Below are 56,537 nucleotides of genomic sequence, written 5' to 3' on the forward strand. Positions count from 1 at the left end.
CCTCCAGTTCGGCGAAAATCGACCTCGACTCCTCCATGGCGCCAAACTCCTACGCTACTACTCAACCCAACCCAGCCTTAACCCCTATCCCTCAAACGCAAGCTCTTTCTCTAATGCGATTGCCCTGGCGTACCCGACCTTTGCGCTTGCCGCGTCCATCTTCGACGATCCATCGTGGGAGGCGTTCTCACCGCAAGGGCCGCTGCGCCACTGGCGCCTGATCGAGATTGATTCGGTTGAATTCACGGGTACCCTGACGAGCCGGATCAGGATTGCCGAACGTATCCTGCACTTCCTCAAAGGACTCGAATGCCTCGATGAGACGCTCGCGTCATACGTCGCCCCGGTCGCTCCGCCTTTCTTCGAAGCCCCCATCGCCGCGCATCTCCCGGCAGCCGAGCGGCTGCTGGCACTGCTGACATCGCCCTCGCCTCGGATCGTGGAGCTTCGCGGCGGCGACCGCCGCACCAGGGCGTCCCTGGCGGCATGGGCGGCGCGCAGGGCAGGCCTGGGCTTGCTGCAGCTTTGCGCGGAGGATCTGCCGCCTCAGGCGATCGAGGCCGACAGCTTCCGCCGGTTGTGGGATCGAGAAAGCATCCTGCACCCGCTGGCGCTCCTGATCACCTGCCGAAGCCACCGGCTCGACATGCTGCCGGAAGAGGCCCGGAAGGGAGTCAGCGTGCTGCTGGAAAGGACACGGATGCCGCTGGTGCTCGACGGCGGCGAGGCCGATGGGTCGAGCGCCCATGACCGGGCTGTCATCGAGATCGCGCACGCCCCGAGGCACGAGCAGCGCGCCCTTTGGGAGGCGGTGCTCGGCGGTCGCGCGCAGGTCGATGCGGAACGCCTGACCGCAACGTTTGACCTTGAGCCTGGGGCGATCGTCGAAATCGCGGCGCAGGCCGGCACGGCGAGCGGGACCGTGGAGCCATCGCGCCTGTGGTCGGCTTGCCTGGCGCGGGGCCGTGCTCAGCTCGGTCGGTTGGCGGAACGCCTGACGCCATCGGTGGCTTGGGACGACCTCGTGCTGCCGGCTGCCGAGAAGGGGCTGCTGCGCCGCATCGCGGCGCAGGTGAGGAACCGGGCGACGGTCTATGACACGTGGGGCTTCGGCCGCATGTCGCAGCGGGGTCTGGGGATCAGCGCCCTCTTTCACGGCGAGAGCGGCACGGGCAAGACCCTGGCAGCCGAGGTGCTTGCCAGCGAGCTTGCCTTCGATCTGTACCGGATCGATCTGTCTCAGGTTGTCAGCAAGTATATCGGCGAGACCGAAAAGAATATTCGTGAGGTCTTCGACGCAGCCGAGCAGGGCGGCATCGTCCTGTTCTTCGATGAAGCCGACGCCCTCTTCGGCCGGCGGTCCGAGGTGAAGGACAGCCACGATCGCTATGCCAATATCGAGATCAGCTATCTGCTGCAGCGGATGGAATCCTATCGCGGGCTCTCCATCCTGGCGACCAACCGCAAGAACGCGCTCGATCCGGCCTTCTTGCGGCGGCTGCGGTTCGTGGTCGACTTTCCGTTTCCCACGCTTGCCGAGGCGCGTGCCCTCTGGATGCAGACGTTTCCCCAGGCGGCGCCGATCGGCACGCTGGATCTGGACCGGCTGGCGGTGCTTGGCCTGACCGGCGGCAGCATCCGGAACATCGCCATGAATGCGGCCTTCCTCGCGGCCGACGCGGGCACAGCCATCGACATGCCCGTCATCCTGGCGGCCGCGGCCGACGAGCTGCGTAAGCTCGGTCGTAATCCGGAAGAGGCGTTGACAGCGATCCGTTGCCGATGAGACGATGCCAATTCGGCTTCTTGCTCATAGCGTTAACGAGTCCGGATCGGTGGAGATAGCCATGGGATCTCGGATGACGACGCGTGCCCCCGGAAAGCCGGCGGCCACACGAATGCCGCCTACCCGTGCGCAGGGCTGCTCATGCAAGCCTCATCGTCCGCATGGCACCTGTCCGTCTTGCCGCGAGCGCCGGGCGCGTCTGTCGCGAAAGGGCGTCGGCCATGTCGCGCTGGAAGGCTATCGTCGCGAGCAGGTGCTGGCCGTCTTGCGCTCTTCCGGCAAGTCCCTCGACGTGGAAGCGCGCGCCGATCTCGAGCCGCTGTTCCAACGGGACTTCGGACGCGTTCGCGTCCACGACGATCCGCAAGCGGCAAACACCGCAGCACGGCTGAATGCGTCAGCCTATACGGTCGGGCGGCATATCGTCTTCGCGCCGGGCCGCTATGCGCCGACGACGCCGGAAGGCCGCAGGCTCCTGGCGCATGAGCTCGCGCATGTCGTTCAGCAGGAGCGGGTGGCGGATGTCGCGGTCGAGGACCTGACCGTCGGAGCACCGGATGACGCGCTCGAGCGGGAAGCGGATCGCGCCGCTGACCTCGTCCTGGCATCGCGGACGATCGGGCACGCCGCTCCTGCCGTGCTCAGCGCGCAGGTCATTCAGCGTGACTCCTGTGGCCCCGATGTCACGGAGCAGATCAAGAATACATGGCAACGGATCCAGTTCGATTTCCATACGCGATGGGACAAGGATCAAAAGAAGAAGATGTGCGACTATCTGCTGGCGCCCATCGTTCCGAAGGATCCCGACAATCCCTCCATACGGGCGCAGCAGTGGAACACGGACGCGTTCGACACGCTGCCGCTGTTCCATCTTTCAGCGATCGAGTGGCTGACCGATCGGCGAGTGGTCGCGGCCGGCTGCGGCGTTCCCACCACGCCCGACAAGACGGACGCGAAGATATACGAGAATCCCAAGTACTGCTCGATGGGGGTGCAGGTCAAAGACCAGTGCTGGCTGAGCGGCACGGTCAACTACGGCACCTACGGGATCATGTGCAAGCTGTGCAATGACTTTGCGCCGCCACTCTACTGGGGCATCTACTACAAGGCGACGGCATTGCTCTATGCCTACAAGCAACGGATCGTCGCCCGTGACGCCTCGACGAAGGAAGAGGACATCTCCATCCCCCATTCCTGGTTCAAGGCGACATATGACGGCGGGCCGGGCGCGGTGTCGCCGAAGCCCGGCAACAAATCCAGCAACTGCCCTTGCCTATGCCCTCTCACCGGCAGCATCGTGCAGTGGGACTATGTCTGGGAGCCCACGAAGAGGCGAGATGATGCCACCCCGCCGGGCGTGCCCGATCTCTCGGCGTCGGGCAACATGCCGGCTCCCGTGCCTCCTAGTGCATCCGCGGGGCGGCGGCGATAGACTGGCACCTGGATCGCTGGTTGCTGACCCACCCGTCATCCCAAGCGCCCCTTCGACAGGCTCAGGAGAGGGATCTCCTGCGAGCGACGCACGGTGCGCCATTCACGGGAGATCCCTCTCCTGAGCCTGTCGAAGGGGCGCTTGGGATGACAATCGCGACTCTACTCCGCCGCCTGCTTCAGCGGCTCGGGGTTGCGGAACGTCGTCAGCAGGGCCTGCCACTTGGTGCGCACCTTCTTGAGGTTGGCCTCCTTGACGTGTCCGAAGCCGCGGATCTCCTCGGGCAGGCTGGCGAGCTGCACCGCGACGCCGTGATTCGACGGCGCAAGCTTGCCGAGGATTTCCTCGATCAGCGCCTCGTAGTCGCTGATGAGCTTTCGCTCCGTGCGTCGCTCCTCGGTGCGGCCGAAGGGGTCCAGCCGCGTGCCGCGCAGGCCCTTGAAGCGCTTCAGCACCGAGAACGCCGTCATCATGATCGGCCCGAAGGCACGCTTCTGCAGATGGCCGGTACGCGGGTCGCGATCGGCGATCAGCGGCGGCGCAAGATGGAACTTCAGCTTGTAGTCGCCCTCGAACTGGCTGCGCACCTGTCGCAGGAAGGCGCCATCGGTGTAGAGGCGCGCGACCTCGTACTCGTCCTTGTAGGCCAGCAGCTTGGCATGGCCGCGCGCCACGGCTTCGGCGAGACCGGAAGCGCCCGAGGCGCGTGCTGCCTCGGCTGCCTTCACCTTGTCGACCAGCGCCTGATAGCGCGCCGCATAGGCGGCGTTCTGGTAGGCGGCGAGATGCTTCACCCGCACCGCCACGATCTCCTCCAGCGTGCGCGATAGCGGCGTCGTTGTCGCAGCCGCTGCCGCCGGCCGGGCATGCCGTTCGACGGCGGCCAGGTCGTGCGCGGCGCGGCGGCCCCAGAGGAAGGCCTGCTTGTTCATCTCCACGGCGGCGCCGTTGAGCTCGATGGCGCGTTCCAGCGCCGCTGCCGACACCGGCAGGTAGCCCTTCTGGTACGCGAAGCCCATCATGAAAAGATTGGTGGCGATCGAGTCGCCCAGCAGCGCGGTGGCCAGCTCCTGGGCGTCAAGAAAGTCGCAGGCCTCGGCGCCGGCCGCCGCCTCGATCGACAGCCGCAGCACCTGGCCGGGGAACTTCATGTCCGGGTGGCGCGTGAAGTCGCCGGTGATGGTGGCATGAGAATTGACCACCACGCGCGTCGTGCCCGGCTCGACCTTGCCCAGCGCGTCGGGATAGCCGGCGACGGCGATGTCGCAGGCCAGCATCAGGTTGGCGCCGCCGGCGCCCAGCCGCACCGCCTGGATCGCTTCCGGGCTGCGCGCGATGCGCACGTGGCTCATCACCGCGCCGCCCTTCTGCGCCATGCCCATCATGTCGAGGATCGAGGCGCCGTAGCCTTCGAGGTGGGCCGCCGTGCCCAGCAGCGCGCCGATGGTGACGACACCGGTGCCGCCGATGCCGGTGATGAGGATGCCGTAGGGCGCCGTTTCGACTGAAGGCAGAACGGGCTCGGGCAGTGCCGGCCAATCCGCGGCGGCCGCCCCGCGGCCGCTCGCGCCCTTGCGCAGCTGGCCGCCCTCGACCGTCACGAAGCTGGGACAGAAGCCCTCGAGGCACGAATAGTCCTTGTTGCAGGACGACTGATCGATGGCGCGCTTGCGGCCGAACTCGGTCTCGATCGGCACCACCGACAGGCAGTTCGACTTCGCCGAGCAGTCGCCGCAGCCCTCGCAGACGGCCTGGTTGATGACGACGCGCCGGGCCGGGTCGGGGAACTGCCCGCGCTTGCGGCGCCGGCGCTTCTCGGCGGCGCAGGTCTGGTCGTAGATCAGGACCGACACGCCCTTGTGCTCGCGCAGCTCGCGCTGGACCTCGTCGAGCTCGCGGCGGTGATGGAACGTGACGTTGGGCGCCCAGCCGAGGCCGGGCGGGTACTTGTCGGGATCGTCGGTGACCAGCGCGATGCGCTGCACGCCCTCGGCATGCACCTGGCGGCTGATCTTCCACGGTGTGACGTCGCCGTCATGCCGCTGGCCGCCGGTCATGGCGACGGCATCATTGTAGAGGATCTTGTAGGTGATGTTGGTGTTGGCCGCGACGGCCTGGCGCAGCGCCAGGTAGCCGGAATGGAAATAGGTGCCGTCGCCCAGGTTCTGGAACACATGCGGCGTGTCGGTGAAATGCGACAAGCCCACCCAGGACGCGCCTTCGCCGCCCATCTGCGTGTAGGTGAGGGCGTCGCGGTCCATCCACAGCGCCATGAAGTGGCAGCCGATGCCCGCCATGGATTGCGAACCCTCGGGCACCCGCGTCGACGTGTTGTGCGGGCAGCCGGAGCAGAAATAGGCCGGCCGCGCGAGGCTGGGCGCGTTGCGGCTCTGGGCCGCGCCCTGGCGGCGCGCCAGCAGCTCCAGCTTGCGGGTCACTGGCAGCGGCAGATGCGCCGCGCCCAGCCGGTCAGCGATGATCTGGGCCAGCCGGGCCGGCTGCAGCTCGGCGGTGACGGGCAGCAGCGGCGCGCCTTTCTCGTCGGTCTTGCCCACGACCTGCGGGCGCCGGTCGGCCGGCAGGTTGAACAGCAGATCCTTGATCTGCGGCTCCATCACCGGCCGCTTCTCCTCGATGACCAGGATCTCCTGCAGCCCGTCGGCGAACCGGCGCAGGCCCTGCGGCTCGATCGGCCAGGTGAGGCCGACCTTGTACAGCGCCAGCCCCAGGCGCTGCGCCTCGGCGTCATCGATGCCCAGCTCGTCAAGCGCCTGGCGCACGTCGAGATAGGCCTTGCCGGCGGTGACGATGCCCAGCCGCGCGCCGCGGCCGCCCAGCATGACCCGGTCGAGCCCGTTGGCGCGCCAGTAGGCCTGCGCCGCCGGCACCTTGAAATGGTGCAGGCGCCGCTCCTGCTCCTGGAAATTGATATCGAGCCCGCGCAGGTTCACGCCGTCGGGTGGCAGGTCGATATCGCCCGGCAGGACAATGGAGAGCCGCTCCGGGTCGACAGCGACGATGGTCGAGGAGTCGGCGAGCTCGGCCACGATCTTGAAGCCGATCCAGCAGCCGCTGAACCGCGACATCGCAAACGCATGCAGCCCCAGGTCGAGGACGTCCTGGGCGGTGGCCGGGTTCACCACCGGCATCATCGCGTCGATGAACGCCAGCTCGCTCTGGTGCGCGACGGTCGACGATTTGGCCATGTGGTCGTCGCCGGCCAGCGCCAGGATGCCGCCGTGCCTGGCGGTGCCGTTGACGTTGGCATGCTTGAAGACATCGCCGCTGCGGTCGACGCCAGGCCCCTTGCCGTACCACATGCCGAACACGCCATCGTAGCGCGCGCCGGGCAGCAGGTGCAGCTGCTGTGTCCCCCACAGGGCTGTCGCCGCCAGATCCTCGTTCACGCCCGGCTGGAAGACGACATGGTTCTTTGCGAGGAAGGACTTCGCCTGCCACAGCGCCTGGTCGAAGCCGCCGAGCGGCGAGCCGCGGTAGCCGGAGATGTAGCCGCCCGTGTTGAGCCCGGCGGCGACGTCGCGCTGCCGTTGCATCATCGGCAGGCGCACCAGGGCCTGCACGCCGGTCAGGAAGACGCGGCCGGACTCGAGGGCGTATTTGTCGTCGAGGCTAACGGCAGCGATGGGACGAGTGACGGCCACGGCCGAGCTCCCACGCGAGGTTTAGGTCAGCACTGCTAACGCTTTCGCACCGATGATGCAATCCGAGGTGCATTGCGGCATGCAACAACGACGCGACATGTCGCCAACCCCCGAATGCTTGGCGCAGCATTGCCGCAACCTGGCAAAACACGCAAAGAAATTAGTGGCCTTCGCAAACGCGAAGCGGGCAGAGTGCGCGCCGCCATGACCATCCTCGTGACCGGCGCCGCCGGCTTCATTGGCTATCACGTCTGCCGGGCGCTGCTGGCGCGCGGCGATGCCGTGCTCGGCCTCGACAACCTCAATGCCTACTACGACCCGGCCTTGAAGCGGGCGCGCCTGGACAGGCTGCATCTCGACGGCGGGTTCATTTTCATGGAAGCCAATGTCGCCGACCGCGATCGCATGCGGACGGTAGCCGAGCGGCATCCCGGCATCACGGGCGTGATCCATCTCGCCGCCCAGGCGGGGGTGCGCTACTCGCTGGTCGACCCCTATGCCTATGTCGAAGCCAACGTGATGGGCCATCTGGTGATGCTGGAGATGGCCCGCCACATGCCGGGACTGAAGCACCTGGTCTATGCCTCGTCCTCGTCCGTCTACGGTGGCAACACCAAGGTGCCGTTCGCCGTAGGCGATCCGGTCGAGCAGCCGCGCTCGCTCTATGCCGCCACCAAGCGCGCCGACGAGCTGATGGCGGAAACCTATGCCCATCTCTTCGGGCTGCGGCTGTCCGGCCTGCGGTTCTTCACGGTCTATGGGCCGTGGGGGCGGCCCGACATGGCGCCCTACATCTTCTGCCGCTCGATCTTCGCCGGCGAGACGCTGCCGATCTACAACCTCGGCTTCGCCAGGCGCGACTTCAGCTACATCGACGATATCGTGCGCGGCGTGCTGGCTTGCCACGACCGGCCCGCGGCGCAGCCTGGCCATCGCGTGTACAACCTCGGCGGCCACCGCAGCGAGGAGCTCATGCGCTTCGTGGCGCTGCTGGAGGGCGCGATCGGCCGCAAGGCGCGCATTGCGCTGATGCCGGCGCAGCCCGGCGACATGACGGAGACCTATGCGGATATCGACCTCACGACCCGCGAGCTCGGCTGGACGCCGCTCACGACCATCGACGAGGGCGTGCCGCGGTTTGTGCGCTGGTTTCGGCAGTACCATGGCCTGTAGGATCATGGCGCAGGTCCTCGCTGTCATCCCGAGCGCCAGCGAGGGATCTCCTGCGGCACGGCGCACGGTGCGCAATTCGCGGGAGATCCCTCGCTACGCTCGGGATGACAGTAGGGGCATATGCGAATGCTCTACCGCGAGCGGGGAGAGGACACTGCACCGGTGTGTCCACATGCGATCACCGTGATGGCGCAGGGATGGAGATGGTGTCATGGCCCGCAGGCTCGACCATATCGTTCTGTGCGCCCCGGACCTGGAGGCGATGCGCCAGGCCTATGGCCGGCTGGGCTTCACCCTGACGCCGCGCGCGGTTCATCCCTTCGGCACCCGCAATCACCTGGCCCAGCTGCAGGACAACTTCATCGAGCTGCTGTCGATCGATGACCCGGCGCAGATACCACCGGACGCACCCGGGCGTTTCAACTTCGGCGGCCGGGCGCGCGACTATATCGCCGGCCGGCGGCAAGGCCTGATGATGACGGTGCTGGCCAGCCGCGACGCCGATGCCGACATCGCGGAGTTCCGCGCCAAGGCCCTGGACACGTACGAGCGCCTGGATTTCGGGCGCGACGCCCGGCTGCCGGACGGGCAGACCGTGCGGGTCGGCTTTTCGCTGGCCTTCGTCACACGGCCCGACATGCCGGAGGCCACGTTCTTTTGCTGCCAGCAGCGCCATCCGCCCGAGCTCTTCTGGAAACCGGACTACCAGCGTCACGCCAACACCGCCCGTCGGCTGGCCGAGGTCGTGATGGTCGCGCCCGATCCGCAGCTCGCCGCCGCCCATGTCGGGCGCGTGCTGGACGCGCCAGCGACCGCGATCGACGGCGGCTTCGCGGTGGGTGCGGCCGGCGACCGCGTCACGGTGCTGACGCCGGCGGCGCTGGCGGCGCGCTACCCGGAGCTGAGTGCCGTCGATGCCGCGGCACCGCGGTTCGTAGCCTACGCCGTGATCGTGGACGACCTCGCCGCGGCACGCCGCGTGCTTGATGATGGGGCAATACCCTGCCGGCCGGCGGCAGGCAGCATCGTGCTGCCGCCGGCGCAGGCATTCGGTGTCGCGATCGAGCTGCGTGCTGCCTGAGGAGGCCGATGCCCGTGACCGATGCCGCCGCGCTGCTGTCGATCACGGGATTACGCCGGGCCTTCTACGGGCTGGAGGTGCTTCGGGGCGTCGATATCACGGTGCGGGCGGGCGCCATCACCGGCCTGATCGGTCCCAACGGCGCCGGCAAGACCACGCTGTTCAACGTCGTCTCCGGCCTGGTGCCGCCCGACGGCGGCAGCATCCGGTTCGCCGGACGGGAGCTCGCCGGCGCCGCGCCCGAGATCGTCAGCGCCGCCGGGCTGGTGCGCACTTTCCAGGTCGCCCGCGGCTTTCCCCGGCTGTCGGTCTTCCAGCACCTGATGCTCTATGGCCGCGATCAGCCGGGTGAATCGCTGCTGCCGGCGCTGCTGGGATCGGCCGCTTCCCGCCGCCGCGAGGCGGAGCTGGCCGAGCGCGCCTGGGATACGGCGCGGCTGCTGAACCTCCAGCGGGTCATCGACAATCCGGCATCGGCCCTGTCGGGCGGGCAGAAGAAGCTGCTGGAGATCGGCCGGGCGCTGATGGCCGAGCCGCGGCTCGTGCTGCTCGACGAGCCGACGGCCGGCGTCAATCCGGTGCTGAAGGGCGAGATCGCGGCCCATCTGCGGGCCCTGCCGGGGCGCGGCATCGCCGTGCTGCTGATCGAGCATGACATGCGCTTCATCGGCGCGCTGTGCGACCCGGTGATCGTGATGGCCGAGGGGCGGGTGCTGGCCGAGGGCACGTTCGAGTCGGTGCGGGCCGATGCGCGGGTGCGCGAAGCCTATATGGGCGTGCGCGCATGACCGCGCTCCTGACCGTCGAGGGCCTGCGCGGCGGCTACGTGGCGGCCGACGAGATCGTGCGTGGCGCGTCGCTGTCGGTCGCTTCAGGCGAGATCATGTCGCTGATCGGGCCCAACGGCGCCGGCAAGTCGACCCTGCTGAAGCTGGTCGCGGGCCTGCTGAAGCCCAGCGGCGGGCGCGTGGTGCTGCAGGATGCCGAGATCGCCGGCCTGCCGGCCACCGCCATCGGCCGGCTCGGCCTCTCCTTCGTGCCGCAGGAGCATAATGTCTTCGGCAGCATGACGGTGCGCGAGAACCTGGAGATGGGCGCCTATCTGGAGCCTGCCCGGGTGCGCGAGCGGGCCGAGGGGCTGTTCGCGCGCTTCCCGGTCCTGGCGCAGAAGCGCCGGGCGCAGGCGCGGACGCTGAGCGGCGGGCAGCGGCAGATGCTGGCCATGGCGATGGCGCTGATGACCGCGCCTCGCCTGCTGCTGCTCGACGAGCCCTCCGCCGGCCTGTCGCCCAAGGCGGCCGAGGAGCTGTTCGCCACCATCGTCGATCTCAACCGCGACGGCGTGACGATCCTGATGGTCGAGCAGAACGCGATGGAGGCGCTGACCATCTCCACCCGTGCCTGCGTGCTGGTCCTGGGGCAGGTGGTGCGGCAGGGCGCGGCCTCGGCGCTGATGGCCGACCCGTCGGTGCGCGACCTGTTCCTGGGCGGGTAGGGCGTTGGCCCGCGTATTGCGGGGCTGTTCGGGTAAGATCTACCTTCCCCCGCTTGCGGGGGAAGGTGCCCGAAGGGCGGATGGGGGGTGTCGCAACAGCACGGATGCTCGATGGGATGCACCATTTGCGTTGGAGCGTCCCCCATCCGGCGCTTCGCGCCACCTTCCCCCGCAAGCGAGGGAAGGTAGTCGAAAATCGACACTCCGGCCCATATGCGAATGCCCTGCCGCGAAGGCAGGGAGAAGGGGAGATTCCCCGGACAGCCCTGCGCGTATTGCGTAGCCTCGGCGGGCGCAGCTACACTTTGTCCGACCCGACATGAGCGATCCCCTCGTCATCGAGAGCATCATCGGCGACCGCGGCGATCCCGCTCTCGCCGGGCGCCTGCACGAGATCGGCCATCACGGTGTCATGGAGACGCTGGTCGTCGATCCCGCCGACCTGCCGCGGCGGCGCTTCCACAGCCTTACCGACGCCGGCACGGCCTGCTTCGTGGCGCTGCCGCGCAGCGCCCGGCTGTTCGACGGCGCGGTCGTCTGGCTCGATGGGCAGCGCGCGATCGTCGTGCGGGTCGGCGAGCAGCGCTGGCTGCGCCTGGCGCCGGGCGCCAACGCCGCCCTGGAGCTGGGCTATCTCGCCGGCAACCTGCACTGGCGGGTGCGGTTCGACGGCGATTGCCTGCTGGTCGCGGTGGATGGCCCGATCGAGGCCTATCTGGCGCGGCTCAAGGATTTCCAGCAGCGCGGCAAGGTCAGGATCGTTGAGTAGCGCCCCGGAAGCCCTGCTGACGGCACTCCAGTTCGGCGACGGCCAGTTCCCGGGCGGCGGCTTCGCGTTCTCATGGGGGCTGGAATCGCTGGTGGCCGACGGCCGGCTGGCGCGCGCCGGCTTCCCCGCCTTTGTCGGCGGCCAGCTGCAGCATCGCTGGGCAGGCTTCGACCGGATCCTTGCCGCCCACGCCCACGCGGCGGCGTCGGATCTGCCGCGCCTGCATGCGCTCGACGACCTGGCCGATGCCCTGATGACGGTGGACAGTGCCCGTGTCGGGTCGCGCCGCGCCGGCCGTGCGCTTCTGGGCACCCATGTCCGCCTCGGCACGCCCGGCGCCGCCGCGTTCAGGGGCGGCGTGGCGGCGGGACAGGCGCATGGCCACCTGCCGATCGTGCAGGGCGTGGTGCTCGCGGGCGTCGGCCTCGATCGGGCGGCGGCGCTGGCGGTCAGCGCCTACACCATGGCACAGGCATTGTGCACGGCCGCAATCCGGCTGGGATTGATCGGACACCTCGACGCGCAGCGCACCCTGGCGGATCTGCGGCCAGGCATGGCCCGGCTCGCGGCGCAGGACAGCCCCGGACTCGATGCGATCTCGACCTTCGTCCCGGTGAGCGACATCGCGATGCTGCGCCATGCGGACCAGGCGCAGCGGTTGTTCTCGAACTGAAAGGCGGCGCGCATGAACCTTTCTCCCACCGAGCTCGATCGCCTGACGATCTTCACGGCGGCGGAGCATGCGCGGCGCCTGCGCGCGGCCGGCGTGCGGCTGTCCCATCCCGAGGCCGTCGCCCTGATCGCCGACGAGATGCTGCTGGCCGCCCGCAAGGGCATGACCTACGAGGCGATCGTCGACATGGCGGGGCGGCTGCTGAGCAGCGACGACGTCGAGCCGGGCGTCGCCGCCCTGGTGGAGATGGTCTCGGTGGAGGCCGGCTTCGCCGAGGGCACCAAGATGGTGATCGTCTTCAAGCCGATCGGGCCGGGCCGGGACGCGGCCGGGGATACCGAGGAGGCCGAGGCCGGCGAGATCATCGCGGCCGACGGCGAGATCACGCTCAACGCCGGCCGTGCGCGCATCGAGCTGGATGTGGTGAACACCGGCGACCGCGACATCCAGGTGCGCAGCCACACGCATTTCTTCGAGGTCAACCGGGCGCTGGATTTCGACCGGGCCAAGGCCTTCGGCATGCGGCTGGATGTCGGCTCGGGCAGCGGCGTGCGCTTCGAGCCGGGGCTGCGCAAGCGGGTGGGCCTGGTCCCCATGGGCGGCCAGCGCGTGGTGCGCGGCCAGGCCGGCCTGACGCTGGGCAGCCTCGACGACGATGCCGTGCGCCAGGCGGCGCTGGCCGCCGCAAGGCGCGAAGGCTATCGGGGGGCATGAAGGGATGATCTCGGTATGCAAGCTCGGCGGGAAATAGGCTTCATGGTGAGCCTGTCGAACCATGAAGCGGCGCACCGCCGCCTGTGCGGCGCCTTCATGGTTCGACAGGCTCACCATGAAGGCTTCTCGTCATGCAGATTTCGGCTTGGGGGTTGAACCATGGCGACGATATCCCGCCGCGACTATGCCGCGACCTACGGGCCGACCATGGGCGATCTCGTGCGCCTGGGTGACACCAGCCTGCTGGCCGAGATCGAGCGCGATTTCACCGTCTATGGCGACGAGCTCACCACTGGCGCCGGCAAGGCGATGCGCGACGGCGAGGGCTTCCAGGTCGACGGCACCTATGCCTCGGGCGCGCTCGACTCGGTCATCCACAACGCCACCATCATCGACGCGGTCCAGGGCATCGTGAAGGCCGATATCGGCATCCGCGACGGCCTGATCGTGGGCATCGGCAAGGCCGGCAACCCCGATATCATGGACGGCGTCGATCCGGCCCTGCGCACCGGTCCGAACACCACCGTCTTCCATGGCGAGCCCTTCATCATCACCGCGGGCGCGGTCGAGGCGCACGCCCATTTCCTGTCGCCGCAGCAGAGCGACCACGCGCTGGCCGGCGGCACCACCACGATGATCGGCATGTCGCCCGGGCCGCATTTCGACGTGAGCTGCTCGGGCCCGAACGTGCTGGGCCAGCTCATCCAGGGCGCCGACCATTCCTGCCTCAACTTCGGGTTCCTGGGGCGCGGCTGCTCCGATCCCGGCGCGGTCGAGGAGGCGGTCGCCGGCGGCGCGCTGGGCGTCAAGATCCACGAGGATTTCGGTGCTTCCGGCGCCGTCATCGACGGATCGCTGGTGGCGGCCGACCGCAATGATTTCTGCGTCAACCTGCACACCGACACGATCAACGAGTTCGGCTTCTGCGAGGATACGCTGCGCGCGATCGGCGGACGCACCATCCACATGTACCACACCGAGGGCGCCGGCGGCGGCCACGCCCCCGACCTGCTGCGCGTCAACGGTCAGGCCAATGTGCTGCCGTCGTCGACCAATCCCACCAATCCCTACACCGCCTATGCCCTCAACGAGGGCCTGCCGATGACGATGCTGGCCCATGTGATGAACTGGCGGCTGGCGGAAGACCTGGCCTTCGCCGAATCGCGCATCCGGCCGCAGACCATGGCGGCGGAGGATTTCCTGCACGACATGGGCGCCATCTCGATCTTCGCCACCGACACCCAGGGCATGGGGCGGCTGGCGGAGAACGTCGCCAAGTGCTGGCAGCTGGCCAGCGTCATGAAGGATCGTGTCGGCCGGCTGCCCGAGGAGACCACGGCGCGGGCCGACAACGAGCGCATCAAGCGCTATGTCGCCAAGTACACGATCAACCCCGCCGTCGCTGCCGGCATCGACTCGCATGTCGGCTCGATCGAGGCCGGCAAGATGGCCGACCTGGTGTTCTGGAAGCGGGCGTCCTTCGGCATCAAGCCCTGGCTGGTGATGAAGCGCGGCTTCATCGCCTGGGCGGTGATGGCGGACGGCAATGCCAGCCAGATCAACAGCGAGCCGCTGATCCAGCGTCCGATGTGGGGCGCCACGGGCGTGTCGCCGCAGCATCTGGGAGTCACGTTCGTGTCCCGGCTCGCGGTCCAGGCCGACGTCAGGCGCAAGCTGGGCGTCGGCAAGGCGATGCTGCCGATCCGCTCGGTGCGCCGGCTCGGCAAGCGCGACATGGTCCGCAACGACGCGCTGCCGCATATCGAGGTCGATGCCGCCACCTTCGAGGTGCGGGCCGACGGGCGGCTGCTGATGTGCCCGCCGGCGGCGGTGGTGCCGCTCAACAGGAAGTACATGCTGCGATGAGGACGAACGGACACGGCGCCGCGCGCGTCGGCATCGGCGGGCCGGTGGGCTCGGGCAAGACGGCGCTGCTGGAGCGCCTCATTCCGCTGCTGCGCGGACGGGGCATCGACCTGGCGGTGATCACCAACGATCTGGTGACCCACGAGGATGCCGAGCGCCTGCGCCGGGCGCGGCTGCTGGAGCCGGAACGCATCCTGGCGGTCGAGGCGGGCGCCTGTCCGCATACCGTCATCCGCGAGGATCCGACGCTGAACATGGAGGCGGCCGACAGCCTCGACCGCATCTTCCCGGATCTCGACCTGATCCTGATCGAAAGCGGCGGCGACAACCTGGCATCCACCTTCTCGCTCGACCTCGTCGACTATTGGCTGTTCGTGATCGATGTCGCCGGCGGCGACGACATCCCGCGCAAGCGGGGCCCGGGCGTGATCCAGTCGGACCTGCTGGTCATCAACAAGATCGACCTGCACCCCTATGTCGGCGTCGACCTGCAGCGCATGCGCGCCGAGGCGGCCGCGGTGCGCAACGGCCGGCCGGTGCTGTGCACCAATTGCCGCGCCGACGAAGGCATCGCCGCCGTGGCCGATGCCCTGTGCGATGCCGTGCTCTACCGCGGCGCATGACGTGCGATTCAGCTTCCGCTGCGAACCAGCTCGACCTGTCGTTCGAGCGGATCGGCCGGCGCACGGTGCTGGCCCGGCGCCATGTCGGCTATCCCTTCAACGTGACGGCGCCCCTGCGGTCGGCTTCGCTCGACGCCGAGCTGATCGTGCAGTCCGTATCGGGCGGTATCTACGGCGGCGAGAGCCTGGGCCAGCGTATCGACGTGGGCCCCGGAGCCCGGGTCAGCGTGAAGATGCCGTCAGCCACGGTCGTGCACGCGGCGCGCCAGGGCGTCGCTGCGTGGCAGAGCGTGGCGCTGCATGTCGCGGCCGGCGCGGTGCTCTGCTATCTGCCGCGGCCGCTGATCCTCTTTCCCGGCGGGGCGCTGCGGCAGGTGATGGATGTCACGGTGGCCGGTGATGCCGCGGTCGTGATCCGCGATGGCTTCATGATGCATGACCCGCAATCCATGCCGCCGGCCGCGCGCCGCCTGGATAGCCGTGTCACGGTGCGCGACGAGGTGGGCCGCCTGATCGCCATGGATGCCGCGCGTGCCGATGATGCGGTGATCGATGCCGCCTGTCCCGGGGTGACCGATGCCTTTCGCGCCTTTGGGGCGGTCTGGCTTGTCCAGCGTCTCCAGGCGCCGCACTGCCAGGTGATCAAATCAGCCATCGCGCGCCGCTTTGTCTGTATGGGCGACTGCTATGTTTCCACGAGCGCGCTGCGGGGCGAAGGCGGGGTCGTCGTGCGCGTGGCCGCTGCCGACGGCGGTGCGCTGGACGCGGCCCTGGACATGGCGGCCGGCATGGTGCGGGACGCAGTGCACCAGCGCCCGTCGGCCGATTCTCTCGAACCCGGTTGGTATGATCCGCATGCCGACCTATGCTGATGCCAACAGGGGGATCCAAGGGGCTTCACGATGACCGCACGTTTCAGCCGTCTGACCCGTCGCACGGCCCTGGCCGCCGGTGCAATGACATTGGCTATGCCCGCGGTGGTGCGCGCGCAGGGCGAGCCGATCAGGCTCGCGACCCTGACGCCGCTCACCGGCGCCGGTGGGCCCTATGGCCCGGTGATGGCCAAGGCCGCTGCCGCGGTGGTCGAGGAGGTCAACAAGGCGGGTGGCGTGCTGGGCCGCCGCGTGCAGCTCGTCAGCGAGGATGACCAGACCAATCCCGAAGCCGGCGTGCGCGCGGCGCGCAAGCTGATCGACGTCGACAAGGTCGCGGCGATCATGGGGACCTGGGCGTCGTCGGTGACGACGGCCGTGGCGCCGCTGTGCTGGGAAAGCAAGACCATGCTGTGCACGGTCTCGGGCGCCGACAGCATCACCCAGCTGCCGCACCAGGGCTATCTGATCCGCACCCAGCCCAACTCGACACTGCAGGTCCGGCGCCTGGGCGAGTACATCCTGTCGCTGGGCGCCAGGCGCGTGTTCCAGATGATCCCGCAGACGCCGTTCACGCAAAGCAGCATCACGCTGCTGGAGGCGGCCCTGAAGAAGGGCGGCGGCGATCAGGGCAGCCTGATCTACGACGACAAGAAGCCGACCTACCGCAGCGAGGTCGACCAGGCGCTGCGCTACAACCCCGACCTGATCTTCGCCGCCGGCTACACGCCCGATACCGTCGTGCTGCTGAAGGACCTGTTCCGCGCCGGCTTCAAGGGCAAGATCATCGGCTTCGCCTATTCGATCAACCAGAAGCTCATCGACCAGATCGGACAGGCCGACGTCGTCGAGGGCGTCTACACCTTCGCGCCGTCGCCGGCGGCGGATGCGACGGCATACGAGCGTGTGAAGAAGGTGGTCGGCACCGACAGCCCCGATCCGTACACCTGCCAGGTGTACGATCACGTGAACCTCGTGCTGATGGCGATCGCCGCCGCCAAGGAGGCGTCGGGCACCGCCATCCGCGACACGGTCCGCAAGGTCTCCCAGGGTGGCGGCAAGACCATCGATAACGCCGTCGACGGCATCAAGGCGATCACGGCCGGGGAGAAGGTCGACTATGTCGGCGCCAGCGGTCCCTGCGATTTCGACGAGAAGGGCGACATCATCGATTGCAAGTTCCGCTACGAGCAGGTCAAGGCCAACAAGCTGACCCTGCTGAAGATCGCGTGACGACACGTCTTCCCTCCCCACGCCGTGGGGAGGTGCCCCGAAGGGGCGGAGGGGAGCCGACGTGGTGTCAGTAATTGGTGTCTTCCGGATCTGCACCGCGTGGGGTCCCCCTCCGGCCTTCGGCCACCTCCCCCACGCTGTGGGGGAGGATTGATCCATGGACACCGTCCTGCAGGCGGCGCTGAACGGCCTGGTGTCGGGCACCATCCTGGCGCTGCCGGCGATCGGCTTCACGGCGATGTTCGCCGTCCTGCGCTACCCCAATTTCGCCGTGGCGGCGTTCGCGACCTTGGGCGCCTATGGCGGCTGGATGGCCAATGCCTGGCTCGGCTGGCCCGTGGTGGCAGCGCTGGTCGCGGCTTTCGCGCTCGCCGGGCTTGTCGGCGCCTGCATCGAGCGCGTGGCGCTTGAGCCGCTGCGCCCGGCCGGCCCGCTCACGGTGGCCATCGCCGCCATCGCGCTCAATGTCGTTATCGAGAACATCCTGCGCTTCTCGTTCGGCAACGACCTGCGCGGCTACGACCTGCCCCTGGCGCGCGATGTCCATTTCGCGGGCCTGCGCATCGCGCCGCAGCAGATCGAGAACCTGGCGCTGGCGCTGGCGGTGATGGCGGCGCTGTTCGGCTTTCTTGCCTTCACCCGCATCGGCAAGGCGATGCGGGCCACGGCCGACAACCCCGACCTGGCGCGGCTGAAGGGCATCGAGCCGCGCCGTGTCGAGCTGCTGGCTGTGCTCGTCGGGGCGGGCCTGTGCGGCGTCGGCGGCATGCTCCTGGGCCTGGACACCTCGGTCGATCCCCTGACCGGATTTCGTGTCGTGCTGTCGGTGTTCGCGGCGGCGGTGGTGGGCGGCCTGGGCAGCATTCCCGGCGCGGTCGCGGGTGCGCTGGTGATCGGACTGGCCGAGGAGCTGGCGACCCTGGCGGTGGCGCCGACCTACAAGAGCGCCGTCGGCTTCGTCGCCATCCTGCTGGTGCTGACCCTGCGGCCGCGCGGCCTTCTGGGCGAGCGGGCCTACTGATGTCGGGCTGGGCCAACTACATCGTCTTCATCATCGCCACCGGCGGCTTCTATGCCTTGCTGGCGCTGAGCCTGAATTTGATCTGGGGCGGCGCCGGCATGGTCAATCTCGGCCTGGCCGGCTTCTTCGCGCTGGGCGCCTATGCCTCGGCGCTGCTGACGGTGAGCGCGGGCGCGCCGATCGTGGCCGGCTTCGTCGGCGCGCTCGTCGTCGGTGCCGTCGGCGGCTATGTCGTGACCATGTCCACGACCCGGCTGCGCGGCGACTACCTGGCGATCGTCACCCTGGGCTTTGCCGAGACGATCCGCCTGATCGCCAACAACGAGATCTGGCTGACACGCGGCAGTGACGGTATCTCCGGCATCCCCGGCCCGTTCAGGGCTGCCCTGGGCGGCTGGTTCAACGCCGCTTACGCGGCCGGCACCGTCGCCCTCGTGGTCCTCGTCTGGTTCCTGCTGCGCCGGCTCGACCTGTCGCCGTACGGGCGCGCGCTGCGCGCCGTGCGCGAGGACCAGCAGGTGGCGCAGGTCGCCGGCAAGCGGATCCTGCGCTTCAAGATCGAGGCCTTCGCGATCTCGGCCGCCATCGCGGCGCTGGCCGGCGCGCTCTACGGCCACTTCAACAGCTATGTCGCGCCCGACGTCTTCCAGCCCCTGATCACGATCTACATCTTCCTGGCCGTGGCGGCCGGCGGGGTGGGGCGCGCTGCAGGCGCCGTGCTCGGCGCCTACCTGGTGATCTTCTTCCTCGAGGCGACGCGCTTCGCGGCGGCGGCGATCCCGGACCTGTCGCCTGTCCAGCACGCCGCCATCCGCGAGATGCTGGTCGGCCTGGCTCTGGTCCTGGTGCTGCGCTGGCGGCCGCAGGGCCTGCTGCCCGAGCATATCCCGCCGGCACCCCGTCCGGCTTCCACTTCGTGAGTGAGGACCATGACTCCCCTGCAACGCTGTCTCGATGCCCTGAAGCAGCCCGGCCAACCGCAGCCTTTCTACGCCGCGCTCGATCAGGCGGTCAGGGACACGGTCGGCCATATCCTGTTCACCTTGCTGTACCGCTCGCCCGATGGCAGGAAGGCTAAGCGCATCTATACCAACATGCCGAAGGAATATCCGGTCGGCGGCTTCAAGGAGATGAACGCCACGCCGTGGAGCGCGCACGTCATCGACGGCCGGCGCGCCTATGTCGGCCATACGGCCGACGATATCCGCTGGGCCTTCTACGATCATGAGCTGATCAGGTCGCTGGGTTGCGATTCGGTGATCAACATGCCGGTGATCTATGATGGCCGCGTGCTGGGCACGATGAACCTGTTGGCCGGCGCCCGTCACTACAGCGAGACCGATGTGCCGCGGCTGGAGCCCTTCGCCGCCCTGTTGATCGGACCCTTCCTGCAGGCCATCGACGCCGATCCTGACCGTTGATTTTCTTCCCACGCAAGCGTGGGAAGGGATGACTTGGCATCGGGACCGGCAGACGCCATATCTGCCGCTCATGCTCGGGAGCTGGACATGACCATTGCCTATGCGCCGGACGGAACGGCCGCCACCAAGCTGGGTGACCTGCCGACCTGGGACCTCGGCGACCTCTACGGCGGCATGGACGCGCCGCAGCTGCAGGCCGATCTCGAGGCTGCTTCGGCCGAGGCCAAGGATTTCGCCGCCCGCTACGAAGGCAAGCTCGCCGGCCTGACGGGTGATGCGCTGGCCGAGGCGATCGCCGCCTACGAGCGCATGCAGGAGCGGCTGGGCCGTGTCGGCTCCTACGCCGCGCTGCTCTACGCCGGCGACATGAGCGATCCCAGGATCGGGCAGTTCCAGCAGAACACGCAGGAGCGGATCACGGCGATCACCACCACGCTGCTGTTCTTCGCGCTGGAGATCAACCGCATCGAGGAAAAGGATATCGAAGCCAAGCTGGCCAGCGCTGCCCTGGCACGGTACCGGCCCTGGTTGCGCGACACCCGCGCCTTCCGGCCGCACCAGCTTTCCGACGAGCTGGAGAAGCTGCTGCACGAGAAGCATCTCAGCGGCCGCAGCGCCTGGACTCGGCTGTTCGACGAGACCATGGCGCGGCTGCGCTTTCCGCTCGATGGCAGGGACCTGACCTCGGCCGAGATCCTGCACCTGCTGTCGGACAAGGACGGCAGGGTGCGCGAGAAGGCGGCCAAGAGCTTCGGCAAGGTGATGGGCGACAACATCCAGGTGTTCGCCCTGCTGACCAACACGCTCGCGAAGGACAAGGAGATCGAGGACAAGTGGCGGCATTTCCCGCGGCCGCCGTCGGCCCGCAACCTGGGGAACCAGGTCGAGGACGCCGTGGTCGATGCCCTGGTGGCGGCGGTGAAGGATGCCTATCCGCGGCTGTCGCACCGCTACTACAAGCTCAAGGCGAAGTGGTTCGGCGTCGAGGTGCTGGACTATTGGGACCGCAACGCGCCGCTGCCCGATGCCGACGACCGCACGATCGCCTGGCCGGAGGCGACCCGCACGGTCATTGAAGCCTACAAGGCGTTCTCACCCGAGCTGGCGGCGGTCGGCAGCCGCTTCTTCGCCAATCGCTGGATCGATGTGCCAGTGCGTCCGGGCAAGGCGCCCGGTGCCTTCGCGCATCCCGTCGTGCCGTCGGTGCACCCTTATCTGCTGCTGAACTACCAGGGCAAGGTGCGCGACGTGATGACCCTGGCCCATGAGCTGGGGCACGGCGTGCACCAGATCCTGGCCGGGCCGCAGGGCTACCTGCAGGCCGACACGCCGCTCACCCTGGCCGAGACGGCCTCGGTGTTCGGCGAGATGCTGACCTTCCAGGCGCTGCTGAAGAGCGCGCCCGATGCGCGCACGCGCAAGGCGATGCTGGCCTCCAAGGTCGAGGACATGCTGAACACCGTGGTGCGCCAGATCGCGTTCTACGATTTCGAGGCCCGCCTGCACGACGAGCGCCGCCAGGGCGAGATCACGGCCGCGCGCATCGGCGAGCTGTGGCTGGCGGTGCAGGCCGAGAGCCTCGGGCCGGCCCTGCGCTTCGGCCCGGAATACGCCCACTACTGGGCCTACATCCCGCACTTCATCCATGTGCCGTTCTACGTCTACGCCTATGCCTTCGGCGACTGCCTGGTGAACTCGCTCTACGCCGTCTATCAGGCGGGCGCGCCCGGCTTCCAGGCCAGGTATCTCGACATGCTGCGGGCCGGCGGCACGTTGCGCCACAAGGAGCTGCTGGCGCCGTTCGGCCTCGATGCCAGCGACCCGGCGTTCTGGAGCCGCGGCCTGGAGATGCTCGCCGGCTTCATCGCGGAGCTGGAGGAGATGGGGTGACGCGCTCGATCTTCTGCCTTCCCCCGCTTGCGGGGGAAGGTGCCCGAATGGCGGATGGGGGATGCTTGAACGCAGGCACCGCGTCGATCGGCATCACCTCTGCTGCAGCGCCCCCCATCCGGCGCTTCGCGCCACCTTCCCCCGCAAGCGGGGGAAGGTAGGACGATCATGCCCCGCGACGACGAAGACAACAGCCTGTTCGGCCGTGTCGGCCGCTACGCCCGGGTCGGCGTGTCGGTGGGCGGCGTCGCGGCGCGCCTGGCCGGCCAGCGCTATCTCGGCCTCGACGTCGACCGCGACAAGAACGCGGCCGAGTTGCGCGCCGCCCTGGGCGGGCTGAAGGGGCCGCTGATGAAGGCGGCGCAGCTGCTGTCGACGATTCCCGATGCGCTGCCGGCCGAGTACGCGCGCGAGCTGGCGCAGCTTCAGGCCAATGCGCCGGCCATGGGCTGGGCCTTCGTCAAGCGCCGCATGGCGGGCGAGCTGGGGCCGGCATGGCAGGGCCGCTTCGCGAGCTTCGGCAAGGAGGCGGCCGCGGCCGCGTCGCTGGGCCAGGTGCACCGCGCCGTGCTCCAGGACGGCACGCCGGTGGCCTGCAAGCTGCAATACCCCGACATGGCATCGACGCTGGAGGCCGACCTCAACCAGCTGAAGATGATCTTCGGCATCGCGCGGCGCATGGACATCGCCGTGCACACGGAGGAGATCTTCAAGGAGATCGCCGACCGCCTGCGCGAGGAGCTGGACTACCGCCGCGAGGCGCGGCACGCCAGGCTCTATGCCCATATGCTGGCCGACGAGCCGCATGTGCATGTGCCGCAGATCGTCGATGCCCTCTCGACCGACCGCCTCCTGACCATGAAATGGCTGGACGGCGAGACGCTGCTGGCCTGGAAGGACCGGCCCCAGGGCGAGCGTGACACCCTGGCCTACAACATGTTCCGGGCCTGGTACGCGCCGTTCTATTTCCACGGCGTCATCCATGGCGATCCGCATCTGGGCAACTACACGGTGCGGCCCGATGGCGATGTGAACCTGATGGATTTCGGCTGCGTGCGCGTCTTTCCACCCAGCTTCGTGAAGGGCTCGATCGATCTCTACAAGGCGCTGCTGGCCGACGACGAGGACATGGCCGTCGCCGCCTACGAGCTGTGGGGCTTCAAGCGGCTGTCGCGCGAGATGATCCGGGCCCTGAACCGCTGGGCCGCCTTCCTCTACGGGCCGCTGATGGACGATCGCCCGCGGCGCATCGCCGAAGGATCGGCCGGCCAGTACGGCCGCGAGACGGCCAACTCGGTGTTCGGCGAGATCCGCAAGCTGGGCGGAGTCACCGTGCCGCGCGAGTTCGTGTTCATGGACCGGGCCGCGATCGGCTTGGGCTCGGTGTTCATCCACCTGCGCGCCGAGATCAACTGGTATCGCCTGTTCCAGGAGATGATCGGCGACTTCGACGTCGACGTGCTGGCGGCCCGGCAGCACGCTGCGCTACAGGCTGTCGGGCTGGGGACGCCAAGCAGCCCGTGAAGGGGATGATCGCCGGCTATCGGTGTGCGTCCACGAACGACAGCGGCAGCTCGGTCGTCGATTTGATCTCCTCCATGGCGAACATCGACGTGACGTCGCTGAGGTCGACCCTGGCGATCAGGCGCTTGTAGAAGGCATCGTAGGCCGCGATGTCGGGTAGCACCAGCCGCAGCAGGTAGTCGATCTCGCCGCTCATGCGGTAGCAGTCGACGACCTCGGGGAAATCGACCACGGCCTTGGCGAACTTCGCCAGCCACTGCGCATTGTGCTGGCTGGTGCGGACCGCGACGAAGACCGTCACGGCGGCATTGAGCGCGCTGCGGTCGAGCAGCGCGACACGCCGGCGGATGATGCCGGCCTCCTCCAGCTTCTGGATGCGCCGCCAGCACGGCGTGGTCGAGAGCCCGACCTTTGCGGCCACCTCGGCCACGGGCAGGGTGGCGTCGCGCTGCAGGAGGCGGAGAATCTTCAGATCATGTTCGTCGAGAGATATCATTCTACAGGCGCGTCCTATCCCGATATGATTTTCCTACAAGCTGCCTGGTTTCCCGCAAAACAGCAAACCCTTTTCCGGCCGTTGGCATATGCTATCCGGCGTTGCGAACATCATGGGTTCTGCCCGGAGTCATCATGCGTAAGCTCTTTGGCGCCTTCGTCGATCACCCGGCGTCCGTCGGCGAGTCCTATGGGCAGCACATGGGCATGGCGTTCAGCTTCGGCGGGCGCATGATCCTGGCCGGCATCGCGTGCCTGCTGCACGGGCTGCTGCCGTTCCTGTTCGTGACCACGGGCAGCGCCATGATCCGCGGTCTTCACCAGGAGATGGTGACCCATCGGCGCCGCGATCAGCATCCTGCCGCCGGCCTGGCGCGGCCGGCGGAATAGAGGCCGCGCTCGTATCAGTCGATGCGGCCGATCCGGCGCACCACCGCGCCCAGGCGGGCCGCGTCGGCTTCGAAGAACGTTCCGAACTCGGGCGCATCGAGATAGGCCACCGGCGAGCCGGCGCCGGCCAGGGCGCTGCCGACCGCCTCGCCGGTGATGGCCTGCTTCAGCGCGTCGCGCAGCCGGGCGACCACCGGCGCCGGCGTGCCGGAGGGCGCGAAGACTCCGGACCAGATGTAGTACTCGACGTCGTAGCCCAGCTCCTTCAGCGTCGGCACCTCGGGCAGCTGCGGCAGCCGCGCGGCGCTCCAGGCCGCGAGCGCGCGCAGCTTGCCGGCGGCGATATTGCCGGCCGCGACTGACGGGCCGAGCAGGCCGAGCTCGACCTCCTTGGAAAGGATGGCGCGCAGCGCCGGCCCGCCGCCGTTGTAGGGCACGTGGCTCATCTTGATGCCGGCGGCTGCCGTGAACATCTCGGTGGCGATGTGGTACGTGCCGTAGTTTCCGGATGATGCGTACGGAATCGCGCCCGGCCGCTGCCGCGCGGCATCGACCACGTCCTGCAGCGTGCGGTACGGGCTGTCGCCGGCGACCACCAGCAGGGTCGGGTCGGCGGTGACGCGCGCCAGGGGCACGAGCTGCTTCAGCTCGAAGGCAGCCGGCCGCGCGAACAGCCGATCCGCTTCGGGCAAGGTCGATATGCTGGCCAGGCCCATCAGCAGCGTGTAGCCGTCGGGCTTTGCGGTCGCGACCGAGGCGGTGCCGATGGCGCCGCCGGCGCCACCTTTGTTGAGCACGACGACCGGCTGCCCCAGGATGCGCTCGAGCGCTGCGGCCACAGGTCGCGCCGAGACGTCGGCGACCCCGCCGGGCGGGAACGGCACGACCATGGTGATGGGGCGCTGCGGATAAGTTTCGTCAGCGCGGCCTGGCGCTGCCGCCAGGATGGCGAAGGCAACGGCGAAGAGAGCGGCGATCGGGCGCATCCGGGGCTCCACCAACGATTGGCCGAGGTGATCTCCGGGGCGCATTTTGCGCCCGGCTGCGACGTTTGTCGCGGCCGGCGCCTTTGGTTTGCCCAGAACGCTCCGGTATTCTGCGGGTTTGAGATCGGGGTCCGGATCAAGATCAGGGAGCATCATGCCGCCACGCCGCCTCTTTCGACGTGCTCGTCCTCGCCGCCGCTGGCCGTGGTCTTTGCTGGCCCTTGTGCTGGTGGTGGCGATGAGCGGCGGGCTGGTGCTGCTGGCTTCCGACTGGTGGATCGAGCAGGCGGCGACGCCTTACGCCACCAACCGGATCGAGTCAGTGCCGCCGGCCGATGTGGCGCTGGTGCTGGGCACGGCGCCGCGCGTCGCGGGACAGCGGGCCAACCTCTATTTCGAGTATCGCCTGGACGCCGCCGCCGAGCTGCAGAAGGCCGGCAAGGTGAAGTACCTGCTGGTCAGCGGCGACAACCGGCACCACGACTACGACGAGCCGACCGCGATGCGCGACGGGCTGATCGCGCGCGGCGTGCCGGCCGAGGCGATCTATCGCGATTTCGCCGGCATCCGCACGCTCGATTCGGTGCTGCGGGCACGCGATGTCTTCGCGCAATCGCGTTATGTCGTGGTCTCGCAGGCGTTCCACAACCACCGCGCCATCTGGCTCGCGCGCCAGAACGGCATCGAGGCCTACGGCTTCGATGCCCATGACGTGCCGTTCGAGGACGCACCGATGGTGCGGCTGCGCCAGTACCTGTCGGCCGTGCGCGCGATCTATGACGTGATGGCCGGCTCGACGCCCCACCATGGCGGCCCGCGCGTCGAGATCGGCAGCGCGCCGCCGAACTGAGATAAGGCTGTCATCCCTCGCTGCGCTCGGGATGACGGTTCACCCCATCGGCACCGGCGTGATCAGCTTCTGGCCTGCGAAATGGGCCTTCAGGTTGCGCAGGACGAGGTCGGTCATGCCGCGCTGGGCGCGCTCGGTGCCGCCGCCCAGATGCGGCGTCATCACGACATTCTCCAGCGCCGGCAGGCGCGGGTGCACCGGTGGCTCCTGCTCGAACACGTCGAGCCCGGCGCCCTCGATCACGTTGTTCGCCAAGGCGTCGGCCAGGGCGGCCTCGTCGACCACCGAGCCGCGGGAGACATTGACCAGATAGCCGCGCGGCCCCAGCGCGCGCAGGAAATCGGCGTTCACCAGATGCCGGTTGCTGTCGTCGGCGCGGCAGGCGACCACCAGGTAGTCGGCCCATTGCGCCAGCGCCATGGGCGTCTCGAGGTAGCGGTAAGGAACGTCGTCGCGGCGCCGGCGGTTGTGGTAGGCGATCTCCATGTCGAAGGCCGCGGCGCGGGTGGCCACGCGCGTGCCGATGGCGCCCAGGCCGAGAATGCCGAGCCGGCCGCCGCCGAGCCCGGCGATCGGGCCGAACAGTCCCGAGACGCGCTTGTCCCACTTGCCGGCGCGGATGAAGCGGTCCGCCAGCACGACCCGGCGCGAGGCGGCCAGCAGCAGCGCCATGGCCATGTCGGCGACATCGGCGGCGTTGACGTCGGGGCTGTGGGTGACGGCGACATTGCGCTGCCGGGCGGCCTGCAGGTCGATGCGCTCGAAGCCGGTGCCGTAGCAGCAGATGATCGATACCTGCGGCAGGGCCGCCATCAGGGCGTCGCTGGCGCCCATGCTGCCCACCGTCACCAGGGCCCGGGCGCGGGCTGCCATGTCGGGGGTGACGAGGTTCGGCTCGGGCTTGGGGAGCGCGCCGACGATATCGAACGCCGCCCCGAAGGCGTCGCGGGCGGCGCGGGTGAAGGTGTAGCCCAGGAGGATGCCGGGTCGGACACCGTTTTGCATGATGCTTCCTCTCGGCAGACCGGAACGGATGGGAAACGCGCTGGCACGATGCCACAGCTTGCCTCGCGGTGCGACACGCTGACAGGGCGGGATGCGACGAGGGTTGGCAAATTCCCTGTCGATGCGGCATGTTGCGCCGCGAAAACCACAGGGACAGGTTCGCGCCGATGAAGATCGCCATCCCGAGAGAACGCCGGCCCAATGAAACGCGCGTCGCGGCGACGCCGGAGACCGTGAAGAAGCTGAAGGCGCTCGGCTTCGACTCGATCGTCGAAGCCGGGGCGGGCGAGGCGGCGGCTTATCCGGATGCCGACTATGCCGCGGCCGGCGCGACTGTCGCCGCCGACGCCGCGGCCACCTACGCCGAAGCCGACATCGTCTTCAAGGTCCAGCGGCCGATGCTGGCGGGCGAAGGCGAGCTGTCGGAGGTCGAGCTGCTGCGGCCGGGCACGACGCTGTTCGCGCCGCTGGGGGCTCTGGTGAACCGGCCGCTCATCGAGGCGCTGGCCGCGGCCAAGGTCGATGCCTTCGCCCTGGAGCTGACGCCGCGCATCACGCGCGCGCAGTCGATGGACGTGCTGAGCTCGCAGACCAACCTGGCCGGCTACAAGGCCGTGATCGACGCCGCCGCGGCATTCGCGCGCGTCTTCCCGATGATGATGACGCCGGCGGGCACCATCGCGCCGACCAAGGTCTTCATCATGGGCGTCGGCGTCGCCGGCCTGCAGGCCATCGCCACGGCGCGGCGGCTGGGCGCGGTGGTCTCGGCCACCGACGTGCGGCCGGCCACCAAGGAGCAGGTGCAGTCGCTGGGCGCGAAGTTCATCGCCGTCGAGGACGAGGAGTTCAAGGCTGCCGAGACCGCCGGCGGCTACGCCAAGGAGATGTCGGCGGCCTACCAGGCCAAGCAGGCGGCGCTGGTCGCCGAGCACCTCAAGGCGCAGGACATCGTGATCACCACGGCGCTGATTCCCGGCCGCAAGGCGCCGGTGCTGGTCAGCGAGGACATGGTGAAGACCATGAAGCCGGGGTCGGTGATCCTCGACATGGCCGTCGAGCAGGGCGGCAACTGCCCGTTGTCGGAATTCGGCAAGACCGTGGTGAAGCACGGCGTCAAGCTCGTCGGCCCGGCCAACCTGCCGGCCGGGCTCGCCACCGACGCCAGCGCGCTGTTCGCCCGCAACCTGCTGAACTTCATCACGCCGCTGGTCGACAAGGAGACCAAGGCGCTGAAGATCAGCCTGGACGACGAGGTGGTGAAGGGGGCGCTGGTGACGCAGCACGGCGCCATCGTGCACCCCTCGCTCACCGCTGCTGCCTGAGGCCGGGCGCGCCTCCACCATCCGCACGACGGGAGACTTGGCATGAACGACGAACTTGCAGGTCGCGCGGCCGCGATCGCCAAGCAGGCCGAGGAGCTGGCCAAGACGCTGGGCGCCTATGCCGACGCCGCGGTGGCGGCGGCGGCCAGCCCGGCGGCGCCGGCGGCCGCCAGCGGCCACATGCCGTTCATCACCTTGCTCACCATCTTCGCGCTGGCGTGCTTCGTGGGCTACTACGTGGTCTGGCGCGTGACCCCGGCGCTGCACTCGCCCCTGATGTCGGTCACAAACGCGATCTCCTCGGTGATCGTCGTCGGCGCCCTGCTGGCGGCCGGGCTGGCCGGAGTCAGCGGCGCGGAGACCTCGGCCAAGATCTTCGGCTTCGTGGCCGTGACACTGGCATCGGTGAACATCTTCGGCGGGTTCATCGTGACCCAGCGCATGCTGTCGATGTTCAAGAAGAAAACCGCGCCGGCGAAGAAGTAGGGCGGAGACTGAGCCAATGACCCAGGAACTCGCGTCCTACGGCTACCTCGTCGCGGCGATCCTCTTCATCATGTCGCTGCGCGGGCTGTCCTCGCCCGAGTCGGCCCGTGCCGGCAACCTCTACGGCGTGATCGGCATGGTGATCGCCATCGCGGTCACCGTGTCCATGCCCGGCGTGCTGAGCTGGTGGCTGATCCTGGCCGGCCTGGTGATCGGCGGCGCCATCGGCACGTTCATCTCGCTGCGCATCCGGATGACGGCTCTGCCGCAGCTTGTCGCCGCGTTCCATTCGCTGGTCGGCCTCGCCGCCGTGTTCGTGGCCAGCGCCGCCTACCTGGCGCCGGAGGCGTTCGGCATCGGCACCGCCGGCAACATCGCCACTGGCAGCCTGATCGAGATGGGCCTGGGCACGGCGATCGGCGCCATCACCTTCACCGGCTCTGTGATCGCCTTCGCCAAGCTGCAGGCGATCATGTCGGGCGCGCCGCTGGTGTTCCGAGGCCAGCATGCGCTGAACGCGGCCCTGGGCATCGCGCTGGTCGGCTTGCTGGTGTGGTTCGCGATCAAGGGCGCGCCGATCGCCTTCATCCTGCTGATCGTGCTGTCGCTGGCGCTGGGCTTCCTGCTGATCCTGCCGATCGGCGGCGCCGACATGCCGGTCGTGGTCTCGATGCTGAACTCGTACTCCGGCTGGGCGGCCGCGGGCATCGGCTTCACGCTGGCCAACACGGCGCTGATCGTCACCGGCGCGCTGGTGGGCAGCTCGGGCGCGATCCTGAGCTACATCATGTGCAAGGGCATGAACCGCTCGATCTTCAACGTGATCCTGGGCGGCTTCGGCACCGACGGCGGCACGGCGGTCTCGGCCGCCAAGAGCGACAAGCCGGTCAAGGCCGGCTCGGCCGAGGACGCGGCGTTCCTGATGAAGAACGGCGGCAGCGTCATCATCGTGCCGGGCTATGGCATGGCGGTGGCGCAGGCGCAGCACGCGCTGCGCGAGATGGCCGACCTGCTGAAGAAGGCCGGCGTGCAGGTGCGCTACGCCATCCATCCGGTGGCCGGCCGCATGCCTGGCCACATGAACGTGCTGCTGGCCGAGGCCAACGTGCCCTACGACGAGGTCTTCGAGCTCGACGAGATCAACCGCGACTTCGCCGCCACGGACGTCGCCTTCGTGATCGGCGCCAACGACGTCACCAACCCGGCGGCCAAGACCGATCCCCAGAGCGCGATCTACGGCATGCCGATCCTCGAGGTCGACAAGGCGAAGACCGTTCTGTTCGTGAAGCGCGGCATGTCGTCGGGCTATGCCGGCGTCGACAACGAGCTGTTCTTCCGCGACAACACCATGATGCTGTTCGCCGATGCCAAGAAGATGACCGAGGACATCGTCAAGGCGCTCGAGCACAGCCACTGATCTATTCCTCCCCCAGCGAAGCTGGGGGAGGAATATAGGGCCTAGCCCTTCGCCAGCCCGGCCTTGACCAGGATCGGCTTGATGTCGTGGAAATACTTCTCCGCGAAGGCACGGTAGTCGGCCGGGCTCTTGTACCAGGAGCTCTGGATGAACTGGGCCAGCAGCTTGTCGTGCTCCGGATCGGCCATGGCGGCCTTGAAGGCATCGTGCACGGCGCTCACCACGTTCTGCGGCAGATCCTTGGGACCCACGAGGCCGTAGGGGCTCTGGCCCACGGCCTTGATGCCGCGCTCGGTGAGCGTCGGCGCGTCCGGGAACTTGGGGAAGCGCTCTTCCGTCGCCATGGCCAGGATGCGGACCTGCTTGGCTTCGACGAACGGCGCCCATTGGGCCGCGTCGGCGATGAAGTCGATATGCCCGCCCATCAGCGCCTGCATCCATTCGGCGCCGCCCTTGTAGGGCACGGACGTGAACCTCGAGCCGGTGGCCTGCTCGACCTCGATCATCAGGAGCTGCCCGGTGCCGCCGGCGCCGCTGGTGCCGTAGTTGTACTTCTCCGGCTCGCGCTTGCCGGCCGTGATCAGGTCCTCGATCGACTGCCAGGGCGAGTCGGTGCGCACGACGATGCCCATGGTGTAGGCCGACAGGCCGATGATGTAGCTGAAGTCGCGCAGCGGATTCCAGCTGACGTCCTGGTAGTGGGGGTAGCGCAGGCTGTTGATGCTCATGCAGGCCAGCGTATGGCCGTCCGGCTTGGCGTGCTGCATCTGCGCCGCCGCCAGCGTCCCCCCGGCCCCGACCTTGGGCTCGATCAGCACCGGCTGACCCAGCGTCTTGGCGGCACGTTCGGCCAGGAAGCGCATATGGACGTCGGTGACGCCGCCGGGCGCGAACGGGTTGTAGATGCTGATCGGCCGGCTCGGCCGCCACGGCGCCTGGGCGCGGGCGATCGACGGCGCGGCCGCGACGCCGGCGGCGGCGAGCGCGCTGAAGCGGCGGCGGCTGATGGCGGGGGGCTTCTCTCGATACGGCACGGGCGGTCCTTCGGTAAGGTGGCTGTCAGGGATCGCCCAGCGCCTACGCGAGTCGCGCGGCGCAATCAATCGGGCCGGACGCGGCCATCCGCCTCAGTGCGCGTGGCTGGCGCCGTAGCGGTGGATATGCAGCGGCTGGCGGGCGAGGCCGGGACAGAACGCGCCGACGACCTTCTCCAGCCGGTCGCAGACCGCCTTGGCAGGCCGGGTGGCCCGCTGCAGCCGCTCGCGGACCTCGTCGACCTCGCGCGCCAGCGTCGCCAGGTCGACCGTCAGCAGCTTGCGGTTCTCGACCACCATGCGGCCGCCGACCATGACGGAATGCACGGCCGTGCCGTCCTCGGCATGGACCAGCGCGTTGACGGGATCGTTGCACGGCATCCAGTTGGGATGCGCCAATTCGAGGAACACGATGTCGGCCTTGCAGCCCGGCGCCAGCCGGCCGATGTCGTCGCCGAAGCCCAGGGCGCGGGCGCTGCCCAGGGTGGCGGCGTGCAGCGCCTCGTCGGTCGTGATCCAGCGCTCGATGTCGGGGCCCTGGACCTTGGATGCGAAGGAGGCCAGGCGCATCGCTTCGTACATGTTCTGATTGTCGGCGCACGAGGCGCCGTCGGTGCCGATGCCGACATTGACCTTGCGCTCGAGCATGCCGCGCATATCGGCCAGGCCACTGCCCAGCCGCATGTTGCTGCCGGGGTTGTGCGCGACCGAGGCGCCCTTGTCGCCCAGCAGCTGCATGTCGTCATGGTCCAGCCAGACGCCGTGGGCGACGGTGAAGTCCGGGCCGACGATGCCCAGCGCGTCCAGGTGCCAGGTCAGCGAGGTGCCGTAGCGCTGATAGCCGGCAATCACCTGGACCTTCGATTCCGATACATGGGTATGCATGCCCACGCCGTAGTCGCGGGCCAGATCGCGGCAGGCGGCCAGGAACGGATCGCTGCAATGATGCGGGATGGTCGGCGCCAGGGCCGGCCGCACCAGCGCGCGATCGTACGACCAGCCGTGCAGGATCTTCTTCATCTGCCGGATGCTGGCGCGATAGGGGGCCAGCCGGAAGGCCTCCGCTTCCCGGCGCAGCGCCGGCGGCAGCCGGTCCATCAGGCCCGGGATGGCGTCGAAGAAGCTGATATCGGCCGTCATCGGCGCCAGCACCGCCCGCAGGCCGGCGTCGCTGTAGGCACGTGCCACGGCGTCGATGCCGTCGACCGAAGGCGTCGGGAATTCGGCCATCAGGTCGTAGGTGGCGGTGCAGCCTTTGAGCAGCATCTCGCAGGCTACCAGCAGCGCCGACAGGTACTTGTCGCGGACCGTGCGGCCGCCGCCCAGCCAGGGACCGGCGGTGAGCAGCAGCTCCAGCGTCCAGCGATCACCCAGGCCGCGTGCCAGGCCGCCATGGCTGTGCATATGGGCGTTGACCAGCCCGGCATGCAGCAGCCGGCCCTGCGCATCGATCGTCGAGGCGTCCTGCGGCGCCGCCATCTTCGGCCGGCCGATGGCGGCGATGGTGTCGCCCTTGATCAGGATATCGGCTGCGACGGCTTGTCGCTTTCCCGGATCGATCATCCGGCCGCCACGGATGACCGTGTGTGTCGTTGCCTTGACCATCGCTCTCCCCACTCTGTGAAGAGCACGATGCCGATGCGCACGGCGGTCTGCAATGCCATGCCGAAAATCAAAAGCCCCCGCAATGCGGGGGCTTTGACAGGATCCGATCGTTGAGCGGGCTGCTAGTAGCCCTCGCGCTCCATACGCTTGCGCATCAGCTTGCGCACGCGGCGCACCGCTTCGGCGCGCTCGCGCGCCCGACGCTCTGACGGCTTCTCGTAGTTGCGACGCAGCTTCATCTCACGGAAGACGCCCTCGCGCTGGAGCTTCTTCTTCAGCACGCGTAGCGCTTGGTCGACGTTGTTGTCGCGAACCAGGACCTGCACTTTTTCTCACGCTCCTCTCTGGCATGGGGTTCAGTGCCGGGCTGAGGCTCGGCATTGGAGGCCGGGTGGTATCACAGCTCGCGCGGGATGGGAAGCCCGGCTCGGCCAGTCCGGCAGACACCTTTTTGCCGACGGCAGGGGCCTGCGAAATGCCAAAATTTCCTATATCTTGAGGAGCTTAGCCAGGAGCCCGCCCATGGACGATAAACCCGACGCCGGCGACAGCCTGAGGGACAGGGTCCTCGATGCTGTCCTGTTCAACGTCGCTTTCGACGGCTGGGGGCCGTCCGGCGTGCGCGCGGCTGTCCGCGACGGCGCCATCACGGCCGAGGAGGCGGCGCTGGCCTTTCCCGGCGGCGCGCTCGACATGATCGAATACCATAGCATCCGGGCCGACCGGCGCATGGTCGAGGAGCTGGAGCGGCGCAATGTCGGCGGCCTGAAGGTCCGGGACCGCATCACCCTGGCAGTGCGCGTGCGCCTGGAGCAGAACGCGGCGCACCGCGAGGGCGTGCGCCGGGCGCTGGCGATCCTGGCTCTGCCGATCAACGCGCCGCTGGCGGCGCGGCTGCTGTACCGCACGGTCGATGCCATCTGGTATGCCGCCGGCGACCGCTCGGCCGATTTCAGCTTCTACACCAAGCGCGCCACCCTGGCGGCGGTGTACTCGTCGACCGTGCTCTACTGGCTCAACGACCGCTCCGAGGGCATGTCGGATACATGGGCCTTCCTCGACCGGCGCATCGCCGACGTGATGCGCTTCGAGCAGCTGAAGAGCCGGATTCGCGGCTTCGGCGACCGCTGGCGGCCCGGCTCGGCGCGCTGACCGCCGAGGCCGCCGCATGGGCCCATGCGGCGGCCGTTGTGCCGGCGTTCAGCGTTTCTTGTAGCACTCCGCGCCCGAGCAGCTGGACGAGCCCGAGCTCGGTGGAGGCGGCGCCGGCGCCGGTGCCGGGGGTGGTGACGCCGCTGGCGGCGGGCTGGAGTATGACGGCTTGCTGTACGATGGTGCCGGAGATGATGGCGGCGGGCTGTAGGACGGCGCCGGGGCCAGCGCCGGCCGGCTCGAGACCGGTGGCGGCGGGGTGTACTTCTCGCGGTAGCTCGGCGCCGATGGTGCGGCTACAGGCGGTGGATCGGCTGGCCGCGCCTCGATCCGTGGGTAAGGTTTCGCCGGCGGCGGCGCTGACGGGGTTGTCACGGGCGGCGTGGGCGGCAGCACACGGCAGCGGCCGCCGCTGGGCATCTGTCCTGGCGGGCAGAGGGTCGGGCGTTCGCCACCGCCATCGCGGGCCTGATGTGCGCGCCGCCAGCGATCCCAACGATGCCGGCGCCAGTAGTAGTCGTCGTCATTCCAGATTGGGCCGCCATAGATCGTGGTCGGCGGTGGGTAGTAGTCGGACGGGACGGCTTCGCGGCCGCCGCGCTGCGCGGTGCCACCGCTGGGTCCCATGGCCAGGTTGCAGGCCTGCACCGCGCCGCCGCTCAGCGGCACGGCACGCCCGGTCGCTGTCAATGTACGGCCGCTCAGGCTTCCCGTGAAATTGGTCAGCGTCGGCTGGCCGTTGGCGCCGATGCCGCGACCGGTGAGCACGACGGTGCCGTTCGCGTCGATCGTGCCGTTGAGCACGTCGTCGCTGTTGTCAGTGGCACGGGACAGCTTGATCCTGTTGCCACTGATGGTTGCAATCGCGGGTACCGTGAAGGCGCCGGCATTGATGCTGGCAGCGCACTGCCAGACACCTTCCCAGTCGCCGTCTGACCCGATGGACTGTGCTTGAGCCCTTGGTGTAAAGGCTATCGTGCAAAGCAGAAATGAGACGGCAAGTTTCGATGAAGCGCTCATGGACAGTCACTCCCTACAACCATCGATTGAGATTGATTATTGTTGTGCGGAGGTTCGACTGCCTTTGCGGCGCAATCAAGGCGATTTGTACGCCTCTCGATTCGTTTCAGCTCACGTCACGAGCCGGTTGACGTGACCCATCTTGCGGCCAGGGCGCGCCTGGCGCTTGCCGTAGAGATGCAGCTTGGCGTCGGGGGCGCCGGCGATTCGCAGCCAGTCGGCAGCCTCGTCGCCGATCAGGTTGGTCATCACCACCTGGCGCGCCCGCAGCCCGACCGGCCCCAGCGGCAGCCCGCAGATCGCGCGCACGAGCTGCTCGAACTGGCTGGTGACGCAGCCGTCCTGTGTCCAGTGACCGGAGTTGTGTGGCCGCGGCGCCATCTCGTTGGCCAGCACGCGGCCGTCGCGGCCGATGAACAGCTCGACGCAAAGCACGCCCACGAGGCCGAACGCATCGGCGGCGCGGCGGCCGATGACCTCCGCCTGCCGCAGCAGCTTGTCGTCGAAGCCCCCAGGCACGGTCGTGGTGTGCAGGATGCCGCCGCGATGCACGTTGCGGCCGATCGGGAAGCAGCGCGCGACGCCGTCCATGCCGCGGGCGACGATCACCGAGGCTTCCGCGATGAAGTCGACGACGCCCTCGACGATCAGCTCGCGGCCACCCAGCGCCGCCCAGACCGCTGGCAGGTCGGTGCCGGCCTCCAGCCGGGCCTGGCCCTTGCCGTCATAGCCTTCGGTCGCGGTCTTGGCGATTGCCGGCAGGCCCACATGCTTGGCGGCAGCGATCAGCTCGGCCTCGTTGCCGGCAACGGCATAGGGCGCCACCGCCACGTCGATGCCTTCGAAGAAAGCCTTCTCGCGCGCGCGATGCTGCGCCACGCGCAGCGGCTCGGTGCTTGGCCGCACCGGCGCCAGCTGCTCGAGGAAGGCCACGCAGGCCACGGGCACGTTCTCGAACTCGTAGGTCGCGACGTCGATCTTGCTGGCGAGTGCGCGCAGCGCGGCATGGTCGTCATAGGCGGCCCGGGTCCAGTCGGCCGATACCAGTGCTGCCGGCGACTCGGCTTCGGGCGCGAAGATGTGGCAGCGATATCCGAGATTGGCCGCGGCCAGCGCCGTCATGCGTCCGAGCTGGCCACCGCCCAGGATGCCGATGGTCGAACCCGGCACCAGGACGCCGCCGCTCACGTTTCCTTCTCGCTCGTCGGATGGTCGGCGATCGCGTCCGTCTGTCGCGCGCGCCAGGCTTCGACCGCCGCCATGATCCTGGGATTGGACAGGCCCACGATGGCGGCCGCCAGCAGGCCGGCGTTGACGGCGCCGGCCTTGCCGATCGCCAGCGTGCCCACCGGGATGCCGCCGGGCATCTGCACGATGCTGAGCAGGCTGTCCATGCCCTTCAGCGCCGCGCTTTCGACCGGCACGCCCAGCACCGGCAGCGGCGTCATCGAGGCCGTCATGCCCGGCAGATGGGCGGCGCCGCCGGCGCCGGCGATGATCACCTTGAGCCCCCGGTCCTTGGCCGTCGACGCGTAGTCCGTCATCCGCCGCGGCGTGCGGTGGGCGGAGACGATGCGGGCCTCGAATGGCACGCCCAGCGCCTCCAGGGTGTCGGTGGCGTGCCGCATCGTGCTCCAGTCGGATTGGCTGCCCATGATGACGCCGACCAGCGGCTGCTTTTCGCTGTGGGCTTTGCGCTTCGCCATGCCTCGTCCCGTGCTGCCCCGCCGCAGGGGCCGCGCCGAGGAGCGGCGAGTATATGAACGAACGTTGCCGCCGCAACAAGCGGGATGAGGGGACTCAAGCAGGGCGACCGCATATGGCAACACCGGTGCTGTCTCCTCGCCCCGCTGCCGCGGGGCGAGGGGTGAACGGCGCCATATGCGATCGCTATGGGGGCTCAAGGCACGATGTCGATCGGCTGGTCGGCGGCGATGTTGGGGCTCTCCTGGAGGGCGTCGAGCATGCGCTGGCACCAGGTCTGGGCGGTGACCGAGCGGACGCGCTCCAGCAGCGCCGCATGGCGCGCGATCCGCTCCTCGGCCGGCATCGACAACGCCAGGTGCAGGCTTTCGGCGATCTCGTCCGGATCGAACGGGTTGACCATCAGCGCCGCATCCAGCTCGCGGGCGGCGCCGGCGAAGCGCGACAGCACCAGCACGCCCGGATCGGCCGGATCCTGGGCCGCGACGTATTCCTTGGCGACCAGGTTCATGCCGTCGCGCAGCGGCGTCACCAGGCCGACCCGCGCGATGCGGTGGAAGCCGGCCAGCGTGCTGCGCGACAGGCTGCGCGTCATGTAGCGCAGCGGCACCCAGTCGAACTCGGCGAAGCGGCCGTTGATGTTGCCGGCGAGCTGGTCGAGCTCGCGCCGCAGCGCGCGGTACTGGTTCACGTCCTGGCGCGAGCGCGCTGCGATCTGCAGGTAGCTGACCTTCAGCCGGTGGTCGGGAAAGCGGCTCAGCAGGCGCCGGAAGCCCTCGAACCGGTGCGTCAGGCCCTTGGAATAGTCGAGCCGCTCGACACCCAGGATCAGGGCGCGGCCGACCAGGCTCTCGCGCAGGCGACGCGCCTCCTGGCTGCGCGCGGTGCGGCGTGCGTCCTGCGCAAAGCTGTCGGGATCGATGCCGATCGGGTTGGTGAGCACCGAGATGGTGCGGCCGTCGCGGAAGATGGTGCGGCCGTCGCCGATCTCGATGCCTAGGAGCTGGTGCAGGCAGTCGAGGAAGCCCAGCCGGTCGGGCTCGGTCTGGAACCCGATCACGTCATAGGCGCACATCGCCTCCAGCAGATGCTCGCCGCGCGGCAGCGCCGCGAAGACGCTGGCCGGCACGAACGGCGTATGGAGGAAGAAGCCGACGCGGTTGCGCACGCCCAGCCGCCGCAGCTCGTCGGCGAACGGCATGAAATGATAGTCGTGCACCCATACGACGTCGTCCGGCTGCAGCAGCGGTGCCAGCGCCATCGCGAACTTGCGGTTCACCGCAAGGTAGCCTTCGAGATACTCGCGCCGGAACTCCATCAGGCCGATGCGGAAATGGAACAGCGGCCACAGCGATCCGTTGGAGAAGCCGACATAGAAGCGGTTGTACTCCTCGGTGGTGAGATCGACGGTGGCATAGGTAACCGTCCCCGCAGTGGTCACCTGTGCCTCCGCCGCCGCGGAGCCGCCGGTTTCGCCGCTCCAGCCGAACCACAGCGTGCTGCCGCGCAGCGCCTCGCTGAGGCCTACCGCCAATCCGCCGGCATCGGGCACGCGGCCCGAGGCCGGTACCCGGTTTGAGACGATTACGAGGCGCCCCATAGGCCCTCCTCCCAGCTTCGGCTGAGCCGCATCGCCGACAAGATGAGCCCGACCATCGAATAGGTTTGTGGAAAATTGCCCCACAATGTGCCGTTGTGCGGGTCGACATCCTCCGACAGCAGGCCGACATGGTTCCGCCGCGCCAGGATGTTCTCGAACAGCTCTAACGCTTGTTCCCGGCGTCCGGTTGCGGCCAGCGCATCGACATACCAGAATGTGCACACCAGGAACGCGCTATCGGGCGGCCCGAAATCGTCGGCCTCGTCGTAGCGCATCACGAATCCATTGCGCAGCAGGCGCTTCTCGACCATCTGGATCGTGCGCGTGAAGCGCGTGTCGCTGGCGGGCACGAAGCCGATCTCCGGCAGCAGCAGCAGCGAGGCGTCGATCTCGCTGCCGCCGAAGCTGCCGGCGAACCATCCGTCGGCGTGCAGCGCCTGGGTCAGGATCTCGTGCTTCAGAGTCGCGGCGCGGTTCTGCCAGTCGGCCGCATCCGTCTGCTGGCCGACGCGGCCGGCGATCAAGCCCATGCGGTGCAGCGCCGCCCAGCACATGGCGGCGGAGAAGGTGTGCACGCGCTGGCGGCCGCGGAACTCCCAGATGCCGGCGTCGGGCTTCAGCGCGTCCTTGCTGGCACGCTTGGCGATCGGCTTGAGCAGGCGGTAGAGGTCGGGGCCGCCGGGGCTGGGCAGCCGCCCGTCCCAGAACATCTGCGCCGTCGCCAGGATCAGCGAGCCGTAGACGTCGTTCTGGCGCTGGGTCGAGGCGGCGTTGCCGATGCGCACCGGGCCCATGCCGCGGAACCCTTGCAGCGCCGTGGCCTCGATCTCGGTGAGCGAGCTGCCGGGCACGATCGGATAGAGCGGCGCCATCGGCGCGCCGCTCTGGCCCAGCACCGCCGCCAGCAGGTAGCGGATATAGTTCTCCATCGTGCGGGTGGCGCCGAGCCGGTTCAGCGCGTTGACGGTGAAGAAGGCGTCGCGCAGCCAGCAGAAGCGGTAGTCCCAGTTGCGGCCGCTGTTGGCCGATTCAGGCAGCGACGTGGTCAGCGCCGCGATGATGCCGCCGCTGTCCTCGAAGCTGCACAGCTTCAGCGTGATGGCGGCGCGGATGACGGCGTCCTGCCAGTCGAACGGCACGGCCAGCCCGCGCACCCAGGCGCGCCAGTAGGACGTCGTTTCCTCCAGCACCTCGCGCGCGAAGGTGTCGGGCTTGTCGGGCAGGGTCTCATCCGGCGCCAGGAAGATGTTGATGGCGCGGTCGAGGACGAACTCCACCTCCTGCAGCAGGAAGGTGATCGGCATGTCGGTGGTCACGCGCACCGTCAGGCCCGGCGATGTGTAGCGGATGTGGTTGCTGCCGGGGATCGGATGCGCCGCGACGGCGCCGTGGTCATAGGTCGGGCGGATGCGCACCTTGATGCGGCAATGGCCCGACATCGGCTCGATGCGGCGCACCAGCATCGGCGGCCGGAAGACGCGCCCGAAGCGCTCGAAGCGCGGCGCCAGGTCGTAGACGCGCACGCGCGCGCCGTGGCGATCCTCCAGGATCGTCTCCAGCACCGCCGTGTTGCGCACATAGGTCTGCTCGCTGCGCACCTGGTCGCGCAGCACCACGTCCATGAAGCCGCCTTCCGGCTCGTCGCCGTTGATCAGCGCGTTGAACACCGGGTCGCCGTCGAGTCGTGGATGGCAATGCCACACATGCCGCGCATTGCGATCCACGAGGCTGGAGATGGCACAATTGCCGACAGGTGCCAGGTCGAGCTGCCGCATGGTCATGTGTCTTGGTCCCCCACCGCCTTGGCCAGCCACTGCCGCACATGGGCAGCGCTGCCGCTGAAGCTCTCGCCGACATCGAGGCCGATGCCGCCCAGTCGCCGGGCCGCCGCCCGGCCGCTTTCGTCGGTCACATCATCGCCGATGAACACGGGCACCCGGCCATGGAACGGCGCCAGCGCCATCAGGCGCTCGATCGCCATGCCTTTGTCGGCATGGCGCGGCCGCAGCTCGTAGGCGTAGTGGGCCGTCAGGATCTCGTAGTCGTCGGCGCGCTCGGCAGCGAAGCAGCGCAGCAGGTTGAAGACGTTGTCGGCGTGCTCGGGCGCCAGGCGATAATGGAGCGCCAGCGAGTAGGGCTTCGGCTCGACGATCGTGCCTGGCCACTGGGCGCAGGCGGCCTGTGCCTGCGTCACCCAGCCGGGCGGCAGCGGCTGCACCGGCGCCAGGGCCTGCTGCGTGCCGTCGGGCAGGCGGGCGGAAGCGCCGTGGTTGCCCGCCACCGGCAGCACCAGGGGCGCCAGCAGCTGGTCGATGTCGGCCAGGGGGCGGCCGGTCACGATCGCCACGGCGCCGTGCAGCCGATGGTGCAGGCGGCGCAGGACGTCAACCAGCCCATCGGGCACGACCACCGAGGTCGGCGTCGGCGCCAGGTCCAGAAGCGTGCCGTCAAGATCGAGGAACAGCGCCCAATCCGACTCGATGTCGGGGGGCTGCCGGGGTTGGGTCGCAGGCTGGGGGTGAGCTTCCAGGGCCGGGCGGTTCATCATCCAGCCAACATCGTGCTCCGGGCCGACGCGGTCAACCCATTGTGTCGATTGGGAAATTAACGGACTCTCAGGCGATGATGTCGGGAATCAATTTGCTTTCGAGCACGGCAATCTGGTCTTTGAGCCCGAGCTTGCGTTTTTTGAGGCGCTGGAGCTGGATCATGTCGAAGGGCGCTTTCTCGGCCAGCCGCGCGATCACTTCGTCGAGGTCGCGGTGCTCCTGCTGCAGCGCCGCCAGCTTGGCGCGGATGGCGTCGAGATCAAGATCTTCCATCGGATACGGCCGGAACCCCCTTGTGGCGCTACCCTAGCAAATGAAAGCGTCCGGGTGTACGGGTCTTGTGCAACCGTGCGCCGCCCGGCCTTGCGGCGGTGCGGGTGTGTGCCTGGGAACGGTTGGTCTCCTGATGACGGCGGCAGCGATCACACCCCTATGAGCGACTTCCTGCCGCATCCGTTCTGGAACTTCTCGCTCGAGGTTTACGGCGCCGACGGGGTCGCCGCCTCGTGCCTGGCGTTGCAGGAGCGTCGGCGCACCAATGTCAACGTCCTGCTGCTGTGCGTCTGGCTGGGGGCGTCGGGTCGCGGCACCCTCACGGTCGATCGGCTGAAGGCGCTGCTGGCGGAGATCGAGCCGTGGCAGGCCGAGATCGTGCAGCGGGCGCGGGCCATGCGCCGGCGCATCAAGGACGGCGACTGGCCGGGGGCGCCACCGGAAACGATCGAGGCGGCGCGCCGGCGTATCGCCGAGGCGGAGCTGGCGGCCGAGCATGTCGAGCAGCTCATGCTGGCGGCGCATTGGCCGTTTCCCGGCGACCGCGACCGGCCACTGCATCAGCGCCTGCGCGCCGCTGTCGGCAATCTCGGCGTCTATGCCGTCTGCCTGGGCGTGACGCCCGATGCGCGCGATCGCGAGTCGTTGCTGCCGCTGGTGGCCGCCGCGTTCCCGACATTGCACGGCCTCGAGGTCGAGCGCGCCCTGGGGATCGAGGCCTGATGCGCGCGGGACCCGGCGGCCATCTCTGTGATGCCGGACCATGACGACACCGCGCACGGCCAGCTGGTCGATGCTGCCAGCCGGGGCGGCGCAACCCCGATCCTGCGTGCTGGTGATCGGCGCCGGCATGGCCGGCCTCGTGGCGGCGCGCTTGCTGCATGACAGCGGCCTTGACGTGATCGTGCTGGAAGCCCGCCGCCGCGTCGGTGGGCGGGTTTGCCCCGATACGTCGCTGGGCGTGGCGCTCGACCTCGGCGGCTCCTGGGTCCACGGGTCCGACGACAATCCGTTGTCGGAGTGGTGCGCCGCGCTGGGCGTCGAGCTGATGGTCACGACAGGCGACCGGCGGCTGATCGTCGACGGAGCCATCATGAGCTATGCCCAGATGCAGCGCCGCGCCTGGCGCGGGCGCATGGCATTCGATGCGGCATTGCGCTGCGCCGAGCAGCGTGCACGCCGGCTGGCGGCGCGCGGCCAGCCACGCGCCGTGTCGCTGGCCGACGCCGCCGGCCCGGTCCTGCGCGCGCCCTGGTTGCCGGCGTTCGATCGCCGCGTCGTTGCCCAGACGGTGTCGATGGGCGAGGGCGTTCAGGGCGCGCCGGCCGATCGGCTGGCGATCGAGGAGTGGTTCCCCAACGACGGGTTCAAGGTCAACGCCATGCCGCACGATGGCTTCGCCTCGTTGCTCGACGATGCCGCGCGCGACCTCGACATCCGGCTCGGTGCGCCGGTGCGGCGCCTGCGCTGGTCGGCATCGAAGGTCGTCGCCGAGACGCCGCAAGGCGAGGTTGTGGCCGACCGTTGCGTCGTGACCGTGCCGGTCGGCCTGCTGCGTGACGGCGCGATGGCGATCGAGCCGCCGGCGCCCGCCGACCAGCGCGCCGCGGTCGCGCGCATCGGCTACGGCGACGGCGTGCTGGGCAAGATCTACCTGCGCTTCGAGCGGCGTTTCTGGCCGCCCGATGTGGATCGCTTCCAGTCGCTGCCGCCGTCTCCGGAAGGACGCGGCGTCTTCAACGCCTGGCTGTCGCTGGAGCGCGAGACCGGGGCGCCGATCCTGCTGAGCTTCGCCAACGGCCACGCCGCGGTGCGCTTCGAGCGAGAGTGCGACGATGCGCAGGTGCGCGACGCCGCGATGACGGTGCTGCGCCGCCTGTTCGCCGACGTGCCGGATCCGGTCGGCGTCTGCTTCACCCGCTGGCTTGCCGATCCTTGGGCTGCCGGCAGCTACTCGTATCCGGCGGTCGGCAGCCTGCCCGAGGATCGTGCCGTCTATTCTCGGCCGTTGGCCGATCGCGTGTTCTTCGCCGGCGAGGCCACCGAGGCAAGCGACTACGGCACCGTGCATGCTGCCTTGCGTTCGGGCGAGCGCGCCGCCGAAGCCGTCTTTCGCTGTGCCATCGGCGCCGCGCCCGATCGCGCGGCCCGGCCCTGGCGCTTCCGCGGCTGATCCCAGCGGCAGGCTGACCGCGGCAACGTTGCGGCGCGCCACGCCTGTCATCCCGAACGCAGCGAGGATGTTTCGGGGACGCCCTGCGTCGTTCAGCCAGTCCCCTCGCTTGACCAGGCTGCATCCATTATCTATATAACAATTCGACAACTGTTCAATTGTTTTAGGGATGCGCAAACCTGCCGTCAAAACTCAGCCGCAACTGGCGCTGTCCGAGGACCGTGCGCAGCAGCTGGCCGACCTCTTCCGGCTGCTGGGCGACACCAGCCGGCTGCGCATCGTGGCGGCGTGCCTGCAGCAGCCGACTGCCGTCTCGGTGATCGCCGAACGGCTGGAGCTGTCGCTGTCGCTGGTCAGCCACCATCTGCGGCTGCTCCGGGCGGCGCGCATCGTGCGCGCGGAGCGGCAGGGCAAGAACGTGTTCTATGCGGCTGACGATGCGCATATCCGCCGCGTGATCCTGGACATGCTGGAGCATGTCGCCGAAGCCAGGGACGAGGACTAGCCATGAGCGCATCCTGCTCGCATGGACATGACCACCACGTCGTGCCCGACGCCGACGGCGCCTACCGCAAGGTGCTGTGGCTGGCGCTTGGCATCAACGCGGTGATGTTCGGCGTCGAGGTGGCGGCTTCGTTCGGCGCCGGCTCGGCCGCCTTGCTGGCTGATTCGCTGGATTTCCTGGGTGATGCCGCGAACTACGGCATCAGCCTGCTCGTGCTGGGCATGAGCCTGGCGTGGCGCGCCCGCGCCTCGCTGCTCAAGGCCGCGAGCATGGCGGTCTTCGGCCTGTGGGTGGCGGGCACCGCAGCCCATCATGCGGTCACGGGCATCGTGCCCGATGCCCAGGTGATGGGGCTCGTGGGTGTGCTGGCGCTGACGGCCAATATCGGCACCGCCGCGCTGCTGTTCCGGCACCGTGACGGCGACTCCAACCGCCGCTCGGTCTGGATCTGCACGCGCAACGACGCCATCGGCAACCTGGCCGTGCTGGGTGCGGCGCTGGGCGTGTTCGGCACCGGCACGCTGTGGCCCGACTTCATCGTCGCCACCATCATGGCGGCGCTGGCGCTGTGGGGTGCGGCGCAGGTGATGCGGCAGGCCGCCGGCGAGCTGCGTACGAGGCAGGCGACGGCGCACTGAATGGCTTGCGCCGCCTATCCTCTGTGCAGGAAATCCAGGACGGCGGCGCAATACATCGAATAGACGCTCGGCACCGTGGACAGATCGGCGCACTCGTCGGTGCCGTGGATGTTGGCGTAGGCGACACCGGGCGCGCAGACGGTCGGCACGCCATGGGCGGCCAGATAGTTGCCGATGTTGGACGGACCGCAGACCAGGGCCGGCAGGTCGCGCCCGAAGCAGTGGCGGCTGGCGTGCAGGAAAGCCGCGACCAGCGGGTGATCGGCAGCGACGGCGTAGGGAGGCCAGTGGTCGATCGGCTCGATCCGGGTCGGCGCGGGTGCCGGCAGCCGGGCATCGATGCCGGCGATGATCGCGTCCAGCCACGCCTGCGCGGCATCGTGGTCGAAGCCCGGCGTCAGCCTGATGTCGATGTTGCACACGACGCGATCGGGGATCTGGCTGAAGCCTTCCCCGCCCTCGATGCGCGTGACGGTGGCGCAGGGGCCGAAGGTGAACAGGTTTTCGCTGCCGCGCGGCGGCGGCTGGGCGTCGATCGCGCTGATCAGCGCTGCCGCCTTGCTGATGGCGTTCATGCCGCGGTCCGCGACGGCGCCCGAGTGGCCGGCCTGGCCGGCGACGTGGACCTTCACGCGCAGGAAGCCGCGCGAGCCGATGACCAGGGCGTCGTCGCCAGGATAGCCCAGCGCCGCGCCGAGCGGCCGCGGCACTGCCTGCGCCAGGAAGGCCTTCACGCCGCCGAACGCGCCGGTGTGCTCGTCGGCATCGAACAGGACATAGACCGTGCCGCGGCTCAGCGCCGCGCTTGTCGTCAGGAAGCGCGCGACATGGGCCAGGATCGACACGCCCATCTTCGAGTCGGCCGCGCCGCGCCCCCATAGCTTGCCGTCCGCCACCAGCCCCGCTGACGGGCTTGTCCGCCAGCGGCTCTCGTCGCCGAACGGTGCTGTGTCGAGGCAGGCATTCAGGCAGATCGCGGGACCGGGCGCGCGGCCGTCGAGCCGCACGAGCAGGGCGACAGGACGTCCCTGCGCATCGCGCAGCCGCGCCGGAGCCAGCCCCTGCTGTTCCAGCCAGCCCGAAGCGGCGTCCAGAATCGGCTCGACCGCATCGATGCCGGCGCGCGACGGGATCGATACCAGCCGCGATGCGAGATCGATGATGCTGTCGAACGGGACCGCGGCGACGGCGGCCGGCTCAGCCGGCATCGCCCCACCGCTTCACCACGCCCGCGTCGATGTCGAACAGGTCGAGCACGCGGCCCACCGTGTGGTCGACGATATCCGCGATCGATTGCGGCCGGTTGTAGAAGGCCGGCATCGGCGGGGCGACAATGGCGCCGAGCTCGGCCACGGTGGCGAGGTTGCGCAGATGCACGGCATGCAGCGGTGTCTCGCGCGGCAGCAGCACCAGCTTGCGGCGCTCCTTCAGCACCACATCGGCAGCACGGGTGAGCAGCGACGTCGAGATGCCGGTGGCGATCTCGCCCAGGCTGCGCATGGAGCAGGGTGCGATCACCATCCCCATCGTCCGGAACGAGCCGCTGGAGATCGCGGCCGCGAGGTCGGTCGGCTGGTGTGCGTGGTCGGCCAGCGCCTTGATGTCCTTGATCTTCCAGTCGGTCTCGTGGGCCAGCGTCACCTCGGCCGTCTTGGTCATGACCAGATGCGTCTCGACGGGAAACGGTTGCAGAACCTGCAGCAGGCGCACGCCGTAGATCACGCCGGAAGCGCCCGAAATGCCGATGATGAGCCGCGCAGGATAGGTCATGATTGCTGTACTTTCAGGATGCCATTTTAGCCGCAGTCCGGCCAACTTGTCCCCAATCTGGCAAGACCCCATATCGACACTACGTGGGCCTGTGTATAGTCCACAGGTCAGGGTCAGCACCGGAGGGAAGCCAATGAGCCTCATGGATCGGATCGAGACCCTCAAGTCGCGGCACGCCGCGCTCGAAGAAGCCATCCACGAAGAAGCCACTCGACCCCATCCCGACGACGAAGTGCTGCAGGAACTCAAAAAGCGCAAGCTGCAGCTCAAGGACGAAATCGCGGAGCTCACGCGACACTGAAGCACTCCTGAAGCACCGAAGCGCCGGTCAGCAGAAGGCTATCGGCGTTTCCACCAGTCACATACCGCAGGCGTGGTCCGACATGCTACGCGTTGGGCCGCGACACTGCGGTTATTTGTTTTGGAGATCCACTCTTCTGCCGCCCTGACAATGGCGATGAGCTGTGGCCTCACTGCCGATGCAGGCGCACGGTGAAGTGCGTGGGGCGATCGCGGGTGACACCCTGGTCGGGCAGGTGCATGTTGGTTTCGCCACTGCATGCCGCGACATTGCCGGCGCCGGGCCGGCACACCAGCCGGTCCTGTGTCCAGCGCGTGCCGTCCGAGCAGGTCGTATCGGCATCGGTGATGCGCAGCGTCCCGCCTTCATAGCGCGCCTTTGCCGGCGCCTGGCATGTGACGCCGCTTTGCCAACGGAAGGTCAGGCGGCCGTTGCCGTTCTCGTCGAAGCAGTACGTGTGCGCGCCGGGTGGGTGACGCGGCGTGTAGCGGAACTGGTCGCCGCGCCAGCAGCCCTTGAGGAACGAGTAGTCATTGGTCGGGGTTTCGGGCAGGCGCAGCACGTCGCCCGGCTTGGCGGCAGCCTGCGGCCGGTCCGGCGTGGGTGCCGGCTGGGGCGGCGCCTCGGGAGGCCGGCACGCGGCGGCACGTTTCTCGAGCTCGTCGCGCAGCGCGACGAGCGTGGCGCGCTGCCGATCTTCATCCCGCCGCGCGATGTCGATGTCGCCCTGCAGGCCGATGGTCGGATCGGGTGGCGCCGGCTCGGGCGGCGGCGGCGATAGCGGCGGCAGCTCGGTGACGCGCATGTCGGGTGGCACCGGCATGCACTGGCGCAGCAGCCACGAGGCCAGCAGCAGCACGGCAATCGCGAGCAGGCCGGCGATCAGCCAGAACAGCCACGGAAAGCGTGCACGCGGCAGTGCTGCGGCCCCGGTTGGCGCCAGGGTCAGGGGCAGGACCGGTGGCGCTGCAGGCAGGACCGGCGTCGGCGCCGGCGTGCGCGGATCGGCGAGGAAGGCCGGCGGCAGCACGGCACCGGCGGCTTGCGTGTCATAGCCCCAGCAGACAATGACCGGCTGGTCGCCGACCAGGAAAAGATAGTCGTCGGACGGCCGTTTGGCCGCCAGCCGCAGCGCCCGGCCCGCCAGCTGCCCGTCCTGCGAAGCGGCGGCCTCGAGGCTCCGGCCGAGCCGGTCGATGTCGGCCAGCATCGCGTCGATGTCGCGGCGAACGCTCTCATGCTCCATGTCCGGCAGCTCGGCGATCGGCCGTACCGGCCCGGTGCAGGCGCTGTACCAGTCGATGCGGCCACCCAGGTCGTGCGGCTCGGGCTCGGCCAGCAGGTGGAAGTGCCGATCGCCCAGGCGGCGGCGGATGACGGCCCGGATCTGTCCCTCGGCATGATGCAGCGGCTCGCCGCGAACCCCCAGCGGGCGTACGCCGGTCAGCGTCGTTCGGACGAGAGTGGTTCCGGCCATCGCGCGCAGTTCAGTCAGATCAGTACGGCAACATGAGCTGTGGCGGACGTGGCCTCAAGAGTCTTGTCTTTCGTGTGAGTCAATTGACCCGGTGCAGGTTGACCGACCAGCGGTTCATCTGCGACTGGCCACTGCAGCGGGCGACGCTGTCGGGTTGCGAGCGGCAGTCGAGATAGTCGGCGAACCAGCGGCTGCCGTCGCTGCAGCGTGTATCGGAATCGACGATGCGCAGCGTGCTGCCCGAGAAGCGGGCCGTCGCCGGGGCGCGGCAGGTCTCGCCGGTGGCACGCCGGAAGGTCAACGTGCCGCGGCCATCGGCATCGAAGCAGTAGGTGCTGGTGCCGCCGACATGCGACGGCGAATGCTTGAAGAAGTCCGTGCGCCAGCAGCCTTTGAGGAAGGAGTAGTCGCTGGACGGCGTCGCCGGCATGCGCATGCGTCCGTCGGACGGCGGTTCGGGCTTCTTCTCGGCGACCTTGGGCTCGGGCTTGGGCGCCGGCTTGGGCTCGGGCTTCTTCTCGACCACGGGCGGCTTGGGTGGCTCCGGCGGCGGCTTGGGCGGCTCGGGCGCCTTGCACTGGAGGTAGCGCTTGTTGAGCTCGTCGCGCAGGGCAGCGAGCGTGACCTTCAGGCGGCCTTCCTCGTCGCGGGCGGTGTCGAGGTCGCCCTTGAGGCCGACGGTGGGGTCGGGCGGCGCCGGCTCGGGTGGCGGCGGCGGCGGTGGCGGCAGCTCGGTGAGGCGCATGTCGGGCGGCACCGGCATGCACTGGCGCAGCAGCCAGGAGGCGAGCAGCAGGATGAGGATGGCGAGCAGGCCGGCGAGCAGCCAGAAGAGCCAGGGAAAGCGCTCGCGCACCAGGGCGGCGGTGCCGGCCGGGCCGGCGGCCAGCGGCGGCGGTGGTGCGGCCGGCATCGGCGGCGGCGGTGCGGCGGCGGTGCCGGGCAGGAAGGCCGGCGGCAGGACGGCGCCGGCGGCCTCGGTGTCGTAGCCCCAGCAGACGACGACGGGCTGGTCGCCGACCAGGAAGAGGTAGTCGTCGGAAGGACGCTTGGCGGCGAGCTGCAGGGAGCGTCCGGCGAGGCGGCCATCCTCGGTGGGACTGGCGGCGAGCGTCTGTCCGAGGCGCTCGATGTCGGCGAGCAGGACGTCGATGTCGGCGCGCGCGGCATCACGCTCGGCGTCGGGCAGGGCGGTGAGGGGGCGCACGGGCCCCTGCAGCTCGCTGTACCAGTCGATGCGGCCGCCGAGGTCGTGGGGCTGGGGCTCGGCCAGGAGATGGAAGTGGCGGTCATCGAGGCGGCGGCGCACGACGGCGCGCAGCTGGGCCTGGGCATGGTGCAGCGGCTCGCCGCGCACCCCCAGCGGCCTCACCCCCGTCAGCGTCGTGCGGACCAATGTCGTGCCGGCCATTCCCGAACCTGCGTCATCGCCAGAAGATGCCTTGCGGTGCTCAAAATGACAGTGGGCTCACAAAATGGCAGCAGGAAGTCATGCTCCCTCGCGTCGGAACTCGTGCTCGGCGCCGAGATTGTCGCGGCACAGCGCCACCGAGTCGCTGACTCGCCGGCAGGTCAGGTAGTTGGGCCGGTCGGTCCAGAAGAACTGCGACGGCTGGCATGTGACCCGCGGCTGCGTCGTGCGCAGCGTGCCGTCGCCCTGGAATGCCGCCGTGACCGGCGCCTGGCAGCGGATGGTGGGCTGGCCAGGAAACTCGCTCGACTTCTCGCGCGTGCCCTCGCCGTTCGCGCCAAAGCAGATCCGGCCGGCACGGTCATAGCCCTGCACGACCTGTCCGTTGGGCAGGCGCAGGTTGGTCTGGGCATCGCGGCCCAGCCGCCAGCACCCCTTGAGCAGGGCCAGGTCGCCTTTCTTCCAGCGGTCCTCGGGAATGTCAGGCGGCTTGGCCGGTGGCGGTGGTGGTGGCGGCGGCTTGCGCTCGACCACAGGGGGTGGCTTGGGTGGCTCCGGCGGCTTGGGCGGCGGTTCCGGCGGCCGGCAAAGCTGGTAGCGCTTGTTGAGCTCGTCGCGCAGCGCGGCCAGCGTGGCGCGCAGCTTCCCTTCGTCCTCGCGCGCGCCGTCGAGGTCGCGCTGCAGGGCGATGGTCGGGTCGGGCGGCGGTGGCGGCGCGGGTGGCGGTGGTTCCGGCGGCAGCTCGGTCACGCGCAGGTCCGGCGGCACCGGCATCCAGTGGCGCAGCAGCCATGACGCGGCCAGCAGGATCAGGATGGCGAGCAGGCCAGCCAGCAGCCAGAGCAGCCAAGGGAAGCGCGCCTGGGTTGCGACCGCAGCGGCGGCCGGCGCCATCGCAGCCGGAATCGCCGGTAGCGCTGGCGCCGCCGGCACGGCGGCCGTTGCGCTTGTCGATGTCAGGAAGGCGCCGGGGAGCATGGCGCCGGCGGCTTCCGTGTCATAGCCCCAGCAGACGACGACGGGCTGGTCGCCGACCAGGAAAAGATAGTCGTCGGAAGGGCGTTTGGCGGCCAGCCGCAGCGACCTGCCGGCGAGGCGGCCGTCCTCGGTCGGGCCGGCTTCGAGCGTCTGCCCCAGCCGGTCGATGTCGGCCAGCAGGGCATCGATATCGGCACGGGCCGGGCCCAGCTCGGTGTCGGGGAGCGCCGGCACTGGCCGGACCGGCCCGGACAGCTCGCTGTACCAGTCGATGCGCCCGCCGAGGTCATGCGGCTGCGGTTCGGCCAGCAGATGGTAGTGACGGTCGCCGAGCCGGCGGCGGATCACGCCCCGGATCTGGGCCTGCGCCTGGTGCAGCGGCTCGCCGCGCACGCCCAGCGGCCGCACGCCCACCATCGTCGTCCGTACCAGCGTCGATCCCGACATGCTCCCCTGCGCGGCCCGTCGCGGCAACCAGCATGCGGGCGCCCCGCGCCGGGTTCAAGGACGGCTACATCGGGCAGTTCAAGCGGTAGCCCCACTCGGTGCCGCTGTGCGGACCCACCACCTCGACCGTGACGGAGTAGTCTCCTGCCTCCGGTTGATAAGGAAATGACAGTGTCCCGAAGTAGCTGACGGGCCGGTTGGTGGTCGCGACCAGGCGGCCCCGGTAGTAGACGTTCATCTGGTCCGGGATCATCTTCATGTTGTAGCGGATCACGACCGTGCCGGGCTTGTCGCCGACATAGTGGCGGTTGCGGGTCACGCCGGCGCCGCCGCTGGCCGCGTCCGAGTTGCAGGGCAGCATGCCGGGCGGCGGTTGTGTCACCGGCGGTGCCCGTGGCGGCGGTGGAGGTGGCGGCGCCTTCTCGGCGACCTGTGGCTTGGGAGCAGGCTTTGGCGCCGGCTTGGGGGGCTCCGGCTTCTTTTCCGCCACGGGCGGCTTCGGCGGCTCGGGCGGCGGCGGCGGCGGCGGTTCAGGCGCCTTGCACAAGGCCCGCCGCTGCTGGAACTCGTCGCGCAGCGATGCCAGCGACACCTTGAGCTTGCCTTCGCGATCGCGCTCGCCATCGATTGCCGCTTTCAGGTCGACGGTCGGGTCCGGCGGCGCTGGCGGCGGCGGCGGCGGCGGCGGCGGCTCGGGCGGCAGCTCCGTCACCTGCATGTCGGGTGGCATGGGCAGCCACAGCCGCAGCCCATAGGCGGTGCTGAGGATCACCAGGATGCCGAGCAGCCCGACCAGCAGCGCCGCCAGCCAGGGAAAGCGGCGGCGCGTTGCCGCGACCGTGGCTACGGCCGGGATGGAAGCTGGCGCGGGCGCGGCGGCTGGCGCGGGTGTGGCGGCGGCGGTGGCGCTGGGCAGGAAAGACGGCGGCAGGATCGCGCCCACCGTCTCGCCATCATAGCCCCAGCAGATCAGGACCGGCTGGTCACCGACCCGGAACAGGTAGGCATCGTCGTCGGGACGCTTGGCCGCCAGGTGCAGGGCCCGTCCGGCCAGACGGGCATCCTCGCTGGTCGAGCGCTCGAGCTGCGTGCCCAGGCCGTCGATCTCCGCCAGCATGCCGTCGATCTCGGCCCGCAGCGCGTCGCGCTCGCCTTCCGGCAGGTCGGTGGCCGCGCGCACGGGTTCGCCGTCGGCATACCAGTCGATGCGGCCGGTGGCGGGATAGGCCTGCGGCTCGGCCAGCAGCTGGTGGTGGCGGTTGCCCAGGCGTCGGCGCACGACGTCGCGGATCTGGGCGTGGGTGTTGTGCAGCGGCTCGCCCCGCACGCCCAGCGGTCGCGCACCGAACTCGGTGGTGCGGACGAGCGTGGCGTTGCTGGGCATTCTTCCTCCGGATCCTGCGATGCAGTCAGGCTGCAGGTGCGCGGTGGCGGCAGAAGGGCGGAACCGTGGCGCAAACGCGTCGGGCCGGCGCCATGTTCGTCAATTTCCCGTGCGATGCAGATTGACCGTCCAGCGCTCGGTGCGGTTCTCGCCGCGGCAATAGGCGACGCCATCCGAGCCGGCCGTGCAGTCGAGCCGATCCTGGGCCCAGGTACCGCGCGGCGAGCACGTCGTGTCGGCGTCGACGACGCGCAGCGTGCTGCCCGAGAAGCGGGCTGTCGCCGGCGCGCGGCAGGTCGTGCCGTCATGGAAGCGGAACTCCATCGAGCCGCGGCCGCTGCCGTCGAAGCAATAGGTGGCGTAGCCGGGCGGAATGCGTGGCCCGTGCTTGAAGGTGTCCGTGCGCCAGCAGCCCTTGAGGAAGGAATAGTCGTTGGACGGCGCCGTCGGCATGCGCATGCGGTCGTCGGATGGCTTGGGTGGCGGCTCGGGTTTGCGCTCGGCGACCTTGGGCTCGGGTTTGGGCGCCGGCTTGGGCTCGGGCTTCTTCTCGACCACCGGCGGCTTGGGTGGCTCCGGCGGCGGCTTGGGCGGCTCGGGCGCCTTGCACTGGAGGTAGCGCTTGTTGAGCTCGTCACGCAGGGCAGCGAGCGTGACCTTCAGGCGGCCTTCCTCGTCGCGGGCGGTGTCGAGGTCGCCCTTGAGGCCGACGGTGGGGTCGGGCGGCGCCGGCTCGGGCGGCGCCGGCTCGGGTGGCGGCGGTGGCGGCAGCTCGGTGAGGCGCATGTCGGGCGGCACCGGCATGCACTGGCGCAGCAGCCAGGAGGCGAGCAGCAGGATGAGGATGGCGAGCAGGCCGGCGAGCAGCCAGAAGAGCCAGGGAAAGCGCTCGCGCACCAGGGCGGCGGTGCCGGCCGGGCCGGCGGCCAGCGGCGGCGGTGGTGCGGCCGGCATCGACGGCGGCGGTGCGGCGGCGGTGCCGGGCAGGAAGGCCGGCGGCAGGACGGCGCCGGCGGCCTCGGTGTCGTAGCCCCAGCAGACGACGACGGGCTGGTCGCCGACCAGGAAGAGGTAGTCGTCGGACGGACGCTTGGCGGCGAGCTGCAGGGAGCGTCCGGCGAGGCGGCCATCCTCGGTGGGGCTGGCGGCGAGCGTCTGTCCGAGGCGCTCGATGTCGGCGAGCAGAACGTCGATGTTGGCGCGCGCGGCATCGCGCTCGGCGTCGGGCAGGGCGGTGAGGGGGCGCACGGGCCCCTGCAGCTCGCTGTACCAGTCGATGCGGCCGCCGAGGTCGTGGGGCTGGGGCTCGGCCAGGAGATGGAAGTGGCGGTCATCGAGGCGGCGGCGCACGACGGCGCGCAGCTGGGCCTGGGCATGGTGCAGCGGCTCGCCGCGCACCCCCAGCGGCCTCACCCCCGTCAGCGTCGTGCGGACCAATGTCGTGCCGGGCACGGCGCGCTTCCTCCATCGCAGGGCGCTCGTTCAGTCTACGCCTCGACGCGACGGCCCATCCCCGCTGCCGGCAATTGTACGCGATGAATTATGGCGCCGGTCGGGCGGCGCGGCCCGGCCAAACCGTGTCAGAGCTTCTTCGCCCAGTCGCGCAGAACGAACTTCTGCACCTTGCCGGTCGACGTCTTGGGCAGCTCGCGGAAAACCACCGAGCGCGGGATCTTGAAGCTGGCCATGTTGGCGCGGCAGTAGGCGATGATCTCGTCTTGCGTGGCGCTGGCGCCGGGCTTCAGCACGACGAAGGCGCAGGGCGTCTCGCCCCATTTCGCATCCGGCCGCGCCACCACGGCCGCTTCCAGCACGGCCGGGTGCTTGTAGAGAATGCCCTCGACCTCGATGGTCGAGATGTTCTCGCCGCCGGAGATGATGATGTCCTTGGAGCGGTCGCGCAGCTCGATGTAGCCGTCGGGGTGGATCACGCCGAGATCGCCGGAATGGAACCAGCCGCCGGCGAACGCCGCCTGCGTCGCGCTCGGGTTCTTCAGGTAGCCCTTCATCACCAGGTTGCCGCGGAAGAAGACCTCGCCCATCGTGGTGCCGTCGCGCGGCACCGGCTCCATTGTTTCCGGGTCCATCACGGTGACCGCGTCCTCGGCGGCATAGCGCACGCCCTGACGCGCCTTGAGCGCGGCCTGCTCGGCGCTGGGCAGATGATCCCACGCCTCATCCCAGGCGCAGATCGTGGCCGGCCCGTAAACCTCGGTCAGGCCGTAGACATGGGTGATGTGGAAGCCCTGGCGCTCGACCGCCTCCAGCACGGCCGCCGGCGGCGGCGCGGCGGCGGTCATGAACTCCACCGTGCGCGTGAGCGGCCGGCGCTCCTCGTCGGCGGCGTTGATGATGAAGCCCAGGATGACCGGGGCGCCGCACATATGCGTGACGTCGTTATCGGCGATGGCGTCGTAGATGGTGCGCGCGCTGATGCGGCGCAGGCACACGCTGGTGCCGGCCACCAGCGCCAGCGTCCACGGGAAGCACCAGCCGTTGCAGTGGAACATCGGCAGCGTCCACAGATAGCACGGGTGCATGCCCATGGCCCACTGCGTGGCGTTGCCGTAGGCCGACAGCGTCGCGCCGCGGTGGCTGTAGACGACGCCCTTGGGATCGCCTGTCGTGCCCGACGTGTAGTTCAACGAGACGGCGTCCCACTCGTGCGCCGGATATTGCCAGCTGAACTCGGGGTCGCCTTCGGCGAGGAAGTCCTCGTAGGTGATGCTGCCGATCGGCGCCCGGTCGTCGCACTGGTCGTCATCGATGTCGATGACGATGGGCTTGGCCTTGACCAGCGTCAGCGCCTCGTTCATCGCCCGGTGGTACTCGCGATCGACGATCACCAGCTTGGCCTCGCTGTGGTCGAGGATGAACGCGAGCATGGCGGCGTCGAGGCGGGTGTTGAGCGAGTTCAGCACGGCGCCGACCATCGGCACGCCGAAATGCGCTTCGTACATCTCCGGCACGTTGGGCGCCATGATGGCCACGGTATCGCCCACGCCGATGTCGTTCTTCTCCAGCGCCGATGCCAGCTGCCGGCATCGCCTGTAGGTCTCGCTCCAGGTGTAGCGGCGCGGGCCGTGGACGACCGAGAGCTTGCCGGGATAGACGCTGGCCGAGCGCTCCAGGAATTGCAGCGGCGTGAGCGGCGCGAAATTGGCGGGATTGCGATCGAGATCGCGCGCGTAGATGTTGCGCGCCATCGTCGGCGGATGCTTGCCCACGGCCGGCCGCGGCGCCGGCAGGCGGCCGACGGAGGGGCGTGCCTTCACCGGCCGGCGCGGCGCCGTCGGCCGCGACGCCGGCACGGCCGGCTTGCGCAGCGCCGCCGGCGCCTTGGCCGCCACCTTCTTCTTGGCCGCCGGCTTGGCCGCCTTGCCGGCCGGTGTCTTGCCCGGCGGCTTGCGTGTCGTGCTCGAGCCCTTCTTCGACGCCTTGCCGCGTCCACCCTTGCTGCTTGCCTTGCCCCTGGCCATCCGCTGCGATCCCCACGCGACCTCGACTGGCGTGCAATCTCGCACAAAGCCGCCACGTCGGCCAGCCGCCGACGTGCCGCGCTGCTGCGCAGCCTTCGTACCCTGGTGAGCACCGTGGTCAACGAGGAGCGGGTGCGCCAGGACGTCTCCTATTGGGCAGAAAGGAGGCTGCCGCCGGGACCATCGCACCCCTCGTCGAGGCCGCCTGCCGGCGCGGCATGAAGTCCGCCGGGATGATCGCGTTCCTTGAGAACGCCAATCGCGAGCTCGCCACGCGCCCGCGGTGAGTCCATGGGAGTCATTGCAGATGCCGGCGAGGGCCGCTAAGCGTGAGGCAGGAATGCCAAAGGGAAACGCCGTCATGACCGTGGGTGATATCTACCGCGCGCAGCATGCCCGCTCGCTCGCCGACCGCGAGGGCTTCTGGCTGGAGCAGGCCGATGCCATCGACTGGTATCGCCGCCCCGACCGGGCGCTCGACGACAGCCGCGCGCCGTTCTACCGCTGGTTCCCGGGCGGCGAGCTCAACACCTGCCACAACGCGCTCGATCGCCACGTCGATGCCGGCCACGGCGACCGGCTGGCGCTGATCTACGACTCGCCGGTCACCGGCACGCAGCGCCGCTACACCTACCGCGAGTTCCGCGACGCCACGGCCGAGCTGGCCGGCGCCATCGCGGCGCTGGGCGTCGACAAGGGCGACCGCGTCATCATCTACATGCCGATGATCCCGGAAGCGGCGATGGCGATGCTGGCCTGCGCCCGGCTGGGCGCGATCCACTCGGTCGTGTTCGGCGGCTTCGCGGCCAAGGAGCTGGTCTCGCGCATCGACGACTGCGCCCCCAAGCTGG

The 56,537-nt window shown here is 69.2% G+C and carries 52 protein-coding genes (1 of these 52 running past the window's edge); 30 read left to right on the forward strand and 22 right to left on the reverse strand.

Translation table 11 applies throughout. From position 1 onward, the window contains the following. Both FHP25_RS31710 and FHP25_RS31715 read left to right on the forward strand, forming a co-directional pair. A partial coding sequence (locus FHP25_RS31710; protein ID WP_147851007.1) for an ATP-binding protein occupies positions 1–1,786 on the forward strand: 1,786 nt, incomplete at its 5' end. A 73-nt stretch (positions 1,787–1,859) separates the two neighbouring features. Beyond that, entirely contained in the window at positions 1,860–3,218 is a 1,359-nt protein-coding gene (locus FHP25_RS31715) for an eCIS core domain-containing protein (protein WP_178133932.1), read from the forward strand. A gap of 161 nt (positions 3,219–3,379) precedes the next feature. On the opposite strand, the gene FHP25_RS31720 is transcribed toward FHP25_RS31715, so the two are convergent. After that, positions 3,380–6,880, reverse strand: coding sequence for an indolepyruvate ferredoxin oxidoreductase family protein (locus tag FHP25_RS31720; protein ID WP_218578755.1), 3,501 nt, complete (start codon positions 6,878–6,880; stop codon positions 3,380–3,382). A gap of 204 nt (positions 6,881–7,084) precedes the next feature. On the opposite strand from FHP25_RS31720, the gene FHP25_RS31725 reads away from it, so the two are divergent. The 16 genes from FHP25_RS31725 (at position 7,085) to FHP25_RS31800 (ending at position 23,235) form a co-directional block, all read left to right on the forward strand. Further along, complete coding sequence (locus FHP25_RS31725) at positions 7,085–8,053, forward strand: NAD-dependent epimerase/dehydratase family protein (RefSeq protein ID WP_147851009.1); 969 nt, start codon at positions 7,085–7,087, stop codon at positions 8,051–8,053. Positions 8,054–8,264: 211 nt separating this feature from the next. Further along, positions 8,265–9,134 carry a VOC family protein gene (locus FHP25_RS31730; protein WP_147851010.1) on the forward strand — a complete coding sequence of 290 codons (870 nt, stop codon included), beginning with the start codon at positions 8,265–8,267 and terminating at the stop codon, positions 9,132–9,134. A 14-nt stretch (positions 9,135–9,148) separates the two neighbouring features. After that, positions 9,149–9,922 (forward strand): ABC transporter ATP-binding protein, encoded by a 774-nt coding sequence (locus FHP25_RS31735; protein WP_231712553.1) that lies wholly within the window; start codon positions 9,149–9,151, stop codon positions 9,920–9,922. Next, complete coding sequence (locus FHP25_RS31740; protein ID WP_147851012.1) at positions 9,919–10,629, forward strand: ABC transporter ATP-binding protein; 711 nt, start codon at positions 9,919–9,921, stop codon at positions 10,627–10,629. The genes FHP25_RS31735 and FHP25_RS31740 overlap by 4 nt, the downstream gene beginning before the upstream one ends. 319 nt (positions 10,630–10,948) lie before the next feature. Continuing rightward, on the forward strand, positions 10,949–11,398 hold the full coding sequence (locus FHP25_RS31745; protein WP_147851013.1) for an urease accessory protein UreE: 450 nt from the start codon (positions 10,949–10,951) through the stop codon (positions 11,396–11,398). Beyond that, positions 11,391–12,071 carry an urease accessory protein UreF gene (locus tag FHP25_RS31750; protein ID WP_178133933.1) on the forward strand — a complete coding sequence of 227 codons (681 nt, stop codon included), beginning with the start codon at positions 11,391–11,393 and terminating at the stop codon, positions 12,069–12,071. The genes FHP25_RS31745 and FHP25_RS31750 overlap by 8 nt, the downstream gene beginning before the upstream one ends. A gap of 12 nt (positions 12,072–12,083) precedes the next feature. Next, positions 12,084–12,785 (forward strand): urease subunit beta, encoded by a 702-nt coding sequence (ureB, locus tag FHP25_RS31755; protein ID WP_147851015.1) that lies wholly within the window; start codon positions 12,084–12,086, stop codon positions 12,783–12,785. Between the two features lie 159 nt (positions 12,786–12,944). After that, positions 12,945–14,651: an urease subunit alpha gene (gene ureC / locus FHP25_RS31760; protein ID WP_147851016.1), complete on the forward strand. Its 1,707-nt coding sequence runs from the start codon at positions 12,945–12,947 to the stop codon at positions 14,649–14,651. Further along, on the forward strand, positions 14,648–15,274 hold the full coding sequence (ureG, locus tag FHP25_RS31765) for an urease accessory protein UreG (protein ID WP_147851017.1): 627 nt from the start codon (positions 14,648–14,650) through the stop codon (positions 15,272–15,274). Before ureC ends, ureG begins: the two co-directional genes overlap by 4 nt. Then, on the forward strand, positions 15,271–16,146 hold the full coding sequence (locus tag FHP25_RS31770; RefSeq protein ID WP_147851018.1) for an urease accessory protein UreD: 876 nt from the start codon (positions 15,271–15,273) through the stop codon (positions 16,144–16,146). The genes ureG and FHP25_RS31770 overlap by 4 nt, the downstream gene beginning before the upstream one ends. A 30-nt stretch (positions 16,147–16,176) precedes the next feature. Continuing rightward, entirely contained in the window at positions 16,177–17,379 is a 1,203-nt protein-coding gene (locus FHP25_RS31775; RefSeq protein ID WP_147851019.1) for an ABC transporter substrate-binding protein, read from the forward strand. 157 nt (positions 17,380–17,536) lie between these two features. Continuing rightward, positions 17,537–18,400, forward strand: a complete 864-nt coding sequence (locus tag FHP25_RS31780) for a branched-chain amino acid ABC transporter permease (protein ID WP_147851020.1) — start codon at positions 17,537–17,539, stop codon at positions 18,398–18,400. Next, complete coding sequence (locus FHP25_RS31785; protein ID WP_147851021.1) at positions 18,400–19,320, forward strand: branched-chain amino acid ABC transporter permease; 921 nt, start codon at positions 18,400–18,402, stop codon at positions 19,318–19,320. The genes FHP25_RS31780 and FHP25_RS31785 overlap by 1 nt, the downstream gene beginning before the upstream one ends. 9 nt (positions 19,321–19,329) lie before the next feature. Next, complete coding sequence (locus FHP25_RS31790; RefSeq protein WP_147851022.1) at positions 19,330–19,821, forward strand: GAF domain-containing protein; 492 nt, start codon at positions 19,330–19,332, stop codon at positions 19,819–19,821. A gap of 87 nt (positions 19,822–19,908) precedes the next feature. Further along, positions 19,909–21,711: a M3 family oligoendopeptidase gene (locus FHP25_RS31795; protein WP_147851023.1), complete on the forward strand. Its 1,803-nt coding sequence runs from the start codon at positions 19,909–19,911 to the stop codon at positions 21,709–21,711. 168 nt (positions 21,712–21,879) lie between these two features. Further along, entirely contained in the window at positions 21,880–23,235 is a 1,356-nt protein-coding gene (locus FHP25_RS31800; protein ID WP_147851024.1) for an ABC1 kinase family protein, read from the forward strand. 16 nt (positions 23,236–23,251) lie between these two features. Here FHP25_RS31800 and FHP25_RS31805 read toward each other — a convergent pair whose 3' ends face one another. Then, on the reverse strand, positions 23,252–23,731 hold the full coding sequence (locus FHP25_RS31805) for an Lrp/AsnC family transcriptional regulator (protein ID WP_147851025.1): 480 nt from the start codon (positions 23,729–23,731) through the stop codon (positions 23,252–23,254). 134 nt (positions 23,732–23,865) lie between these two features. Here FHP25_RS31805 and FHP25_RS31810 point away from each other — a divergent pair, with 134 nt between their 5' ends. Continuing rightward, a complete protein-coding gene (locus FHP25_RS31810; RefSeq protein WP_147851026.1) occupies positions 23,866–24,120 on the forward strand; it encodes a DUF6356 family protein in 255 nt (84 codons plus the stop codon). Positions 24,121–24,134: 14 nt separating this feature from the next. Here FHP25_RS31810 and FHP25_RS31815 read toward each other — a convergent pair whose 3' ends face one another. Continuing rightward, positions 24,135–25,106: a tripartite tricarboxylate transporter substrate binding protein gene (locus tag FHP25_RS31815; protein WP_147851027.1), complete on the reverse strand. Its 972-nt coding sequence runs from the start codon at positions 25,104–25,106 to the stop codon at positions 24,135–24,137. A 211-nt stretch (positions 25,107–25,317) separates the two neighbouring features. Here FHP25_RS31815 and FHP25_RS31820 point away from each other — a divergent pair, with 211 nt between their 5' ends. Beyond that, a complete protein-coding gene (locus tag FHP25_RS31820) occupies positions 25,318–25,956 on the forward strand; it encodes a SanA/YdcF family protein (RefSeq protein WP_178133934.1) in 639 nt (212 codons plus the stop codon). 39 nt (positions 25,957–25,995) lie between these two features. Here FHP25_RS31820 and FHP25_RS31825 read toward each other — a convergent pair whose 3' ends face one another. Further along, on the reverse strand, positions 25,996–26,961 hold the full coding sequence (locus tag FHP25_RS31825) for an NAD(P)-dependent oxidoreductase (RefSeq protein ID WP_147851029.1): 966 nt from the start codon (positions 26,959–26,961) through the stop codon (positions 25,996–25,998). Between the two features lie 167 nt (positions 26,962–27,128). On the opposite strand from FHP25_RS31825, the gene FHP25_RS31830 reads away from it, so the two are divergent. From FHP25_RS31830 to FHP25_RS31840, 3 genes are read left to right on the forward strand one after another with little or no spacing between them, the layout of a single operon-like run. Continuing rightward, positions 27,129–28,283, forward strand: coding sequence for a Re/Si-specific NAD(P)(+) transhydrogenase subunit alpha (locus tag FHP25_RS31830; RefSeq protein WP_147851030.1), 1,155 nt, complete (start codon positions 27,129–27,131; stop codon positions 28,281–28,283). A 42-nt stretch (positions 28,284–28,325) separates the two neighbouring features. Beyond that, positions 28,326–28,769, forward strand: coding sequence for an NAD(P) transhydrogenase subunit alpha (locus FHP25_RS31835; protein ID WP_147851031.1), 444 nt, complete (start codon positions 28,326–28,328; stop codon positions 28,767–28,769). 16 nt (positions 28,770–28,785) lie between these two features. Continuing rightward, positions 28,786–30,186, forward strand: a complete 1,401-nt coding sequence (locus FHP25_RS31840) for an NAD(P)(+) transhydrogenase (Re/Si-specific) subunit beta (RefSeq protein WP_147851032.1) — start codon at positions 28,786–28,788, stop codon at positions 30,184–30,186. Between the two features lie 41 nt (positions 30,187–30,227). Here the strand turns inward: FHP25_RS31840 and FHP25_RS31845 are convergent, their stop codons facing one another. The 3 genes from FHP25_RS31845 to rpsU all read right to left on the reverse strand — a co-directional run bounded on the left by FHP25_RS31845 (position 30,228) and on the right by rpsU (position 33,151). Beyond that, positions 30,228–31,220 (reverse strand): tripartite tricarboxylate transporter substrate binding protein, encoded by a 993-nt coding sequence (locus tag FHP25_RS31845; RefSeq protein ID WP_147851033.1) that lies wholly within the window; start codon positions 31,218–31,220, stop codon positions 30,228–30,230. 93 nt (positions 31,221–31,313) lie between these two features. Continuing rightward, positions 31,314–32,825: an amidohydrolase family protein gene (locus FHP25_RS31850; RefSeq protein WP_147851034.1), complete on the reverse strand. Its 1,512-nt coding sequence runs from the start codon at positions 32,823–32,825 to the stop codon at positions 31,314–31,316. 122 nt (positions 32,826–32,947) lie between these two features. Continuing rightward, positions 32,948–33,151 (reverse strand): 30S ribosomal protein S21, encoded by a 204-nt coding sequence (gene rpsU / locus FHP25_RS31855; protein ID WP_119266477.1) that lies wholly within the window; start codon positions 33,149–33,151, stop codon positions 32,948–32,950. A gap of 196 nt (positions 33,152–33,347) precedes the next feature. Between rpsU and FHP25_RS31860 the strand changes: the two genes are divergently transcribed. Further along, positions 33,348–33,977 carry a COQ9 family protein gene (locus FHP25_RS31860; protein WP_147851035.1) on the forward strand — a complete coding sequence of 210 codons (630 nt, stop codon included), beginning with the start codon at positions 33,348–33,350 and terminating at the stop codon, positions 33,975–33,977. 48 nt (positions 33,978–34,025) lie between these two features. Here FHP25_RS31860 and FHP25_RS31865 read toward each other — a convergent pair whose 3' ends face one another. From FHP25_RS31865 to FHP25_RS31895, 7 genes are all read right to left on the reverse strand, one after another. Next, positions 34,026–34,781 carry a hypothetical protein gene (locus FHP25_RS31865; protein WP_147851036.1) on the reverse strand — a complete coding sequence of 252 codons (756 nt, stop codon included), beginning with the start codon at positions 34,779–34,781 and terminating at the stop codon, positions 34,026–34,028. A 327-nt stretch (positions 34,782–35,108) separates the two neighbouring features. Beyond that, complete coding sequence (locus FHP25_RS31870; RefSeq protein ID WP_147851037.1) at positions 35,109–36,185, reverse strand: 5-(carboxyamino)imidazole ribonucleotide synthase; 1,077 nt, start codon at positions 36,183–36,185, stop codon at positions 35,109–35,111. Next, a complete protein-coding gene (gene purE / locus FHP25_RS31875) occupies positions 36,182–36,703 on the reverse strand; it encodes a 5-(carboxyamino)imidazole ribonucleotide mutase (RefSeq protein ID WP_147851038.1) in 522 nt (173 codons plus the stop codon). Before purE ends, FHP25_RS31870 begins: the two co-directional genes overlap by 4 nt. A 194-nt stretch (positions 36,704–36,897) precedes the next feature. Further along, positions 36,898–38,301, reverse strand: a complete 1,404-nt coding sequence (locus tag FHP25_RS31880; protein WP_147851039.1) for an alpha,alpha-trehalose-phosphate synthase (UDP-forming) — start codon at positions 38,299–38,301, stop codon at positions 36,898–36,900. Beyond that, on the reverse strand, positions 38,286–40,082 hold the full coding sequence (locus FHP25_RS31885) for a glycoside hydrolase family 15 protein (RefSeq protein ID WP_231712554.1): 1,797 nt from the start codon (positions 40,080–40,082) through the stop codon (positions 38,286–38,288). Before FHP25_RS31885 ends, FHP25_RS31880 begins: the two co-directional genes overlap by 16 nt. Beyond that, entirely contained in the window at positions 40,079–40,849 is a 771-nt protein-coding gene (gene otsB, locus FHP25_RS31890) for a trehalose-phosphatase (protein WP_147851040.1), read from the reverse strand. Before otsB ends, FHP25_RS31885 begins: the two co-directional genes overlap by 4 nt. A gap of 67 nt (positions 40,850–40,916) precedes the next feature. Next, positions 40,917–41,123, reverse strand: coding sequence for a YdcH family protein (locus tag FHP25_RS31895; RefSeq protein WP_147851041.1), 207 nt, complete (start codon positions 41,121–41,123; stop codon positions 40,917–40,919). A 159-nt stretch (positions 41,124–41,282) separates the two neighbouring features. Between FHP25_RS31895 and FHP25_RS31900 the strand changes: the two genes are divergently transcribed. From FHP25_RS31900 to FHP25_RS31915, 4 genes are all read left to right on the forward strand, one after another. Next, the gene (locus FHP25_RS31900; protein ID WP_147851042.1) at positions 41,283–41,846 is read left to right on the forward strand and encodes a TIGR02444 family protein; all 564 of its coding nucleotides are present in this window, start codon (positions 41,283–41,285) and stop codon (positions 41,844–41,846) included. A gap of 40 nt (positions 41,847–41,886) precedes the next feature. Beyond that, positions 41,887–43,296, forward strand: coding sequence for a flavin monoamine oxidase family protein (locus FHP25_RS31905; RefSeq protein ID WP_147851043.1), 1,410 nt, complete (start codon positions 41,887–41,889; stop codon positions 43,294–43,296). 169 nt (positions 43,297–43,465) lie between these two features. Next, positions 43,466–43,801 carry an ArsR/SmtB family transcription factor gene (locus tag FHP25_RS31910; RefSeq protein WP_147851044.1) on the forward strand — a complete coding sequence of 112 codons (336 nt, stop codon included), beginning with the start codon at positions 43,466–43,468 and terminating at the stop codon, positions 43,799–43,801. A 2-nt stretch (positions 43,802–43,803) separates the two neighbouring features. Then, positions 43,804–44,439, forward strand: coding sequence for a cation transporter (locus FHP25_RS31915; RefSeq protein ID WP_147851045.1), 636 nt, complete (start codon positions 43,804–43,806; stop codon positions 44,437–44,439). Between the two features lie 14 nt (positions 44,440–44,453). Here the strand turns inward: FHP25_RS31915 and FHP25_RS31920 are convergent, their stop codons facing one another. Together FHP25_RS31920 and FHP25_RS31925 are read right to left on the reverse strand one after the other, a co-directional pair. Continuing rightward, the gene (locus FHP25_RS31920) at positions 44,454–45,647 is read right to left on the reverse strand and encodes a M20 family metallopeptidase (protein ID WP_147851046.1); all 1,194 of its coding nucleotides are present in this window, start codon (positions 45,645–45,647) and stop codon (positions 44,454–44,456) included. Further along, positions 45,637–46,209: a UbiX family flavin prenyltransferase gene (locus FHP25_RS31925; RefSeq protein ID WP_147851047.1), complete on the reverse strand. Its 573-nt coding sequence runs from the start codon at positions 46,207–46,209 to the stop codon at positions 45,637–45,639. The genes FHP25_RS31920 and FHP25_RS31925 overlap by 11 nt, the downstream gene beginning before the upstream one ends. A gap of 133 nt (positions 46,210–46,342) precedes the next feature. Between FHP25_RS31925 and FHP25_RS31930 the strand changes: the two genes are divergently transcribed. Then, complete coding sequence (locus FHP25_RS31930) at positions 46,343–46,510, forward strand: YdcH family protein (protein ID WP_147851048.1); 168 nt, start codon at positions 46,343–46,345, stop codon at positions 46,508–46,510. A gap of 169 nt (positions 46,511–46,679) precedes the next feature. Here FHP25_RS31930 and FHP25_RS31935 read toward each other — a convergent pair whose 3' ends face one another. The 6 genes from FHP25_RS31935 to FHP25_RS31960 all read right to left on the reverse strand — a co-directional run bounded on the left by FHP25_RS31935 (position 46,680) and on the right by FHP25_RS31960 (position 55,413). After that, positions 46,680–47,987, reverse strand: a complete 1,308-nt coding sequence (locus FHP25_RS31935; RefSeq protein WP_147851049.1) for a hypothetical protein — start codon at positions 47,985–47,987, stop codon at positions 46,680–46,682. Positions 47,988–48,066: 79 nt separating this feature from the next. Then, entirely contained in the window at positions 48,067–49,398 is a 1,332-nt protein-coding gene (locus FHP25_RS31940; RefSeq protein WP_147851050.1) for a hypothetical protein, read from the reverse strand. A 78-nt stretch (positions 49,399–49,476) separates the two neighbouring features. Continuing rightward, positions 49,477–50,823, reverse strand: coding sequence for a hypothetical protein (locus FHP25_RS41035; protein ID WP_178133935.1), 1,347 nt, complete (start codon positions 50,821–50,823; stop codon positions 49,477–49,479). Positions 50,824–50,887: 64 nt separating this feature from the next. Further along, the gene (locus FHP25_RS31950) at positions 50,888–52,207 is read right to left on the reverse strand and encodes a hypothetical protein (RefSeq protein ID WP_147851051.1); all 1,320 of its coding nucleotides are present in this window, start codon (positions 52,205–52,207) and stop codon (positions 50,888–50,890) included. A gap of 99 nt (positions 52,208–52,306) precedes the next feature. Next, entirely contained in the window at positions 52,307–53,659 is a 1,353-nt protein-coding gene (locus FHP25_RS41040; protein WP_178133936.1) for a hypothetical protein, read from the reverse strand. Between the two features lie 128 nt (positions 53,660–53,787). Beyond that, a complete protein-coding gene (locus FHP25_RS31960; protein ID WP_147851060.1) occupies positions 53,788–55,413 on the reverse strand; it encodes an acyl-CoA synthetase in 1,626 nt (541 codons plus the stop codon). A gap of 634 nt (positions 55,414–56,047) precedes the next feature. On the opposite strand from FHP25_RS31960, the gene FHP25_RS31965 reads away from it, so the two are divergent. After that, positions 56,048–56,537, forward strand: the beginning of a protein-coding gene (locus tag FHP25_RS31965) for a propionyl-CoA synthetase (protein WP_147851052.1). 1,415 nt of this gene lie beyond the right edge of the window; only the first 490 of its 1,905 coding nucleotides appear in the window; the start codon lies at positions 56,048–56,050; its stop codon lies off the right edge, out of view.

Origin of the sequence: Vineibacter terrae (assembly GCF_008039615.1) — a bacterium.
Classification (GTDB): domain Bacteria; phylum Pseudomonadota; class Alphaproteobacteria; order Reyranellales; family Reyranellaceae; genus Vineibacter; species Vineibacter terrae.

Coding starts and splice junctions, on each gene's coding strand:
- FHP25_RS41035 (WP_178133935.1), bottom strand. CDS start 50,823: ATGTCGGGATCGACGCTGGTACGGACGACGATGGTGGGCGTGCGGCCG.
- FHP25_RS31930 (WP_147851048.1), top strand. CDS start 46,343: ATGAGCCTCATGGATCGGATCGAGACCCTCAAGTCGCGGCACGCCGCG.
- FHP25_RS31835 (WP_147851031.1), top strand. CDS start 28,326: ATGAACGACGAACTTGCAGGTCGCGCGGCCGCGATCGCCAAGCAGGCC.
- FHP25_RS31815 (WP_147851027.1), bottom strand. CDS start 25,106: ATGCGCCCGATCGCCGCTCTCTTCGCCGTTGCCTTCGCCATCCTGGCG.
- FHP25_RS31785 (WP_147851021.1), top strand. CDS start 18,400: ATGTCGGGCTGGGCCAACTACATCGTCTTCATCATCGCCACCGGCGGC.
- FHP25_RS31795 (WP_147851023.1), top strand. CDS start 19,909: ATGACCATTGCCTATGCGCCGGACGGAACGGCCGCCACCAAGCTGGGT.
- purE (WP_147851038.1), bottom strand. CDS start 36,703: ATGGCGAAGCGCAAAGCCCACAGCGAAAAGCAGCCGCTGGTCGGCGTC.
- FHP25_RS31925 (WP_147851047.1), bottom strand. CDS start 46,209: ATGACCTATCCTGCGCGGCTCATCATCGGCATTTCGGGCGCTTCCGGC.
- FHP25_RS31885 (WP_231712554.1), bottom strand. CDS start 40,082: ATGACCATGCGGCAGCTCGACCTGGCACCTGTCGGCAATTGTGCCATC.
- ureB (WP_147851015.1), top strand. CDS start 12,084: ATGAACCTTTCTCCCACCGAGCTCGATCGCCTGACGATCTTCACGGCG.
- FHP25_RS31770 (WP_147851018.1), top strand. CDS start 15,271: ATGACGTGCGATTCAGCTTCCGCTGCGAACCAGCTCGACCTGTCGTTC.
- FHP25_RS31790 (WP_147851022.1), top strand. CDS start 19,330: ATGACTCCCCTGCAACGCTGTCTCGATGCCCTGAAGCAGCCCGGCCAA.
- FHP25_RS31920 (WP_147851046.1), bottom strand. CDS start 45,647: ATGCCGGCTGAGCCGGCCGCCGTCGCCGCGGTCCCGTTCGACAGCATC.
- FHP25_RS31730 (WP_147851010.1), top strand. CDS start 8,265: ATGGCCCGCAGGCTCGACCATATCGTTCTGTGCGCCCCGGACCTGGAG.
- FHP25_RS31780 (WP_147851020.1), top strand. CDS start 17,537: ATGGACACCGTCCTGCAGGCGGCGCTGAACGGCCTGGTGTCGGGCACC.
- FHP25_RS31905 (WP_147851043.1), top strand. CDS start 41,887: ATGACGACACCGCGCACGGCCAGCTGGTCGATGCTGCCAGCCGGGGCG.
- ureG (WP_147851017.1), top strand. CDS start 14,648: ATGAGGACGAACGGACACGGCGCCGCGCGCGTCGGCATCGGCGGGCCG.
- ureC (WP_147851016.1), top strand. CDS start 12,945: ATGGCGACGATATCCCGCCGCGACTATGCCGCGACCTACGGGCCGACC.
- FHP25_RS31810 (WP_147851026.1), top strand. CDS start 23,866: ATGCGTAAGCTCTTTGGCGCCTTCGTCGATCACCCGGCGTCCGTCGGC.
- otsB (WP_147851040.1), bottom strand. CDS start 40,849: ATGATGAACCGCCCGGCCCTGGAAGCTCACCCCCAGCCTGCGACCCAA.
- FHP25_RS31805 (WP_147851025.1), bottom strand. CDS start 23,731: ATGATATCTCTCGACGAACATGATCTGAAGATTCTCCGCCTCCTGCAG.
- FHP25_RS31935 (WP_147851049.1), bottom strand. CDS start 47,987: ATGGCCGGAACCACTCTCGTCCGAACGACGCTGACCGGCGTACGCCCG.
- FHP25_RS31830 (WP_147851030.1), top strand. CDS start 27,129: ATGAAGATCGCCATCCCGAGAGAACGCCGGCCCAATGAAACGCGCGTC.
- FHP25_RS31850 (WP_147851034.1), bottom strand. CDS start 32,825: ATGGTCAAGGCAACGACACACACGGTCATCCGTGGCGGCCGGATGATC.
- FHP25_RS31725 (WP_147851009.1), top strand. CDS start 7,085: ATGACCATCCTCGTGACCGGCGCCGCCGGCTTCATTGGCTATCACGTC.
- FHP25_RS31860 (WP_147851035.1), top strand. CDS start 33,348: ATGGACGATAAACCCGACGCCGGCGACAGCCTGAGGGACAGGGTCCTC.
- FHP25_RS31800 (WP_147851024.1), top strand. CDS start 21,880: ATGCCCCGCGACGACGAAGACAACAGCCTGTTCGGCCGTGTCGGCCGC.
- FHP25_RS31825 (WP_147851029.1), bottom strand. CDS start 26,961: ATGCAAAACGGTGTCCGACCCGGCATCCTCCTGGGCTACACCTTCACC.
- FHP25_RS31940 (WP_147851050.1), bottom strand. CDS start 49,398: ATGGCCGGCACGACATTGGTCCGCACGACGCTGACGGGGGTGAGGCCG.
- FHP25_RS31745 (WP_147851013.1), top strand. CDS start 10,949: ATGAGCGATCCCCTCGTCATCGAGAGCATCATCGGCGACCGCGGCGAT.
- FHP25_RS31910 (WP_147851044.1), top strand. CDS start 43,466: ATGCGCAAACCTGCCGTCAAAACTCAGCCGCAACTGGCGCTGTCCGAG.
- FHP25_RS31740 (WP_147851012.1), top strand. CDS start 9,919: ATGACCGCGCTCCTGACCGTCGAGGGCCTGCGCGGCGGCTACGTGGCG.
- FHP25_RS31900 (WP_147851042.1), top strand. CDS start 41,283: ATGAGCGACTTCCTGCCGCATCCGTTCTGGAACTTCTCGCTCGAGGTT.
- FHP25_RS31960 (WP_147851060.1), bottom strand. CDS start 55,413: ATGGCGCGCAACATCTACGCGCGCGATCTCGATCGCAATCCCGCCAAT.
- FHP25_RS31895 (WP_147851041.1), bottom strand. CDS start 41,123: ATGGAAGATCTTGATCTCGACGCCATCCGCGCCAAGCTGGCGGCGCTG.
- FHP25_RS31950 (WP_147851051.1), bottom strand. CDS start 52,207: ATGCCCAGCAACGCCACGCTCGTCCGCACCACCGAGTTCGGTGCGCGA.
- FHP25_RS31715 (WP_178133932.1), top strand. CDS start 1,860: ATGACGACGCGTGCCCCCGGAAAGCCGGCGGCCACACGAATGCCGCCT.
- FHP25_RS31775 (WP_147851019.1), top strand. CDS start 16,177: ATGACCGCACGTTTCAGCCGTCTGACCCGTCGCACGGCCCTGGCCGCC.
- FHP25_RS31915 (WP_147851045.1), top strand. CDS start 43,804: ATGAGCGCATCCTGCTCGCATGGACATGACCACCACGTCGTGCCCGAC.
- FHP25_RS31880 (WP_147851039.1), bottom strand. CDS start 38,301: ATGGGGCGCCTCGTAATCGTCTCAAACCGGGTACCGGCCTCGGGCCGC.
- FHP25_RS31840 (WP_147851032.1), top strand. CDS start 28,786: ATGACCCAGGAACTCGCGTCCTACGGCTACCTCGTCGCGGCGATCCTC.